Origin of the sequence: Metapseudomonas boanensis, assembly GCF_042232855.1 — a bacterium.
Taxonomy (GTDB): domain Bacteria; phylum Pseudomonadota; class Gammaproteobacteria; order Pseudomonadales; family Pseudomonadaceae; genus Metapseudomonas; species Metapseudomonas boanensis.
Map to the genome: position 1 here is coordinate 1,772,813 of NZ_CP113889.1, position 55,559 is coordinate 1,828,371.

The 55,559-nt window shown below is 62.1% G+C and carries 55 protein-coding genes and 1 pseudogene (1 of these 56 cut by a window edge); 26 read left to right on the plus strand and 30 right to left on the minus strand.

Annotated features, from left to right (window positions below):
• From OXH74_RS08110 to rpmH, 9 genes are all read right to left on the minus strand, one after another.
• Window positions 1-388 carry the start of a ParB/RepB/Spo0J family partition protein gene (locus OXH74_RS08110; RefSeq protein WP_375740774.1) on the minus strand. Its footprint begins 485 nt before the window's first position, so only the first 388 of its 873 coding nucleotides appear in the window; the start codon lies at window positions 386-388; its stop codon lies beyond the left edge, outside the window.
• A gap of 9 nt (window positions 389-397) precedes the next feature.
• Window positions 398-1,186: a ParA family protein gene (locus tag OXH74_RS08115; RefSeq protein ID WP_215375709.1), complete on the minus strand. Its 789-nt coding sequence runs from the start codon at window positions 1,184-1,186 to the stop codon at window positions 398-400.
• A gap of 15 nt (window positions 1,187-1,201) precedes the next feature.
• Window positions 1,202-1,849 (minus strand): 16S rRNA (guanine(527)-N(7))-methyltransferase RsmG, encoded by a 648-nt coding sequence (gene rsmG, locus OXH74_RS08120; protein ID WP_375740775.1) that lies wholly within the window; start codon window positions 1,847-1,849, stop codon window positions 1,202-1,204.
• Window positions 1,849-3,741, minus strand: a complete 1,893-nt coding sequence (gene mnmG, locus OXH74_RS08125; RefSeq protein WP_375740776.1) for a tRNA uridine-5-carboxymethylaminomethyl(34) synthesis enzyme MnmG — start codon at window positions 3,739-3,741, stop codon at window positions 1,849-1,851. Before mnmG ends, rsmG begins: the two co-directional genes overlap by 1 nt.
• Window positions 3,742-4,263: 522 nt before the next feature.
• Window positions 4,264-5,631, minus strand: a complete 1,368-nt coding sequence (mnmE, locus tag OXH74_RS08130) for a tRNA uridine-5-carboxymethylaminomethyl(34) synthesis GTPase MnmE (RefSeq protein ID WP_375740777.1) — start codon at window positions 5,629-5,631, stop codon at window positions 4,264-4,266.
• Window positions 5,632-5,716: 85 nt separating this feature from the next.
• On the minus strand, window positions 5,717-7,393 hold the full coding sequence (gene yidC, locus OXH74_RS08135) for a membrane protein insertase YidC (RefSeq protein ID WP_375740778.1): 1,677 nt from the start codon (window positions 7,391-7,393) through the stop codon (window positions 5,717-5,719).
• Between the two features lie 2 nt (window positions 7,394-7,395).
• Window positions 7,396-7,641 (minus strand): membrane protein insertion efficiency factor YidD, encoded by a 246-nt coding sequence (gene yidD, locus OXH74_RS08140; RefSeq protein WP_215375724.1) that lies wholly within the window; start codon window positions 7,639-7,641, stop codon window positions 7,396-7,398.
• A complete protein-coding gene (gene rnpA / locus OXH74_RS08145; RefSeq protein ID WP_215375728.1) occupies window positions 7,634-8,038 on the minus strand; it encodes a ribonuclease P protein component in 405 nt (134 codons plus the stop codon). Before rnpA ends, yidD begins: the two co-directional genes overlap by 8 nt.
• 14 nt (window positions 8,039-8,052) lie before the next feature.
• Window positions 8,053-8,187: a 50S ribosomal protein L34 gene (gene rpmH / locus OXH74_RS08150; protein WP_003458028.1), complete on the minus strand. Its 135-nt coding sequence runs from the start codon at window positions 8,185-8,187 to the stop codon at window positions 8,053-8,055.
• A 526-nt stretch (window positions 8,188-8,713) separates the two neighbouring features.
• On the opposite strand from rpmH, the gene dnaA reads away from it, so the two are divergent.
• The 4 genes from dnaA to gyrB are packed head-to-tail and all read left to right on the plus strand — an operon-like array spanning window position 8,714 to window position 14,857.
• The gene (gene dnaA / locus OXH74_RS08155; protein ID WP_215375733.1) at window positions 8,714-10,189 is read left to right on the plus strand and encodes a chromosomal replication initiator protein DnaA; all 1,476 of its coding nucleotides are present in this window, start codon (window positions 8,714-8,716) and stop codon (window positions 10,187-10,189) included.
• 29 nt (window positions 10,190-10,218) lie between these two features.
• Complete coding sequence (gene dnaN / locus OXH74_RS08160; RefSeq protein ID WP_375740779.1) at window positions 10,219-11,322, plus strand: DNA polymerase III subunit beta; 1,104 nt, start codon at window positions 10,219-10,221, stop codon at window positions 11,320-11,322.
• A gap of 7 nt (window positions 11,323-11,329) precedes the next feature.
• Window positions 11,330-12,433: a DNA replication/repair protein RecF gene (gene recF / locus OXH74_RS08165; protein WP_375740780.1), complete on the plus strand. Its 1,104-nt coding sequence runs from the start codon at window positions 11,330-11,332 to the stop codon at window positions 12,431-12,433.
• A 3-nt stretch (window positions 12,434-12,436) separates the two neighbouring features.
• Window positions 12,437-14,857: a DNA topoisomerase (ATP-hydrolyzing) subunit B gene (gene gyrB, locus OXH74_RS08170; RefSeq protein ID WP_375740781.1), complete on the plus strand. Its 2,421-nt coding sequence runs from the start codon at window positions 12,437-12,439 to the stop codon at window positions 14,855-14,857.
• On the opposite strand, the gene OXH74_RS08175 is transcribed toward gyrB, so the two are convergent.
• Window positions 14,764-15,639, minus strand: a complete 876-nt coding sequence (locus OXH74_RS08175; protein WP_375740782.1) for an ISL3 family transposase — start codon at window positions 15,637-15,639, stop codon at window positions 14,764-14,766. The two genes, gyrB and OXH74_RS08175, sit on opposite strands and share 94 nt — an antisense overlap.
• 565 nt (window positions 15,640-16,204) lie before the next feature.
• Here OXH74_RS08175 and OXH74_RS08180 point away from each other — a divergent pair.
• Together OXH74_RS08180 and OXH74_RS08185 are read left to right on the plus strand one after the other, a co-directional pair.
• Window positions 16,205-16,393, plus strand: a pseudogene (locus OXH74_RS08180) (hypothetical protein); the annotation flags it as partial.
• A 1,386-nt stretch (window positions 16,394-17,779) separates the two neighbouring features.
• Complete coding sequence (locus OXH74_RS08185) at window positions 17,780-17,971, plus strand: hypothetical protein (protein WP_375740783.1); 192 nt, start codon at window positions 17,780-17,782, stop codon at window positions 17,969-17,971.
• Window positions 17,972-18,087: 116 nt separating this feature from the next.
• On the opposite strand, the gene OXH74_RS08190 is transcribed toward OXH74_RS08185, so the two are convergent.
• From OXH74_RS08190 to glyQ, 4 genes are all read right to left on the minus strand, one after another.
• On the minus strand, window positions 18,088-18,879 hold the full coding sequence (locus OXH74_RS08190) for a lysophospholipid acyltransferase family protein (RefSeq protein ID WP_375740784.1): 792 nt from the start codon (window positions 18,877-18,879) through the stop codon (window positions 18,088-18,090).
• Window positions 18,880-18,894: 15 nt separating this feature from the next.
• Window positions 18,895-19,425, minus strand: a complete 531-nt coding sequence (gene gmhB / locus OXH74_RS08195; RefSeq protein ID WP_375740785.1) for a D-glycero-beta-D-manno-heptose 1,7-bisphosphate 7-phosphatase — start codon at window positions 19,423-19,425, stop codon at window positions 18,895-18,897.
• An 81-nt stretch (window positions 19,426-19,506) separates the two neighbouring features.
• Complete coding sequence (gene glyS, locus OXH74_RS08200; protein WP_375740786.1) at window positions 19,507-21,552, minus strand: glycine--tRNA ligase subunit beta; 2,046 nt, start codon at window positions 21,550-21,552, stop codon at window positions 19,507-19,509.
• Window positions 21,549-22,496: a glycine--tRNA ligase subunit alpha gene (glyQ, locus tag OXH74_RS08205; RefSeq protein ID WP_215375837.1), complete on the minus strand. Its 948-nt coding sequence runs from the start codon at window positions 22,494-22,496 to the stop codon at window positions 21,549-21,551. Before glyQ ends, glyS begins: the two co-directional genes overlap by 4 nt.
• A gap of 81 nt (window positions 22,497-22,577) precedes the next feature.
• Here glyQ and OXH74_RS08210 point away from each other — a divergent pair, with 81 nt between their 5' ends.
• The 3 genes from OXH74_RS08210 (at window position 22,578) to OXH74_RS08220 (ending at window position 24,578) form a co-directional block, all read left to right on the plus strand.
• On the plus strand, window positions 22,578-23,129 hold the full coding sequence (locus OXH74_RS08210; protein WP_375740787.1) for a DNA-3-methyladenine glycosylase I: 552 nt from the start codon (window positions 22,578-22,580) through the stop codon (window positions 23,127-23,129).
• Window positions 23,130-23,189: 60 nt separating this feature from the next.
• Entirely contained in the window at window positions 23,190-24,077 is an 888-nt protein-coding gene (locus OXH74_RS08215; RefSeq protein WP_375740788.1) for a lysophospholipid acyltransferase, read from the plus strand.
• 231 nt (window positions 24,078-24,308) lie between these two features.
• A complete protein-coding gene (locus OXH74_RS08220) occupies window positions 24,309-24,578 on the plus strand; it encodes a PilZ domain-containing protein (RefSeq protein ID WP_215375849.1) in 270 nt (89 codons plus the stop codon).
• A gap of 129 nt (window positions 24,579-24,707) precedes the next feature.
• On the opposite strand, the gene OXH74_RS08225 is transcribed toward OXH74_RS08220, so the two are convergent.
• Genes OXH74_RS08225 through def form a run of 5 tightly spaced genes read right to left on the minus strand, consistent with a single transcriptional unit; the run spans window position 24,708 to window position 29,240 of the window.
• Window positions 24,708-25,022 (minus strand): tetratricopeptide repeat protein, encoded by a 315-nt coding sequence (locus tag OXH74_RS08225; RefSeq protein WP_375740789.1) that lies wholly within the window; start codon window positions 25,020-25,022, stop codon window positions 24,708-24,710.
• Between the two features lie 10 nt (window positions 25,023-25,032).
• Window positions 25,033-26,406, minus strand: a complete 1,374-nt coding sequence (gene trkA / locus OXH74_RS08230; protein WP_375740790.1) for a Trk system potassium transporter TrkA — start codon at window positions 26,404-26,406, stop codon at window positions 25,033-25,035.
• Window positions 26,407-26,417: 11 nt separating this feature from the next.
• Window positions 26,418-27,731: a 16S rRNA (cytosine(967)-C(5))-methyltransferase RsmB gene (gene rsmB, locus OXH74_RS08235; RefSeq protein WP_375740791.1), complete on the minus strand. Its 1,314-nt coding sequence runs from the start codon at window positions 27,729-27,731 to the stop codon at window positions 26,418-26,420.
• Complete coding sequence (gene fmt, locus OXH74_RS08240) at window positions 27,728-28,678, minus strand: methionyl-tRNA formyltransferase (protein ID WP_375740792.1); 951 nt, start codon at window positions 28,676-28,678, stop codon at window positions 27,728-27,730. Before fmt ends, rsmB begins: the two co-directional genes overlap by 4 nt.
• Window positions 28,679-28,733: 55 nt before the next feature.
• On the minus strand, window positions 28,734-29,240 hold the full coding sequence (gene def, locus OXH74_RS08245) for a peptide deformylase (RefSeq protein WP_375740793.1): 507 nt from the start codon (window positions 29,238-29,240) through the stop codon (window positions 28,734-28,736).
• A gap of 142 nt (window positions 29,241-29,382) precedes the next feature.
• On the opposite strand from def, the gene OXH74_RS08250 reads away from it, so the two are divergent.
• The 3 genes from OXH74_RS08250 to OXH74_RS08260 all read left to right on the plus strand — a co-directional run bounded on the left by OXH74_RS08250 (window position 29,383) and on the right by OXH74_RS08260 (window position 32,186).
• A complete protein-coding gene (locus OXH74_RS08250; RefSeq protein WP_215375868.1) occupies window positions 29,383-30,408 on the plus strand; it encodes a LysM peptidoglycan-binding domain-containing protein in 1,026 nt (341 codons plus the stop codon).
• Between the two features lie 85 nt (window positions 30,409-30,493).
• Window positions 30,494-31,588 (plus strand): DNA-processing protein DprA, encoded by a 1,095-nt coding sequence (gene dprA / locus OXH74_RS08255; RefSeq protein WP_375740794.1) that lies wholly within the window; start codon window positions 30,494-30,496, stop codon window positions 31,586-31,588.
• 40 nt (window positions 31,589-31,628) lie between these two features.
• The gene (locus tag OXH74_RS08260; protein ID WP_375740795.1) at window positions 31,629-32,186 is read left to right on the plus strand and encodes an L-threonylcarbamoyladenylate synthase; all 558 of its coding nucleotides are present in this window, start codon (window positions 31,629-31,631) and stop codon (window positions 32,184-32,186) included.
• Window positions 32,187-32,196: 10 nt separating this feature from the next.
• On the opposite strand, the gene OXH74_RS08265 is transcribed toward OXH74_RS08260, so the two are convergent.
• Complete coding sequence (locus tag OXH74_RS08265; RefSeq protein ID WP_375740796.1) at window positions 32,197-33,174, minus strand: NADPH:quinone reductase; 978 nt, start codon at window positions 33,172-33,174, stop codon at window positions 32,197-32,199.
• A 133-nt stretch (window positions 33,175-33,307) separates the two neighbouring features.
• Between OXH74_RS08265 and hemF the strand changes: the two genes are divergently transcribed.
• A complete protein-coding gene (gene hemF / locus OXH74_RS08270) occupies window positions 33,308-34,228 on the plus strand; it encodes an oxygen-dependent coproporphyrinogen oxidase (RefSeq protein WP_375740797.1) in 921 nt (306 codons plus the stop codon).
• The gene (gene aroE / locus OXH74_RS08275; protein WP_375740798.1) at window positions 34,228-35,052 is read left to right on the plus strand and encodes a shikimate dehydrogenase; all 825 of its coding nucleotides are present in this window, start codon (window positions 34,228-34,230) and stop codon (window positions 35,050-35,052) included. Before hemF ends, aroE begins: the two co-directional genes overlap by 1 nt.
• 120 nt (window positions 35,053-35,172) lie before the next feature.
• On the opposite strand, the gene OXH74_RS08280 is transcribed toward aroE, so the two are convergent.
• The 3 genes from OXH74_RS08280 to betC form a co-directional block, all read right to left on the minus strand.
• Window positions 35,173-36,732 (minus strand): SulP family inorganic anion transporter, encoded by a 1,560-nt coding sequence (locus OXH74_RS08280; RefSeq protein WP_375740799.1) that lies wholly within the window; start codon window positions 36,730-36,732, stop codon window positions 35,173-35,175.
• Between the two features lie 151 nt (window positions 36,733-36,883).
• Window positions 36,884-37,810 carry a choline ABC transporter substrate-binding protein gene (gene choX / locus OXH74_RS08285; RefSeq protein ID WP_215375893.1) on the minus strand — a complete coding sequence of 309 codons (927 nt, stop codon included), beginning with the start codon at window positions 37,808-37,810 and terminating at the stop codon, window positions 36,884-36,886.
• A gap of 114 nt (window positions 37,811-37,924) precedes the next feature.
• Complete coding sequence (betC, locus tag OXH74_RS08290; RefSeq protein WP_375740800.1) at window positions 37,925-39,430, minus strand: choline-sulfatase; 1,506 nt, start codon at window positions 39,428-39,430, stop codon at window positions 37,925-37,927.
• A gap of 111 nt (window positions 39,431-39,541) precedes the next feature.
• On the opposite strand from betC, the gene OXH74_RS08295 reads away from it, so the two are divergent.
• The gene (locus OXH74_RS08295) at window positions 39,542-40,495 is read left to right on the plus strand and encodes a choline sulfate utilization transcriptional regulator (protein WP_375740801.1); all 954 of its coding nucleotides are present in this window, start codon (window positions 39,542-39,544) and stop codon (window positions 40,493-40,495) included.
• Window positions 40,492-40,860: a DOPA 4,5-dioxygenase family protein gene (locus tag OXH74_RS08300; protein ID WP_375740802.1), complete on the plus strand. Its 369-nt coding sequence runs from the start codon at window positions 40,492-40,494 to the stop codon at window positions 40,858-40,860. Before OXH74_RS08295 ends, OXH74_RS08300 begins: the two co-directional genes overlap by 4 nt.
• Window positions 40,861-40,949: 89 nt before the next feature.
• On the opposite strand, the gene trpA is transcribed toward OXH74_RS08300, so the two are convergent.
• Both trpA and trpB read right to left on the minus strand, forming a co-directional pair.
• On the minus strand, window positions 40,950-41,759 hold the full coding sequence (gene trpA, locus OXH74_RS08305; RefSeq protein WP_375740803.1) for a tryptophan synthase subunit alpha: 810 nt from the start codon (window positions 41,757-41,759) through the stop codon (window positions 40,950-40,952).
• Window positions 41,756-42,964: a tryptophan synthase subunit beta gene (gene trpB / locus OXH74_RS08310; RefSeq protein ID WP_375740804.1), complete on the minus strand. Its 1,209-nt coding sequence runs from the start codon at window positions 42,962-42,964 to the stop codon at window positions 41,756-41,758. The genes trpA and trpB overlap by 4 nt, the downstream gene beginning before the upstream one ends.
• Before the next feature lie 144 nt (window positions 42,965-43,108).
• Here trpB and OXH74_RS08315 point away from each other — a divergent pair, with 144 nt between their 5' ends.
• The 3 genes from OXH74_RS08315 to OXH74_RS08325 all read left to right on the plus strand — a co-directional run bounded on the left by OXH74_RS08315 (window position 43,109) and on the right by OXH74_RS08325 (window position 45,682).
• Window positions 43,109-43,999 carry a LysR family transcriptional regulator gene (locus tag OXH74_RS08315; protein WP_375740805.1) on the plus strand — a complete coding sequence of 297 codons (891 nt, stop codon included), beginning with the start codon at window positions 43,109-43,111 and terminating at the stop codon, window positions 43,997-43,999.
• 216 nt (window positions 44,000-44,215) lie between these two features.
• The gene (locus OXH74_RS08320; RefSeq protein ID WP_215375926.1) at window positions 44,216-44,431 is read left to right on the plus strand and encodes a dodecin; all 216 of its coding nucleotides are present in this window, start codon (window positions 44,216-44,218) and stop codon (window positions 44,429-44,431) included.
• Between the two features lie 252 nt (window positions 44,432-44,683).
• Entirely contained in the window at window positions 44,684-45,682 is a 999-nt protein-coding gene (locus OXH74_RS08325) for an LLM class flavin-dependent oxidoreductase (RefSeq protein ID WP_375740806.1), read from the plus strand.
• A 2-nt stretch (window positions 45,683-45,684) separates the two neighbouring features.
• On the opposite strand, the gene OXH74_RS08330 is transcribed toward OXH74_RS08325, so the two are convergent.
• On the minus strand, window positions 45,685-46,107 hold the full coding sequence (locus tag OXH74_RS08330; protein ID WP_375740807.1) for a hypothetical protein: 423 nt from the start codon (window positions 46,105-46,107) through the stop codon (window positions 45,685-45,687).
• A 52-nt stretch (window positions 46,108-46,159) separates the two neighbouring features.
• Complete coding sequence (locus OXH74_RS08335) at window positions 46,160-46,576, minus strand: hypothetical protein (protein WP_375740808.1); 417 nt, start codon at window positions 46,574-46,576, stop codon at window positions 46,160-46,162.
• 51 nt (window positions 46,577-46,627) lie between these two features.
• Between OXH74_RS08335 and OXH74_RS08340 the strand changes: the two genes are divergently transcribed.
• Both OXH74_RS08340 and OXH74_RS08345 read left to right on the plus strand, forming a co-directional pair.
• Complete coding sequence (locus tag OXH74_RS08340; protein ID WP_375740809.1) at window positions 46,628-47,704, plus strand: aminopeptidase; 1,077 nt, start codon at window positions 46,628-46,630, stop codon at window positions 47,702-47,704.
• Between the two features lie 58 nt (window positions 47,705-47,762).
• The gene (locus OXH74_RS08345) at window positions 47,763-47,996 is read left to right on the plus strand and encodes a DUF1161 domain-containing protein (RefSeq protein WP_375740810.1); all 234 of its coding nucleotides are present in this window, start codon (window positions 47,763-47,765) and stop codon (window positions 47,994-47,996) included.
• A 102-nt stretch (window positions 47,997-48,098) separates the two neighbouring features.
• On the opposite strand, the gene OXH74_RS08350 is transcribed toward OXH74_RS08345, so the two are convergent.
• Window positions 48,099-48,743 carry an HAD family hydrolase gene (locus OXH74_RS08350; RefSeq protein ID WP_375741583.1) on the minus strand — a complete coding sequence of 215 codons (645 nt, stop codon included), beginning with the start codon at window positions 48,741-48,743 and terminating at the stop codon, window positions 48,099-48,101.
• A gap of 5 nt (window positions 48,744-48,748) precedes the next feature.
• On the minus strand, window positions 48,749-49,303 hold the full coding sequence (locus tag OXH74_RS08355) for a gamma carbonic anhydrase family protein (protein ID WP_375740811.1): 555 nt from the start codon (window positions 49,301-49,303) through the stop codon (window positions 48,749-48,751).
• Window positions 49,304-49,417: 114 nt separating this feature from the next.
• On the opposite strand from OXH74_RS08355, the gene prlC reads away from it, so the two are divergent.
• The 5 genes from prlC to OXH74_RS08380 all read left to right on the plus strand — a co-directional run bounded on the left by prlC (window position 49,418) and on the right by OXH74_RS08380 (window position 54,557).
• On the plus strand, window positions 49,418-51,466 hold the full coding sequence (gene prlC, locus OXH74_RS08360) for an oligopeptidase A (protein WP_375740812.1): 2,049 nt from the start codon (window positions 49,418-49,420) through the stop codon (window positions 51,464-51,466).
• Entirely contained in the window at window positions 51,463-51,729 is a 267-nt protein-coding gene (locus tag OXH74_RS08365) for a YheV family putative zinc ribbon protein (protein WP_215375955.1), read from the plus strand. Before prlC ends, OXH74_RS08365 begins: the two co-directional genes overlap by 4 nt.
• Before the next feature lie 20 nt (window positions 51,730-51,749).
• Window positions 51,750-52,523, plus strand: coding sequence for a DUF3658 domain-containing protein (locus OXH74_RS08370; protein WP_375740813.1), 774 nt, complete (start codon window positions 51,750-51,752; stop codon window positions 52,521-52,523).
• A gap of 150 nt (window positions 52,524-52,673) precedes the next feature.
• On the plus strand, window positions 52,674-53,732 hold the full coding sequence (locus OXH74_RS08375; RefSeq protein ID WP_375740814.1) for a PA0069 family radical SAM protein: 1,059 nt from the start codon (window positions 52,674-52,676) through the stop codon (window positions 53,730-53,732).
• A gap of 111 nt (window positions 53,733-53,843) precedes the next feature.
• On the plus strand, window positions 53,844-54,557 hold the full coding sequence (locus OXH74_RS08380) for a carbonic anhydrase (RefSeq protein ID WP_215375965.1): 714 nt from the start codon (window positions 53,844-53,846) through the stop codon (window positions 54,555-54,557).
• Window positions 54,558-54,835: 278 nt separating this feature from the next.
• On the opposite strand, the gene OXH74_RS08385 is transcribed toward OXH74_RS08380, so the two are convergent.
• Window positions 54,836-55,495 carry a hypothetical protein gene (locus OXH74_RS08385; RefSeq protein ID WP_375740815.1) on the minus strand — a complete coding sequence of 220 codons (660 nt, stop codon included), beginning with the start codon at window positions 55,493-55,495 and terminating at the stop codon, window positions 54,836-54,838.
• Window positions 55,496-55,559 lie beyond the last annotated feature (64 nt).

Sequence of the window (55,559 nt, forward strand, 5' to 3'; positions counted from 1 at the left end):
CGCGTTGGATGTTTTCGATCAGCGCCATGGCAATGGCGGCTTCATCAGGGACTTCGCGGACCATGGCCGGAATCTTGTCCAGCCCAGCCTGGTGGCTGGCACGCCAGCGGCGTTCGCCGGCGATGATCTCGAAACGACCGCCGCCGATCGGACGCACGACGATGGGCTGCATGACGCCCTGGGCCTTGATCGACTGGGCCAGTTCTTCGAGGGCGGTCGGGTCCATGTCGCGGCGAGGCTGGTACTTGCCGCGCTGGATCAGGTCCAGCGGCACGTATTGCAGTTCACGCGTATCGACCTGAACGGCTTCTTCTTCCAGCTTTGTGACGGAACTGCCGCCCAGCAGGGCGTCCAAGCCACGGCCCAGACCTCGTTTTTTCGCGGCCATGCGGATTCCTTATGCGGTAGCGGTTTTGGCGTTCGCGCGCTGGCGACGGACCAGCTCGCCTGCCAGCGCCAAGTAGGCGATGGCGCCACGGGATTGCTTGTCGTAGACCAGTGCCGGCATGCCATAGCTCGGAGCTTCAGCCAGGCGCACGTTACGCGGAATGACAGAATCGTAGAGCTTGTCACCGAAGTGCGTCTTGAGCTGCGCCGACACTTCGTTGGTCAGGCTGATGCGCGGATCGTACATGGTGCGCAAGAGGCCTTCGATCCTCAGGCTCGGATTCAGCAACTTGCCAATGCGCTGGATGCTGTTGACCAAGTCGGACAAGCCTTCGAGTGCGTAGTACTCGCACTGCATGGGGATGATCACGCCATCAGAGGCAACCAGGGCGTTGATCGTCAGCATCGACAGCGAAGGCGGGCAGTCGATGAGGATGTAGTCGTAGTTCTCGCGAATCGGTGCGAGGGCCTCGCGCAGCCGATGTTCCTTGTTCGGCATTTCGAGCAAAGCCACTTCCGCCGCGGTGAGGTCGCGGTTGGCAGGCAGCAGCTGATAGCCCCCGTGCTCGGAGAATTGCATGGCGGTCGCCAGGTCGCACTCGCCGGTCAGGACGTCATAGACGGAGTGGTCCAGGGCGAGCTTGTCGACGCCGCTGCCCATGGTGGCGTTGCCTTGAGGGTCGAGGTCGATCAACAGCACGCGGCGCTTGGTGGCGACCAGCGAGGCAGCCAGGTTGACACAGGTGGTGGTCTTGCCGACCCCGCCTTTCTGATTGGCGATTGCGAATACCTTGGCCATGGCAGACCTATCCCCTTATAGCGTGCGGCGCAGTATCAGCAGATGCCGCTGGCCTTGGCAACCTGGAACCACCAGGGCGTGCTCGGACTCCACACGGAAGTCCTCCGGCAAGGCTTGCAGTTCCTCGTCCGGATGCAGGCCTTTCATGGCCAACCAGCGGGTCTTACCGTCCCCCAGATGACGCGTCCAGTTGCTGAAGTCTTCCAGCGAACTGAAAGCGCGGGAGACGATCCCGTCGAACGGACGTTCAGGTCTGAATGCTTCGACCCGGCTGTGGACAACTTCGAGGTTGGCAAGTTTCAGCTCCAGCTTCACCTGGGTCAGAAAACGGGTCTTCTTGCCGTTGGAGTCGAGCAGGGTGAAACGGCGTTTGGGAAACATTATGGCCAACGGAATACCAGGCATGCCCCCGCCACTGCCGACATCCAGCCAGTTATCCCCAAGTGCAGCCACATGTGGCAGGACGCTTAGGCTGTCCAGCAGGTGGCGCGAGACCATTTCATCCGGATCGCGCACTGCGGTCAGGTTGTATGCCTTGTTCCACTTGATCAGCAGCGCCAGGTAGGCCAGCAGGTGCTCCTGCTGGACCGGGGTAAGTTCGACAGCGAGTTGTTGCGCGCCTTGGGACAGTTCGTCTGCATGGCGTTGGGTGACCAGGGACATCAGGCACTTTGCTCCAGCTGGCGGCCTGCGCCGCGCTTCTTCAGGTGGATCAGCAGCAGGGAGATGGCTGCCGGTGTGACGCCGGGGATGCGCGAAGCCTGTCCAAGCGTCTCGGGACGAGTCTGTCCGAGCTTGTGCTGGATCTCCTTGGACAAACCAGAAATGGTCGTGTAGTCCAAGTCCGCAGGCAGGCGGGTGTCTTCGCTTGCGCGCAGACGTGCGATTTCGTCCTGCTGGCGGTCGATGTATCCGGCGTACTTGGTCTTGATCTCCACCTGTTCCGCGACCTGCGGGTCCTCGGCACCACCTCCAGTCACGTCGACCAGTCCGGCGTAATCGATCTCGGGGCGGCTCAACAGGTTGAGCAAGTTGTATTCGTGGGCCAGTGGAGTGCCGAAGCGTTGGGCGATCGCGTCGCCTTCAGCCGTGCCAGGGCGTACCCAGGTGCTCTTCAGGCGTTGCTCTTCGAGCACGATGCCTTCGCGCTTGGCCTCGAAGGCGGCCCAGCGGCGGTCGTCTACCAGTCCCAGTTCACGCCCTTTCTCGGTAAGGCGCAGGTCAGCGTTGTCTTCGCGCAGGATCAGCCGGTACTCGGCGCGCGAGGTGAACATTCGGTAAGGCTCCTGGGTACCCAGGGTAATCAGATCATCGACGAGTACGCCGATGTAGGCTTCGTCTCGACGCGGGCACCAGGCCTCTTTGCCCTGGGCGCGGAGTGCGGCGTTGGCACCTGCGAGCAGCCCCTGGGCACCGGCCTCTTCGTAACCGGTGGTGCCGTTGATCTGGCCGGCGAAGAACAGGCCGCCAATGACCTTGGTCTCCAGACTGTACTTCAGGTCGCGGGGGTCGAAGTAGTCGTACTCGATGGCATAGCCGGGGCGCACGATGTGGGCGTTTTCCATGCCGCGGATCGAGCGGACGATATCCAGTTGCACGTCGAACGGCAGCGAGGTGGAGATCCCGTTCGGGTAAAGCTCGTGGGTAGTCAGGCCCTCCGGTTCGAGGAAGACCTGATGGCTGTCCTTGTCGGCGAAGCGATGGATCTTGTCTTCGATCGACGGGCAGTAGCGCGGACCAACGCCTTCGATGACGCCAGAATACATCGGTGACCGATCGAGGTTGCTCGCGATGATCTCATGGGTGCGCGCATTGGTGTGGGTAATCCAGCAACTGACCTGGCGCGGGTGCTGCTCTTTCGAGCCGAGGAACGACATCACTGGGATTGGTGTATCGCCAGGTTGTTCGGTCATCACTGAGAAATCGACCGATCGGCCGTCGATGCGCGGTGGCGTACCGGTTTTCAGGCGACCGACGCGCAGTGGTAATTCGCGCAGGCGTTGGGCCAGGGCGATGGATGGCGGGTCCCCTGCACGGCCACCGGAATAGTTCTGCAGACCGATGTGGATAAGTCCACCGAGGAAGGTGCCTGTGGTCAGAACGACGGATTCCGCGTGGAACCTCAGCCCCATTTGGGTCACAACGCCTTTGACCTGATCGTTTTCCACAATCAGGTCATCACAAGCCTGCTGGAATATCCACAGGTTCGGTTGGTTCTCCAGAATTTCCCGAATAGCTGCCTTGTACAGGACACGGTCCGCTTGCGCACGGGTAGCGCGAACGGCAGGTCCCTTGCGGCTGTTCAGCACACGGAACTGGATTCCACCAAGGTCGGTTGCAGTTGCCATGGCGCCGCCCAGCGCATCGATTTCCTTGACCAGGTGGCTCTTGCCGATGCCACCAATGGCTGGGTTGCAGCTCATCTGGCCGAGGGTTTCCACATTGTGGGTCAGCAGCAGCGTCTTCACGCCCATGCGTGCGGCTGCCAATGCAGCCTCGGTACCGGCATGACCGCCGCCGATCACGATCACGTCAAAACGGGAAGGGAAATCCACCACGCACCTCGTGCCTGTTCATAGATGGGGAATAGGGAAAGGCGGCAAGTATAGGGACTTCGACTCCTTGAATGAAGCCTTCTGCACAAAAAATAGCCAGCGCCTGCTCCTGCTCTGCTTTGAGCCTTCTTTTGTCGATGGTGTCGTTTCGCTTGGGCTGATGTGGACAAGCCATTAGAAAAATAGAAGAGAAGAATTTTTAAAAGAGCTTGTTCTTATGTTTATACCTTGGGGAAGCGCTTTTCTGTTGATAACTGCTCTGAGAGCTTCTAAATCGGTGATTACAGGGCAGGATAAGACTGTGCTGATCCTGCGGGAAGCGTCTGTGTATGCCGTAGGTAAGCTGTGGGCGGAATGGCTAGTTATGCACAGGGGGTTTATGCCATCCGTTTTCAACAGGCTTATGGACCGAGTTAAACGCAACTTATCAACAGGGCTTAGATTGACCTGTGGGTGAACGTGCAGATACGAAAAAGCCGCCCGAAGGCGGCTTGTTGTCATGTGGGTAAGTTCGAGAAAGGGTTACTTGCCGATGCAGAAGCTGGAGAAGATACGTCCGAGCAAATCGTCTGAGCTGAAGGCGCCAGTGATTTCGCCTAGTACCTGCTGAGCTTGGCGCAAGTCTTCCGCCAGGAGCTCGCCAGCGCCTGCAAGGGTCAATTGGCTACGGCCATGGTCGAGGTAGGTGGCTGCCTGGCGAAGGGCCTCCAGGTGCCGGCGGCGGGCACTGAAGCTGCTTTCGGCAGTCTGCTCGTAACCCATGCAAGCCTTGAGGTGTTCACGAAGCAGGTCCAGACCGTCGCCGGACCTAGCCGATAGGCTGAGGGTCACATGGCCATCAGCACTGACCTCAAGTGCAACCGGATCCTGGCTGAGGTCCGCCTTGTTGCGGATCAGCGTGACCTTGGCCGGATCCGGCGTCTGGTCGAGGAATTCTGGCCATAGGGCAAAAGGGTCGGCAGCTTCCGGAGCGGTGGCATCGACCACCAACAGCACGCGGTCGGCTTCACTGATGGCCTTCAGGGCACGTTCCACACCAATCTTTTCCACATGGTCGTCGGTATCGCGCAGGCCAGCGGTATCCACCACATGCAGGGGCATGCCATCGATGTGGATATGTTCCCGCAGCACATCACGTGTCGTGCCAGCGATGTCAGTGACGATGGCGGCTTCACGGCCGGCCAATGCATTCAACAAACTGGATTTACCAGCATTGGGGCGTCCGGCGATCACCACGGTCATGCCGTCACGTAGCAACGCGCCTTGTCCGGCTTCTCGGAGCACTGTGGATAAGTTATCCCTGACGCCATCCAACAAGCTCAGCACATGGCCGTCAGCTAGGAAGTCGATCTCTTCCTCAGGGAAGTCGATGGCAGCTTCAACGAAGATACGAAGTTCGATGAGCCTCTCGGTGAGGCCATTTACCCGACGTGAGAACTCACCTTGAAGCGAGCGAAGGGCATTGCGTGCAGCTTGTTCGGAACTGGCTTCGATCAGGTCGGCAATGGCCTCGGCCTGGGCGAGGTCGAGCTTGTCATTGAGGAAGGCTCGCTCGCTGAATTCGCCTGGTCGAGCCTGGCGTGCGCCTAACTCCAGGCAGCGGTGAAGCAGCAGATCCATCACCACAGGCCCGCCGTGGCCCTGGAGTTCGAGGACGTCTTCGCCCGTAAAGGAATGTGGGCCGGGGAAGTAGAGCGCAAGCCCTTGGTCCAGGGTTTGCCCGGCGCTATCGAGGAACGGGCCGTAGTGAGCGTATCGGGGCGTGGGCACGCGACCGCAGATATCTTCGGCGATTCGCATGGCATGGGGCCCGGAGACACGGACGATACCGACGCCACCACGCCCTTGGGCGGTAGCAACGGCAGCGATGGTTTCACGTGCAGGATTCATCTGTGGATATCCCCAGGATTCGGGCTGCGGATAGCAAGACGCCCCTCTATGGGGGCGTCTTGTTCAAGCTAGGTTAGCGCGGTTATCAGGCGGCGGCTTTCTTGCTGGCTGCCTCGATCTGCCGGGTAATGTACCACTGCTGGGCAATCGACAGGACGTTGTTGACGACCCAGTACAGCACCAGACCTGCCGGGAACCACAGGAAGAAGAAGGTGAAGATGATTGGCATCAGCTTCAGCACCTTGGCCTGCATGGGGTCCGGCGGCGTCGGGTTCAGCTGCTGCTGGATGAACATGGTGGCGCCCATGATGATCGGCAGGATGAAGAATGGATCCTTGATCGACAGGTCGGTGATCCAGAACATCCAGGGAGCCTGGCGCATCTCGACGCTTTCCAGCAGCACCCAGTAGAGGGCAAGGAATACTGGCATCTGGACCAGGATCGGCAGACAGCCGCCCAATGGGTTGATCTTCTCCTTTTTGTACAGCTCCATCATCGCCTGGGACATCTTCTGACGATCGTCGCCGTGCTGTTCCTTCAGTGCCTGCAGTTTCGGCGATACCGCACGCATGCGTGCCATCGACTTGTAGCTGGCAGCGGAGAGTGGGAAAAACGCGAGTTTTATCAGGATGGTCAAGCAGATGATCGCCCAGCCCCAGTTACCCAACAGGCTGTGGATATGTTGCAGCAACCAGAAGATCGGTTGGGCGATAAACCAGAGGAAGCCGTAGTCGACAGTCAGCTCGAGGCCTGGCGACAGCTCCTTCAGCTTGTCCTGCATCTTCGGACCCGCATAAAGGGTCGCGCCTGCTTCGGCCTGAGAGCCAGCCGGAACGTTCAGCGAAGCGCCAGTGAAGCCGACGATGTAGTTGCCTTGTGCATCCTTGCGGGTCTGGACCAGGTTTGCTTCGTCCTTGTCGGACACCCAGGCGGTCACGAAATAGTGCTGCAGCCAGGCTACCCAACCACCCTGCACATTTTCCTTGAAGGCCTGCTTGTCCATGTCGCCCATCGACACTTTCTTGTACGGCTCATCCGGAGTCCACAGGGCGGCACCGAGGTAAGTGGAAACGCCGGTTGCTGTGCTGGAGGACGGGTCGCTGCTGCCATCGCGCTTGAGCTGGGCGAAGAAGTTCCCGCTCCATGCCTGGCCGCTCTGGTTGTCGATCTTGTAGGTGACGCCCAGATCGTATTGGCCGCGCTTGAAGGTGAAGCGCTTGGTGTAGTTGACTCCAGCTTCGCTGAAAGTCAGTTCGACGACCAATGTGTCCTGACCATCGGCCAGTTTGTAGGCCTTCTGCGCAGCGGAGTAGAGGGGGCGACCACTGGCGCGGGCGTCAGGGCCATTGGCGCCGGTCAGGCCGCTTTGTGCCAGGTAGGTGCGCTCGTTGCCGTTGTCGAACAGTTGGAACGGCACATCCGGGTGGTCCTGACGACGCGGGTACTGAGGCAGGGTCAGTTGGACGATGTCGCCACCACGTGGATCAATGGCGAGATTCAACACGTCGGTTTCAACGCGGATCAGTTCGCTACTGGTAGCGACTGGGGTTGCCACCGGCTCGTTGCGTTCGCTGCTTGCAGTGGGGACGTCATCACTGGTCTTGGCGGCTGCCGTGGTGTCCGGCAGTGTCGCCTGCTGACTGCTGGCAATGTTGCCAGTCGTCGGCAATGCAGCCTGGCCGTAGTCCTGGTTCCATTGGAGAACCATCAGATAGGACACGATTGCCAGGGCGACGATCAGGATCGAGCGTTGAATATCCATGATTACTCGGCCATCGAAGAGGATTGGGAAGTTTTGGCAGGTGGCACCGGGTCATAGCCGCCCGGATTCCACGGATGACAGCGGCCGAGCCGACTCAGGGTCAGCCAGCCACCGCGCAGGACGCCATGCTGTTCGATGGCTTCCTGCGCGTAGCAGGAACAACTGGGATAGAAACGACAGTGACTGGCCATCAGGGGGCTGATGGCGTAGCGATAGAACTGGATCGGAGCGAGGGCCAGTTTACGCATGGGGACTGTCGGACACCCCTGATCCGGTCTGGGGTTCAGGGCGGGTCCGGCTGCGAGCGAGGCGCTTCCAGAGCTTAGCGAACTGATGTCTCAATTCAGGATTCTCCAGATCGCCAATGCCTCTTTTGGCCACGATCACGATATCCCACCCTGCCAACGACTCAAGGTTATGGCGGAAGGATTCTCGAATCTGGCGTTTGAGACGGTTGCGTTCGACGGAGAGCTTCACGGCCTTTTTGCCGATCACCAAACCCAGACGGGGATGATCGAGACCGTTGTCGCGCGCTAGGAGCAGGACGTGCTTGCCGGGAACCTTCCCGGTAGGTGAGTCGAAGACTGACTTGAATTGTCGGGGAACCAGCAGACGCTTTTCCCGACCGAAGCCCTGACTCACCACCCGTTCCGGATAAATCAGACGGTCAGGCGCTTGCGGCCCTTGGCGCGACGACGCGACAGGACTTGGCGGCCGTTCTTGGTGGCCATACGGGCACGGAAACCGTGGGTGCGAGCGCGCTTGAGGGTGCTGGGTTGGAAAGTGCGTTTCATGATGCTTTACCTGGTGGTCACTACGGGCCGGAAGTGGCCCCCGTTTAAAGAGACCGGCAATTCTAGAGAAACGGCACGGTCAGGTCAATTTCCAACCAGTGTGCTTTGCGTAGAAGGATATAGAAGGAAAGGGAATTAAGAAAAGCTTGATTGTGTTTTTTATGTATTAGCGCCTCTTTTTCTGTGGATAAAACGCTGTGACCAGCGAACCCAGCGGTCGGAGCCAGGCTGATAAGGTTGTCGACAAGCAGTGATCAGGCTGTGTGGCCCTTGGGAGGAAGCTGGGGAGTGATTGCTGATTTATGCACAGGCTGGTTATCCAGCGCCTTCTCCCCAGGCTGGCAATAGGGTTTATCAGGTGGTTATCCACAAGAATCATGCCAAGTGCACAGCTTCTGTTGGTAGTGAATAACACCTTGATTTTACTTGCCCATTTGCGCTTCTTCGTGTGGATAACTTTTCCTCTGGAAGCTACAATGTCGGCTGATTTTTAGGTTAGACACCTTTCCGACCCTGGGGGATATCCGTGTCAGTGGAACTTTGGCAGCAGTGCGTGGAGCTTCTCCGCGATGAACTGCCTGCCCAACAATTCAACACCTGGATCCGCCCGCTACAGGTTGAGGCTGATGGAGACGAACTGAGGGTCTATGCACCCAACCGGTTCGTGCTCGATTGGGTCAACGAAAAGTACATGGGCCGTCTGCTTGAACTGCTCGGTGAGCGTGGAAATGGATTGGCCCCTGCGCTTTCGCTGCTGATTGGCAGCAAACGTAGTCCCGCTCCGCGTAAAGCGCCGCCACCACCACCTCCACCGCCGCCTCAACCCATCGTCGCACCACCGGCTGCTCCTGCTCCACGCCAGATGCGCATCGAGGCTGTGGATGAGTCGCGTGACAATCTGGACCCGTTGGCCGCTGTTGGTTCGCCGATGCCTGCCCTGCGCACTGAGCGTTCAGTTCAGGTCGAGGGCGCCCTCAAGCACACCAGCTATCTGAATCGCACCTTCACCTTCGAGAATTTCGTCGAAGGCAAGTCGAACCAGTTGGCACGGGCCGCAGCCTGGCAGGTTGCAGACAATCCCAAGCATGGCTACAACCCGCTGTTCCTTTATGGTGGCGTAGGCCTGGGTAAGACGCACTTGATGCATGCCGTCGGCAATCACCTGCTCAAGAAGAACCCGAATGCCAAGGTCGTTTACCTGCATTCAGAGCGCTTCGTCGCGGACATGGTGAAGGCGTTGCAGCTGAACGCAATCAACGAGTTCAAGCGCTTCTATCGGTCGGTAGATGCGTTGCTGATCGACGATATTCAGTTCTTCGCCCGTAAGGAGCGTTCTCAGGAAGAGTTCTTCCATACCTTTAACGCACTGCTTGAAGGTGGGCAGCAAGTCATCCTGACCAGCGACCGCTACCCGAAAGAGATCGAAGGTCTTGAAGAGCGCCTGAAATCGCGTTTTGGTTGGGGGCTGACAGTGGCTGTAGAGCCTCCTGAACTGGAGACGCGGGTCGCCATCCTTATGAAGAAGGCGGAACAGGCGAAAGTCGATTTGCCGCACGACGCAGCCTTTTTCATTGCTCAGCGCATTCGTTCCAATGTGCGTGAGCTAGAAGGCGCATTGAAGCGGGTCATTGCCCATGCACACTTCATGGGGCGTGATATCACGATCGATCTGATTCGCGAATCGTTGAAGGATCTTCTGGCGCTGCAGGACAAGTTGGTCAGCATCGACAACATCCAGCGCACCGTAGTCGAGTACTACAAGATCAAGATGTCCGACATGCTGTCCAAACGACGGTCACGTTCGGTGGCCCGGCCACGGCAGGTCGCAATGGCCCTGTCCAAGGAACTGACCAACCATAGCCTGCCAGAGATCGGCGATGCGTTTGGCGGACGGGACCACACCACTGTTCTGCACGGCTGTCGTAAGATTGCAGAACTTAGGGAATCCGATGCGGATATCCGCGAGGATTACAAGAATCTGCTGCGTACATTGACCACCTGATCGCAGCCCACGAGGCAAGGGACTAGACCATGCATTTCACCATTCAACGCGAAGCCCTGTTGAAACCCCTGCAACTGGTCGCCGGCGTCGTCGAGCGCCGCCAGACCTTGCCGGTACTCTCCAACGTCTTACTGGTGGTTGAAGGCCAGCAGTTGTCCCTGACTGGTACCGACCTAGAGGTCGAGCTGGTTGGGCGCGTGGCCCTGGAAGAGCCGGCTGAACCGGGTGAGATCACTGTACCGGCTCGCAAGCTCATGGATATTTGCAAGAGCCTGCCGAGCGACGCGTTGATCGATATCCGTGTGGATGAGCAGAAGCTTCTAATCAAAGCAGGGCGCAGCCGTTTTACCCTGTCGACGCTGCCTGCCAACGACTTCCCCACTGTTGAAGAAGGCCCGGGTTCACTCTCGTTCAGCCTGGTGCAGAGCAAGCTGCGTCGTCTGATCGAGCGAACCAGCTTTGCAATGGCGCAACAAGATGTCCGTTACTACTTGAATGGCATGCTTCTGGAAGTCAATGCAGGCATCCTGCGAGCGGTCGCAACCGATGGTCACCGTCTCGCAATGTGCGCGATGGAGGCCGGGATCGAGGGTGTGGACCGTCACCAGGTCATCGTGCCTCGCAAGGGCATCCTGGAGCTTGCTCGCCTCCTGACTGAGCAGGACGGTGAGGTTCGTATCGTGTTGGGTCAACACCATATTCGCGCGACCACCGGGGAATTCACTTTCACTTCGAAGCTGGTCGACGGGAAGTTCCCGGACTATGAGCGCGTGCTGCCGCGCGGCGGTGACAAGTTGGTTGTTGGCGATCGCCAGGCCTTGCGCGAGGCGTTCAGCCGTACTGCAATTCTGTCCAACGAGAAGTACCGCGGCATTCGTCTGACCTTGGCCGCCGGCCTGCTGAAGATTCAGGCTAATAACCCTGAGCAGGAGGAAGCCGAGGAAGAAGTGGCAGTCGATTACAATGGCAGCAATCTGGAAATTGGCTTCAACGTCAGCTATCTGCTCGATGTGCTGGGTGTTATGTCTACTGAACAGGTTCGCTTGATCCTGTCCGACGCCAACAGCAGTGCGTTGGTCCAGGAAGCCGGTAACGACGATTCTTCTTATGTCGTGATGCCGATGCGTCTGTAATCACTCGATGTCCCTCAGTCGTATCGCGGTCACCGGTGTGCGTAACCTGCAGCCGGTGACCCTCTCCCCCTCCCCCCGAATCAATATCCTCTACGGCGCCAACGGCAGCGGTAAAACCAGCCTGCTCGAAGCCATCCACTTGCTTGGACTTGCTCGGTCCTTTCGCAGCAATCGTCTGCAACCTGTCATCCAGTATGAACAACCTGCCTGCACGATCTTCGGACAAGTAGCGCTGTCTGGAGGCGGTCAATGCAGCCTCGGGATATCACGTGATCGCCAGGGTGAGTTTCAGATTCGAATAGATGGGCAGAATGCGCGTAGTACTGCACAGTTGGCTGAAGCATTGCCGCTGCAGTTGATCAATCCAGACAGCTTTCGGCTGTTGGAAGGGGCACCGAAGATACGGCGGCAGTTCCTGGATTGGGGAGTGTTCCACGTGGAACCTAGGTTCCTATCGGCCTGGCAGCGGCTCCAGAAGGCCTTGCGGCAGCGGAACTCGTGGCTCCGGCATGGTACACTTGACGCCGCTTCGCAGGCGGCTTGGGACCGTGAATTGTGCCTGGCCAGCGACGAGATTGATCGGTATCGAAGAGCTTATATCCAGGCATTGAAGCCCGTCTTCGAAAGGACGCTTGCTGATCTTGTTGAACTCGAAAGCCTTTCCCTCAGCTATTACCGTGGCTGGGATAAGGATCGGGAGCTTTCCGAAGTGCTGGTCACTTCCCTACCCCGCGACCAACAGATCGGCCATACCCAGGCTGGACCTCAACGAGCTGACTTGCGGCTGCGCTCTGGAGTACATAGCGCAGCCGACATACTTTCACGAGGTCAACAGAAGCTGGTGGTTTGTGCATTGCGCATCGCTCAAGGGCATCTGGTTAATCAAGCCAAGCGTGGCCAGTGTATCTACCTAGTTGACGACTTACCGTCTGAATTGGACGACCAGCATAGAAAGGCATTGTGCCGATTGCTGGAAGAATTGGATTGCCAGGTGTTCATCACCTGTGTTGACCATGAATTTCTGAGGGACGGCTGGCGCATGGACACGCCGGTTAGCATGTTCCACGTGGAACATGGCTGTATTACCCAGACCTTTGATCATCGGGAGTGAAGCATGAGCGAGAACAACACGTACGACTCTTCCAGCATTAAAGTGCTGAAGGGGCTGGATGCCGTACGCAAGCGCCCCGGCATGTACATCGGCGACACCGATGATGGAACCGGTCTGCACCACATGGTGTTCGAAGTTGTCGATAACTCCATCGACGAAGCCCTGGCCGGATACTGCTCCGAGATCAGCATCACCATCCATACCGATGAATCCATCACCGTTCGCGACAACGGCCGTGGCATTCCGGTCGATATCCACAAAGAAGAAGGGGTTTCCGCGGCAGAGGTCATCATGACCGTGCTGCACGCCGGCGGTAAGTTCGACGACAACACCTACAAGGTTTCCGGCGGTCTGCACGGTGTAGGGGTGTCCGTAGTGAACGCGCTGTCCGAAGAGCTGCGCCTGACAATTCGCCGCGCGGGCCAAGTGTGGGAGCAGATTTACCACCATGGTGTGCCGCAGTTCCCGCTGCGCCCGGTGGGCGAGACTGACGGCACCGGCACAGAAGTTCACTTCAAGGCTTCTGCTGCGACCTTTACCAACATCCATTTCAGCTGGGACATCCTGGCCAAGCGTCTGCGCGAGCTTTCCTTCCTCAACTCAGGGGTAGGCATTGTCCTGCGTGACGAGCGCAGTGGAAAGGAGGAGTTGTTCAAGTACGAGGGCGGCCTGAAGGCATTCGTCGAATACCTGAACACCAACAAGACCATCGTCAACGAGGTCTTCCACTTCAATATCCAGCGTGAGGAAGATGGCGTTGGTGTAGAAGTAGCGCTCCAGTGGAACGACAGCTTCAACGAGAACATCCTCTGCTTCACCAACAATATTCCGCAGCGTGACGGCGGTACCCACCTGGCTGGCTTCCGCTCTGCCCTGACCCGTCACCTGAACAACTACATCGAGCAGGAAGGCCTGGCGAAGAAGTACAAGATCGCTACCACGGGCGATGACGCCCGCGAAGGCCTGACCGCGATCATATCGGTCAAGGTACCGGATCCCAAGTTCAGCTCGCAGACCAAGGACAAGCTGGTATCCAGCGAGGTGAAGACAGCGGTCGAACAGGAGATGGGCAAGTACTTCTCCGACTTCCTCCTGGAGAACCCGAACGAAGCCAAAGCAGTCGTTGGCAAGATGATCGATGCTGCTCGGGCTCGTGAAGCCGCTCGCAAGGCCCGTGAGATGACCCGCCGCAAGGGTGCCCTCGACATCGCCGGCCTGCCCGGCAAGCTGGCGGACTGCCAGGAGAAGGACCCTGCCCTCTCCGAACTGTACATCGTGGAGGGTGACTCCGCGGGCGGTTCTGCCAAGCAGGGTCGTAACCGCAAGACGCAGGCTATCCTGCCCCTCAAGGGCAAGATCCTCAACGTTGAGAAAGCTCGCTTCGACAAGATGCTGTCCTCCCAGGAAGTTGGCACCCTGATTACCGCACTCGGCTGCGGTATTGGTCGGGAGGAGTACAACATCGAGAAGCTGCGTTATCACAACATCATTATCATGACCGACGCCGACGTTGACGGTTCGCACATTCGTACCCTGCTGCTGACCTTCTTCTTCCGCCAGATGCCTGAATTGATCGAGCGTGGTTACGTCTACATCGCTCAGCCGCCACTCTACAAGGTCAAGAAAGGCAAACAGGAGCAGTACATCAAGGACGATGAGGCCATGGACGAATACATGACCCAATCGGCCCTGGAAGACGCCAGCGTGCACGTCAACGAGAACGCTCCTGGCCTGTCCGGCGAGGCGCTCGAGAAGCTGGTGAATGACTATCGCGGTGTGATGCGTACGCTCAAGCGCTTGTCCCGTCTGTACCCGCTGGAGCTGACCGAGCACATGGTCTACCTGCCGCGTGTCAGCGTTGAACAGCTCTCCGACCAAGCTGCCATGCAGACTTGGCTTGACGGCTTCAAGGAGCGCCTGAAAGGTGCCGAGAAGTCGGGTCTTACTTACACCGCCAGCCTGCGTGAAGACCGCGAGCGTCACCTGTGGCTGCCGGAAGTGGAACAGACCGCCCATGGCCTGGCGCACTACATCACCTTCAATCGCGACTTCTTCGCTAGCAACGACTACAAGCAAGTGACTGAACTGGGTAACCAGCTCAATAACCTGCTCGAGGATGGTGCTTACGTGCAGCGTGGCGAAAGGAAGAAGCCTGTGACCAGCTTCAAGGAAGCCCTGGCCTGGTTGATGACCGAGAGCACCAAGCGCCACACGATTCAGCGATACAAAGGTCTCGGTGAGATGAACCCGGAGCAGCTCTGGGAAACCACTATGGACCCGAACGTGCGCCGGATGCTCAAAGTGACCATCGAGGATGCGATTGCAGCCGATCAGATCTTCAACACCTTGATGGGCGATGCCGTAGAGCCGCGTCGCGACTTCATTGAGAGCAACGCCCTGGCTGTTTCGAACCTCGACGTTTGATTGATTGTGTCGTGGCGCAGCCGATTGGCCTCATTCACCCGCACGCGGTCAATCACTTCCCGGCCGTATATCGCCACGACCTGGAACAGGTCGTAGACCACCCGGGAGTGCGGGCAGTGCTGGCGCACCTCCAGATCGAAGGCGGTGTTCATGTCCATGGCCACTGCCTCGATGCAGGCGCAACCGGCCGGTCCCAGGGCTTCGAAGAACGGGCGGATGGCCTCGCGGCTGCGCCCTTCGCCGATCCACAGCACCTGCCGGGTGTCGGCATCCAGGACTACGCTAGCATAGCGATGCCTCCTGTAGAGGGCGAACTCGTCCATCACTAGGCGCCTCGGTACGGCCTGCGGCAGCGCGCTCAGTTGCGCCTGCAAGCGGCGTCGCTCAAGTAGGCGCACGGTGCCCCAGTGCAAGCCGAAAAGCTCGGCGACATGCCGCGTCGGCAGGCGTGCGCACCAGAGCGCCACCGCCTCGGCCAGACGCCGGGTCAGGCGGGCATGGCGCCCCGGCCAACTGACCCACTCGGCACGCCGGCCACAGCCGCTACAGGCCAGGCGCCGCAAGTGCACCCGCATCCGCACCGGACGTCCCAGGATGGGTAGGTCGCGAATGCGCCGCGTGCAGTACTCATGCACTGCCGGGCTCGGCTGCTGGCAGCCACCGCAACGGGGCACCCGTCGCGGGTCAGGCCTCAGCACGATCTGCAGCGCTTCGGTTTCGGAATCGATGGAGACAACAGAAAATCCCTCCCAGAGCGGAGGGAAAGCGGTAGCATCCGGCATCAGAACGGCGGTTTCGGTTTAAGGGTTTGGTCGCACAAACATCTTCAACCAAATCGCCGTTCTTTTCTCATGGCTCCCCGAAAATCCGCGAAGAACCTTTAATTTGGGCGACCGCGATGGGCACTGCTGGACACAAGAAGAGTGTGCGCTCTGTGGCGGCTTTGTCTCGACGTTAGCCCCCACAAGCACAGTCAGAGACTGCCACAGCCTGATCGGCTCGCACCGCGAGCGGATCGATAGTCACTTGTAGGTGTTTCCGTCCTGCATCCACGAAAATCATGCACGGGGCGACTTCAAGGGGGCTTCCTCAATACCTGGATGGTGGCAGCATTTCACCGTGGCCAGGTGGGTTGCGAGGTTGTCGACGGGCGTTGAGTCGGGATGGACCGCTGCGCCGCTCGTCCCCCAGCACACATTCGGGAATGCCTTCATTGTGCCGCTCTGGACGATCAAGCCGTGTTTTGCCGTTCGCTATTCTGTTGGGTACTCGCCTGGGGCATGCAACCCGCAAGATATGCTCGTCTTGAAACGGTTCAACTGCAAGTTGACCTAGGACACTGGCGTTGCGCCCAATCCTTTCGACCACAATCTGGCCACCTGCAAAGCGATGATTCGCCGAACCAGGCATGTCGGGGAATGGCTGGCGGGTTTCACTTCGGCAGCGTTGCGTGCAGTCGGGGGATACCTTCCCGTTCTTCGGCCTGTTTCGTCCAGTGGCTCAAACACAAAGCGGCTGGCGATTCAATCCACATAACGCGCCGCGCCACCTGACCAGGGCTGGCTGCAGATTGTCGAGATACTAAAGGTGGATGCTCTTGATCCGATGGTTCTGCCTAGAGCACGCTACCACCCAAATGGCCTTTGGCCCTGACCCCGCGAATACGCTGCTCTGGCAACCAAGCGTCTGAACCTGGGGTCGCATAGAGTGAGATCCCCGGCACCGGGTGTTCTACCGGTTCGATGAGTGCCTGCAGTCGACTGCACTGCAGGCATGAACGCCTTCAGAATGGCGGCAGCCGGTGTGGTTCACCCGCGGCCAGGCCAATCCCGTCTGAGCTATCACATGGATCTGGATCGGTGGGCGCTCGACAGTGCGTCTTACCTTCTGCGGAGCGCCGCCTGGGGTAGGAACTTGTCCTGGATGTCTGCGCCATTCCGGAGGCGTTGTCTTGGCTTGAAGCCTTGCCGGGAGGGCGTCGCACCATGCGATTAACCTTTGCCTGCGATACACGCTTTGCCGCGAGCTAGGGAAACCCTCTGAAAAGGTAACGAAGTGTGGCCTTGTCGGCAGGGATGAGTGTTACCGGTCATGTGTATCAGGATGTGAGTCCGGGTTGAAAGGGAACAAAAATGGGCTACTCAGGGGCTTGTGTTCGATCTGTATTTTTGTAAGGCATTGATTTATAAGGGTTTTGTATAATTGGCATGGCAAATGCTTTATTGCTGGCACAACAAAAACAAGAAAGCTGCAAAAAAGAAGATATCTCGACTCTGACACAACAAAAACAACAGGGCAGAGGAGAAGCAAACAGATTTTTTTGGAGAAGGTGTTCGGCTCCGGGCTCTCCCCGGCGAACTGGTCCACAGAATAAGACTACTTGAAAGTAGCTCAGGTATCAGTCGGCTCACAGTGTGACAGCTGCAAGATCGGCGTCCAAAAAAATATGTTTGCCCTGGATCCATTATGGGATCCGACAACTGCTAGTTTGAAATAAAGATCGCTAACAACAACAACAAGTCGATCAAGAAGAAGAACAAAGCACCAAAAAAAAATTTGAGGGGAGCCCAGGCTCCCCTCAGTGCTTTCCGGGGTTCTGACTTCCTTCCCTTTCTCTCTGGTTCCAAAGCTGGTTTCACCGGACGCGGCAGCTGTCCAGGTGGATTTACCGCTTACCGACTTCCAAGCTATTCATGATCTACCTCGTCGTTCCAAACCCCATTTGTGGATACCCCAATATGGATGGCCACTATGTTGGAAGCTTCTAACGCCATCCATGAGTCCGTAGTGCATGCGTGAGCAATCGGGAGAAGGATTGCTCTAGTATCCGAAAAGTGGTCGACAGAAGACGTGCAGGGTGGGTGCTCTGGTGCACCCCGCATACCTTAAGCTGTTTTCTTGTGACGGGTGGAGGAGATGAGGATGGACGAACAGCCTAAGTCAGGTGCTGTGGCCGACGAGGAGATCAGCGCCTTTATGCTGCGGCAGTTGCGGTCAGGCAGGGTCAAGCCAGCGGTTATGGTCGTCCTGACCGAGAAGGCTTTCCCCGAGGTGAGCAGGGAGCGAATCATTCAGTGTTTCAACGCCCTGGATTCGACCTACCTGAAGGGATGAGGTCATGGGTCTAGAGAAAAGTTTTATGCACTTTTCTGGCAAACCCTTACCTTTTAAATTTATTCAATAAAATCAAGTGGATGTGATGCTCAATGGCGCTCGCGCCAAAATTTTGTTCACAGCTTATCCACAGAATCACGCGGAACGCTTGAATTGCTCGAACCAGGTAGATCCGCGAAACCTTCGATCTGTTTCTGGGTCTGCTCAACCCAGGCATACGCCCGGTCGTTGAGTTCGGCGATGGACCGGGGGCCCTCTCCTTCGGCGTACATTGGCGGGCCGATGACGACCTGGATGGTTCCGGGGTACTTGGCCCAGCCTTCTTTCGGCCAATAGGTTCCAGCGTTGTGCGCCACGGGCAATACGGGAAGGTTGGCATTAGCCGCGAGTGCTGCGCCGCCCCGGGAGAATTTGCCCATCTGGCCGGCGGGCACGCGGGTGCCTTCGGGGAATATCAGCACCCACGCGCCCTGCTTCAGGCGTTCGTCGCCCTGGCTAGCCAATTGCTTGAGTGCGGCTTTGGGGTTGCTGCGGTCAATGGCAATGGGCTTCATCAGCGCCATCGCCCAGCCGAAGAACGGCACGCGCAGAAGTTCGCGTTTGACGACCTGGCTAAGCGGTTCGAAGGCTCCAGAGAGATAGAAGGTCTCCCAAGTGCTCTGATGCTTAGCGAGGATCACGCACGGGCGCTCTGGGATGTTCTCCAGGCCCTTCACCTCATAGCGGATACCGACCACAACCTTGGCCAGCCAGACTGCAGAGCGGCACCAGCGCCAGACGATGAAGCGATAGCGCGCATGGAACGGCAGGAATGGCGCGATGAACAGGCTCAGCGTGCCCCAAATGCAGGCGCTCAACGACAGCAGCAGATAAAAGAGAACGGTTCTGATGGTCTGCACAGTCGTCATGGGAGCTAATTGACCTTATTGAAGAAGATGCGCGGCGACGGCCGCCAGATCGTCGAATACCAGGGTGCCGGCCGGCAGGGCCTTGGCCAGCGTGCGTTCACCCTTGCCGGTCTTTACCAGCACGGGCTGACAATCGACGGCTCGGGCGGCTTCCAGGTCACCACTGCTGTCGCCGACGAACCAGATGCCAGCAAGGTCCACGCCGTAGTGCTCGGCGATGCGCAGCAACATGCCAGGCCTGGGTTTTCGGCAATCGCAGCCATCATCAGGTCCGTGCGGGCAATGTACGATTAGGCCGACTTCGCCGCCCTGCTCCGCCACCAGCTCGCGCAGGCGTACATGCATGGTTTCCAGCGTCGACAGGTCGTAATAGCCTCGCGCCAGGCCTGACTGATTGGTGGCCACGGCCACGGTCCAGCCTGCCTTGCTGAGGCGAGCGATGGCATCGATCGAGGAGGGAATCGGGATCCACTCCTCAAGCGATTTGATGTACGCGTCGGAGTCGAGGTTGATGACGCCGTCGCGGTCGAGAATCACAAGTTTCATGAACAACGCCTGAAGCACGAAGCTGGGAGCCTGAAGCCCAGGTTGATCCTGGCTTCAAGGCTCCTGCTTCCGACTTGCTGTTTAGCCCAGTACCGAAATGTCCGCTACGCCGAGGAACAACCCGCGCAGCTTGGCCAGCAGCGCATAGCGGTTTCCACGCACCGCTGCGTCTTCGGCATTGACCAGCACCGCTTCGAAGAAGCTATCCACTGGCTCACGCAGGCTGGCCAGCCGCTCCAGGGTTTCGCGATAGCTGCCGGCGATGGCGAGGGCCTGTTCGGCCTCGGCCACAGCCTTGGCCAAGGCCTGCTCGGCTGGTTCCAGCAGCAGGGCATTATCGACGGCTGCCGGAACGCTGCCATCGGCCTTACTCAGCAGATTCGATACACGCTTGTTGGCAGCGGCCAGGGCAGCGGCTTCAGCCAGCGCGCGGAAGGCTTGAACGGCCTGGACGCGTTGGTCGAAGTCGAGTGCCGAAACCGGCTGCACCGCGCGGACGGCCAGGTAAACGGCTACATCCACCCCTTCGTCTTCGTAACGCGCGCGCAGGCGGTCGAAGACGAATTCCAGCACCTGGTCGGCCAAGCCTTCGGCTTTCACTTTCGCCCCGTAGAGGTCGACGGCAAAGGCGACGGCAGCCGCCAAGTCGAGGCCCAGTTGCTTCTCGATCAGGATGCGCAGAACGCCAAGAGCCTGACGACGCAGGGCAAACGGGTCCTTGCTGCCGGTCGGCAGCATGCCGATGCCGAAGATGCCCACCAGGGTGTCCAGCTTGTCAGCCACGGCCACTGCAGCACCGGTGAGGGTTTTCGGCAGTTCGGCGCCGGCGCCGCGAGGCATGTACTGCTCGTTCAGCGCGTGGGCAACGTCTTCCGGCTCACCGTCGTTGAGGGCGTAGTAGTAGCCGGCGATGCCCTGCATCTCGGGGAACTCGCCGACCATTTCGGTGGCCAGGTCGCACTTGGCGAGGAGACCGGCGCGTGCAGCGCGGACCGGATCGGCGCCGATCTGCTCGGCGACGAAACCGGCGAGGCGGGATACGCGCTCGGCCTTTTCATAGACAGTGCCGAGCTGGGCCTGGAATACCACGTTCTTCAGACGCTCGTTGAAGCTTTCCAGCTTCTGCTTCTTGTCCTGTTTGAAGAAGAATTCGGCGTCGGTCAGGCGCGGGCGCACAACCTTCTCGTTACCCGAGATAATCTGCATCGAGTCCTTGCTTTCCACGTTGGCCACGGTGATGAAGCGCGGTAGCAGCTTGCCCTGGGCATCCAGCAGGCAGAAATATTTCTGGTTGTCCTGCATGGTGGAGATCAGCGCTTCTTGCGGCACGGCGAGGAAACGCTCCTCGAACGAGCACACCAGCGGAACCGGCCATTCGACCAGCGCGGTTACTTCGTCCAGCAGGTCGGCCGGAACCACGGCAGTGCCCTTCTGCTCGGCAGCGAGTTCGGCCACACGCTTGGCGATGATCTCGCGACGCTCGGCGAAGTCGGCCAGCACATGGGCTGCGCGTAGGTCTTCCAGGTAGGTTGAGGGCTTGCTGATACGGATTTTGTCCGGGTTGTGGAAACGGTGACCACGGGATTCGCGACCGGCCTTCTGGGCAAGGATTACGCAGTCGACGACTTCTTCGCCGAACAGCATCACCAGCCACTGGGTTGGACGCACGAATTCTTCGCGGCGGGCTGCCCAGCGCATGCGCTTCGGAATCGGCAGGGCCGCGAGGGAGGATTCGACAATGCCGGGCAGCAGGCCAGCGGCCGGCTGGCCTGGAATGCTCTGGCTGAACTTCAGCTTCGGACCGCTCTTGTCGATCAGCGCCAGGCCCACGCCGCATTTGCGGGCGAAGCCGAGGGCAGCCTGGGTCGGTTTGCCTTCGGCATCGAAAGCGGCTTGCACCGGCGGGCCATCGAGGTTGACGCTGCGGTCGGGCTGCTGGGTGGCCAGCTGTTCAATGAGCACCGCGAGGCGGCGCGGCGCGGCATACACCTGGGCCTTGGTATAGCCCAGACCGGCACTTTTCAGGCCTTGCTCGATGCCGGCCAGGAAGGCGTCACCGAGGGATTTGAGGGCCTTTGGTGGCAGCTCTTCGGTGCCCAGCTCTACCAGAAAATCTTGTGCACTCATTCTGCCGCCTCCAGCTTGGCCAATACTTCGTCACGCAGTTCGGGGGTGGCCATGGGGAAGCCGAGGCGCGCGCGCGCCTGCAGATAGCTCTGCGCCACGGCGCGGGCCAAGGTGCGCACGCGCAGGATGTAACGCTGGCGTTCGGTCACCGAAATGGCTCGGCGGGCATCCAGCAGGTTGAAGGTATGGGAGGCCTTGAGGACCATCTCGTATGTCGGCAGCGGCAACTGCAGTTCGATCAGGCGGTTGGCCTCGCTCTCGTAGAAGTCGAAGAGCTCGAACAGCTTCGGCACATTGGCGTGCTCGAAGTTGAAGGTGGACTGCTCCACTTCGTTCTGGTGGAACACGTCGCCGTAGGTGACGGTGCCGAAGGGGCCGTCGGTCCAGATCAGGTCGTAGACCGAGTCAACGCCTTGCAGGTACATGGCCAGGCGCTCCAGGCCGTAGGTGATCTCGCCGGTGACCGGGTAGCACTCGATGCCGCCAACCTGCTGGAAGTAGGTGAACTGGGTCACTTCCATGCCGTTCAGCCAGATTTCCCAGCCCAGGCCCCAGGCGCCGAGGGTCGGTGATTCCCAGTTGTCTTCGACGAAACGGATGTCATGCACCAGCGGGTCGATACCGATAGCCTTCAGCGAGCCGAGGTAAAGCTCCTGGAAGTTTTCCGGGTTGGGCTTGAGGACTACCTGGAACTGGTAGTAATGCTGCAGGCGGTTGGGGTTCTCGCCGTAGCGGCCGTCAGTCGGACGGCGGGAGGGCTGCACGTAGGCAGCGTTCCAGGTTTCCGGGCCGATGGCGCGGAGGAAGGTGGCGGTGTGGAAAGTACCGGCGCCCACTTCCATGTCGTAGGGCTGGAGCACCACACAGCCCTGCTCGGCCCAGTACTGCTGCAGGGCGAGGATCAGGTCTTGGAAGGTGCGCACGGCGGGCGTAGTCTGGCTCACGAAATTCACCTGTGCTGGGTCTTCAACTGAAAAGGCGGGAGTATACCCGATCCACCCGGCCGCAACCGCATGGAAAGCCTTATGCCACGCTGCTTCTGGTGCAATGACGACCCCCTCTACATCGACTACCACGATACCGAGTGGGGGGTGCCGCTGCGTGAGCCGGCGGCGCTTTTCGAGCTGCTCCTGCTGGAGGGTTTCCAGGCCGGGCTTTCTTGGATCACCGTGCTGAAGAAACGCGAGCGTTATCGTGAAGTCATGTTCGGCTTCGATGTCCAGCGCCTGGCTGCTCTGGCGGACGAGGAAATCGAAGTGCTGATGCAGGACCCCGGCATCATCCGCAACCGCCTCAAGCTCAAGGCCGCACGGCAGAATGCTCAGGCCTGGTTGCGCCTGGACGATCCGGTGGCGCTGCTCTGGTCATTCGTCGGCGGGCGCCCCAGGGTCAACCACTTCCAGGGCCGCGGCGAGGTGCCGGCGGTGACCCCGGAAGCCGAGGCCATGAGCCGTGCACTGAAAAAGGCCGGCTTCACCTTCGTCGGCCCGACCATCTGTTACGCCTTCATGCAGGCGTCCGGCATGGTGATGGACCACACCACAGATTGCGACCGCTACCGCGAACTGGCCCATTGAGGCGGCATTCCCTTGGCTGGGACGCTAGAATGCGCACTTTCTGATCTCCTGGAGTTGCCTGTGGAAAAGCTGAAAGGCGCGCTAGTGGTTGGCTTCCTGCGCCTCTTTGCCCTCCTGCCGTGGCGGGCCGTGCAAGCGGTGGGGGCGGCGATTGGCTGGCTGATGTGGAAACTGCCGAATCGTTCCCGCGACGTGGTACGGATCAACCTGTCCAAATGCTTCCCCGAACTGTCGCCGGCCGAGCTGGAGCAGCGTGTGGGGCAGAGCCTCAAGGATATTGGCAAGACCCTCACCGAAAGCGCCTGCGCCTGGATCTGGCCGGCGGAGAAGTCCATCGGCCTGGTGCACGAAGTTGAAGGCCTGGAGGTGCTGCACGAGGCGCTCGCCAGTGGCAAGGGCGTGGTCGGCATCACCAGCCACCTGGGTAATTGGGAGGTGCTCAATCACTTCTACTGCGCCCAGTGCAAACCCATCATCTTCTACCGCCCGCCAAAGCTGAAGGCGGTGGACGAGCTGCTGCAGAAGCAGCGTGTTCAGTTGGGCAACCGTGTGGCGCCGTCGACCAAGGAAGGCATCCTCAGCGTCATAAAGGAAGTGCGTAAGGGCGGCGCCGTGGGTATCCCTGCCGACCCGGAGCCGAGCCTTTCTGCAGGCCTGTTCGTACCTTTCCTCGGCACCCGCGCGCTGACCAGCAAGTTCGTGCCGGGCATGCTCGCCGGGGGCAAAGCTCGTGGTGTCTTCCTACATGCCCTGCGTCTGCCCGATGGTTCGGGCTTCAAGGTGATCCTGGAAGCGGCGCCGGAAGCCATGTACAGCGAAGACATCGAAGAAGCGGTAGCGGCCATGAGCGGGGTGGTCGAGAAGTACGTGCGGGCCTACCCGACCCAGTACATGTGGAGCATGAAACGCTTCAAGAAACGCCCCGATGGCGAGAAGAAGTGGTACTGAACGAAGGCGCCGGAAGGCGCCTTTTTCATGTTTGAAGGTTGGGTTGGAGACTTTGTCGCTTCGAGTTCATTCGAAAAGCAGGTCAACGGTCTGCCCTGAGAGGTCCTGGGGAGTTTGGGCATCCCTCACCCCAACCCCTCTCCCGGTGGGAGAGGGGCGAGCCGCCCTTGTGCGATTCGACGATAAGCCGTATTAACGCAGCACCGAATCAGCTCAGGATGGCGCGATCCCATGGCGAACCAGCGACAATTTCCCCGAACTCCGATGAAATGCAGGATCAAGATCAGCCATCCGAGCTTCGGTGAGCTACTGGCCCAGACCCGCGATCTGTCGGATGGCGGAGTTTATGTGCGGCATCCAGACCTGGCCAAACTGCCGGTCGGATCCATTGTCAGCGGTCAAGTGCAGGACCTGCCCATCGAAGCACCGGTATTGCAGATGGAAGTCACGCGAGTTGATGCCGAAGGCGCAGGCCTGCGCTTTCTGGAGCACAGCGCCTAGTTCGGTTTGCTGTCAGCTCGTGCGAGCTGGAGTCGTAGGAGCGAGCTTGCTCGCGAAGATGGCTTCGGATGTGAGCCGTGCCTAGCTCTTCGCCAGCAAGCTGGCTCCTACAGGGAGATGCAATGCCATTCAGTGCTGTTGGCGGTCCAGCCGCTTGAGGAACACCGTCATCTCCTTCTCCGCCTGCTTGTCGCCGTGGGCGCGGGCGGCCTCCAGGCCCTGCGTCCATGCCGCGCGGGCGGAGTCATGTTCACCCTGGATTTCCAGGGCCTTGCCGAGCAGTTTCCACGCAGCGGAGTACTTCGGGTCCTGCTCCACGCAGCGGCGCAGATGCTCCACGGCCAGGGCGGCGTTGCCCAGGTCGAGGTACCCCTTGCCGAGGCCGAAACGCAAGAGGGCGTTGTCCACGCCCTTGGCCAGCATCTTTTCCAGTCCTTCGAGCATGCTCGTTGCCTCAGAAGAAGGTCAGGCCGACCTGGAACAGGCGCTCAGCATCGCGGATGTACTTCTTGTCCACAAGGAACAGGATCACGTGGTCGCCGGACTCGATCACCGTATCGTCGTGGGCGATCAGCACTTCCTCGTCGCGGATGATGGCGCCGATGGTGGTGCCCGGCGGCAGGGCGATGTCCTCGATCATCTTGCCCACCACCTTGCTCGACTTCGCGTCACCGTGAGCGATGGCTTCGATGGCCTCGGCCGCACCGCGGCGCAGGGAGTGGACACTGACGATGTCGCCGCGGCGCACGTGGGTCAACAGGGTGCCGATGGTGGCCAGCTGCGGGCTGATGGCGATGTCGATGTCGCCGCCCTGCACCAAGTCCACATAGGCCGGGTTGTTGATGATGGTCATCACCTTGCGCGCGCCCAGGCGCTTGGCCAGCAGCGAGGACATGATGTTGGCCTCGTCGTCGTTGGTCAGGGCAAGGAAGATGTCCGCGTCATTGATGTTCTCCTCCACCAGCAGGTCGCGGTCGGAGGCGCTACCCTGAAGGACGACGGTGCTGTCCAGGGTCTCCGAGAGGTGCCGGCAGCGCGCTGGGTTCATCTCGATTATCTTCACCTGGTAGCGGCTTTCGATAGCCTCGGCCAGGCGTTCACCGATATGGCCACCGCCGGCGATGACCACGCGCTTGTAGCTGTCTTCCAGGCGGCGCAGTTCGCTCATCACCGCACGGATGTGAGCCTTGGCGGCGATGAAGAATACCTCGTCATCGGCCTCGATCACGGTATCGCCCTTGGGCAGGATCGGCCGGTTGCGACGGAAGATAGCTGCCACGCGGGTGTCCACGTTCGGCATGTGCTCGCGGATCTGGCGCAACTCCTGACCCACTAGCGGGCCGCCGTAATAGGCCTTGACGCCCACCAACTGGGCCTTGCCCTCGGCGAAGTCGATCACCTGCAGGGCGCCGGGGTATTCGATCAGGCGCTTGATGTAGTTGGTGACCACCTGCTCCGGGCTAATCAGTACATCCACCGGAATCGCGTCGTTGTCAAAGAGGCCGGCGCGGGTCAGGTAGGCAGCCTCACGCACGCGGGCAATTCGCGTCGGGGTGTGGAACAGGGTGTAGGCCACCTGGCAGGCGACCATGTTCACTTCGTCGCTGTTGGTCACCGCCACCAGCATGTCGGCGTCATCGGCGCCTGCCTGGCGTAGCACAGTCGGGAACGATCCTTTGCCCTGGACCGTACGGATGTCCAGGCGATCGCCGAGGTCGCGCAGGCGGTCGCTGTCGGTGTCGACGACGGTAATGTCGTTCGCCTCGCCCGAGAGGTGTTCTGCCAGCGTGCCGCCTACCTGGCCAGCTCCGAGAATGATGATCTTCACAGCGTGCTCCGTTAGCCGCGGGGGGAGGCGGCGATCTTGATCAGCTTGGCATAGTAAAACCCGTCATGACCGTTTTCCTGCGCCAGCAGCTGGCGGCCATGGGGTTGTTTCAATCCGTAGGGACCGTGGATGCCGAGCTCGCGGGCGCCGGGTGTGCGGGCGAGGAAGGCGGCGATGTTGTCGCTGTTCTCCTGCGGCAACGTCGAGCAGGTCGCGTAGACCAGCACACCACCCACTTCCAGGGTCGGCCAGAGTGCATCGAGAAGCTCGCCCTGCAACTGTGCGAGTGCGGGGATGTCCTCGGCCTTGCGGGTCAGCTTGATGTCCGGATGCCGGCGGATCACGCCGGTGGCCGAACAGGGGGCATCGAGCAGGATGCGCTGGAACGGCTTGCCATCCCACCAGGCGCCGGTATTGCGGCCATCGGCGGCGATCAGGGTGGCCTGTAGCTGCAACCGTGCCAAGTTCTCGCGCACGCGCGCAAGGCGGGTTTCTTCCAGATCGACAGCCACCACTTCGGCGAGGCCGGGTTCGGCCTCCAGCAGGTGACAGGTCTTGCCACCGGGGGCGCAGCAGGCGTCCAGCACACGTTGGCCGGGGGCGAGTTCAAGTAGGTCGGCGGCCAATTGCGCGGCCTCGTCCTGCACGCTGACCCGGCCTTCGGCGAAGCCGGGGAGGGTTTTCACGTCCTGCGCTTCCAGCAGGCGGATGCCGTCGCGGCTGAACGCGCAAGGTTCGGCGGCGATGCCGACCTGCTGCAGTTCGGCAAGATATGCGTCGCGGCTGCCATGACGGCGATTGACCCGCAAGATCAACGGCGGATGTGCGTTGTTCGCTGCGCAGACCGCTTCCCAGTGCTCCGGCCAGTTGGCCTTGAGCGCCTTCTGCAGCCAGCGAGGGTGCGCAGTACGGGCGGCCGGGTCGCGCTCCAGTTCCGCGAAGATCGTTTCACCCTGGCGCTGGGCGTTGCGCAGCACTGCATTGAGCAGGCCCTTGGCCCAGGGTTTCTTCAGCTTGTCGACACAGCCGACAGTTTCACCGATGGCAGCATGGGCCGGAATGCGGGTGTAGAACAGCTGATAAAGGCCGACGAGGAGGAGGGCCTCCACATCCTTGTCGGTAGCTTTGAACGGCTTCTGCAACAGACGCTCGGCCAACGCGGCAAGGCGGGGCTGCCAGCGTGCGGCGCCAAAGGCGAGGTCTTGCGCCAGGGCGCGGTCACGGGGCTCGACCCTGTCCAGCTGTGGCGGCAGGCTGCCGCCCAGCGAGGCCTTGCCACTGAGGACTGCGGCCAGGGCGCGGGCGGCGGCGAGGCGTGGGTTCATGCCGAGGCGCCTAGCACGGTGCCCACAGCGAACTGTTCGCGGCGGCTGTTATAGAGGTCAGCGAAGTTCAACGGCTTGCCACCCGGCAGCTGCAGTCGGGTCAAGCGCAGGGCACCGTCGCCGCAGGCCACGGTCAGGCCGTCCTTGTTTGTTGCGAGGATTTTCCCGGGCTGGCCATTGCCCTCGCCCAGGGCGGCAGCCAGCACTTTGAGTGGTTCGCCGTTCAGTGTGCTGTGGCAGATCGGCCAGGGATTGAAGGCGCGCACCAGGCGTTCCAGCTCGTTGGCTGGAAGAGTCCAGTCGAGTCGGGCTTCGTCCTTGTTCAGCTTGTGTGCATAGGTTGCCAGGGTATCGTCCTGGGCTTCCCCTTCGAGCGTGCCGGCGGCCAGGCCGTCGATGGCCTGCAGCACGGCCTGCGGGCCCAGCTGGGCCAAGCGGTCGTGGAGGCTACCGCCGGTGTCGGAGGCCGAGATCGGAGTGGTGACCTTGAGCAGCATCGGGCCAGTATCCAGCCCTGCTTCCATCTGCATCACGGTGACGCCACTCTCCGCATCACCCGCTTGTACAGCGCGCTGGATCGGCGCCGCACCGCGCCAGCGCGGCAGCAGCGAGGCATGGCTGTTGATGCAGCCCAGGCGCGGCATGTCCAGCACCACCTGAGGCAGGATCAGGCCGTAGGCCACCACCACCATCAGATCGGCACCTAGCGCCTTCAGCTCAGCCTGGGCGGCCGGGTCACGCAGCGTCGGGGGTTGCAGGACCGGGATGCCGTGTTCCAGTGCGAGTTGCTTGACCGGGCTCGGCATCAGCTTCTGCCCACGGCCTGCCGGGCGGTCCGGCTGGGTGTAGACGGCAATGATCTGGTGGGGGGAATCCAACAGGGCTTTGAGGTGTTCGGCGGCGAACTCCGGGGTGCCGGCGAAGACGAGGCGCAATGCTTGGCTCATGCGGGGCTCACTAAAAGAAAAGGCTTGCCGGGGCAAGCCTTTGGAATCGGGGGAATCAAGCCTGGAGGCGGTGCTGCTTTTCCAGTTTCTTCTTGATGCGGTCGCGCTTGAGCGACGACAGATAGTCGACGAACAGTTTGCCGTTGAGGTGGTCGCACTCGTGCTGGATGCACACGGCGAGCAGGCCCTCGGCGATCAGCTCAAAAGGCTGGCCATCGCGGTCGATGGCTTTGATCTTGACCTTTTGTGGGCGGTCGACGTTTTCGTAGAAGCCCGGTACCGAGAGGCAGCCTTCCTGGTACTGGTCCATCTCCTCGGTGAGGGATTCGAACTCGGGATTGATGAACACCCGCGGTTCGGATTTGTCCTCGGAAAGGTCCATCACCACGACGCGCTTATGCACATTGACCTGGGTTGCGGCGAGGCCAATGCCCGGTGCGGCGTACATGGTTTCGAACATGTCGTCGATCAGCTTGCGCACGGAGTCGTCGACCACGTCCACCGGTTTGGCGATGGTGCGCAATCGCGGATCGGGGAATTCGAGAATGTTCAGAATCGCCATATGCGTTTGTGATGCACTTGTAGAATAAAGTAAAAATCCGCTGCTAAGATGATGAGCAGCATCGAAAAAGCGGCTGTAGAGCCCGGTTGGGGCGGCTTTCAGGGCTTTTCATGTGAATCAACATAATAAAGGGATTCACCGCATGAGGAAATCTTTACTCGCCCTGCTGCTGCTGGCAGCCAGTGGTTTGGCCCAAGCTGCGGTGGAACTCAAGGACGGCCACCCCGAGCGTTATACCGTCGTGCGTGGCGACACGCTCTGGGACATCTCCGGCAAGTTCCTGCGCCAACCCTGGAAGTGGCCGGAAATTTGGCACGCCAATCCGCAAATTGAAAACCCGCACCTGATCTATCCGGGCGATGTGCTGACCCTGGTCTACGTCGACGGCCAGCCGCGCCTGATGCTCAATCGAGGCGCGTCCCGCGGCACCATCAAGCTGTCGCCGACGGTGCGCAGCACGCCGATGGCCGAGGCGATCCCAACCATTCCGCTGGAGGCCATCAACAGCTTCCTGCTGAGCAACCGCATCATCGACGACCCTGCGCAGTTCGACAGCGCGCCCTATATCGTCGCCGGCAATGCCGAGCGCGTGGTCAGCGGCGCTGGCGACCGTGTCTATGCCCGTGGCGCCTTCTCCGAGGAACAGCCGGCTTACGGCATCTTCCGCCAGGGCAAGACTTACCTCGACCCGAATACGCAGGAGTTCCTTGGCATCAACGCCGATGATATCGGCGGCGGTGAAGTGGTGGCCGAAGAAGGCGATATCGCCACCATGGAACTGACCCGCTCGACCCAGGAAGTGCGCCTGGGCGACCGCCTGTTTCCCAGCGAAGAGCGTGCGGTGAACTCCACCTTCATGCCCAGCGAGCCGGCCAGCGAGATAGACGGCCTGATCCTCGACGTACCGCGTGGCGTGACCCAAGTTGGCCAGTTTGACGTGGTGACCATCAACAAGGGTAAGCGCGATGGCTTGGCCGAAGGCAACGTCCTGGCTGTCTTCAAGACTGGCGAGACGGTGCGCGACCGGATCACCGGCGAAAACATCAAGATCCCCGATGAGCGCGCCGGCCTGCTGATGGTATTCCGCACCTACGACAAGCTCAGTTACGGTCTGATGTTGCAGGCCACCCGCCCTCTCGAAGTGATGGACAAGGTACACAACCCGTAACACCTCCAAGCCCCCGCTCTGCGGGGGGTTGTTGTATTGATGGCGGTCCTGCCGCGTTGCGCGGTGCGATCAAGGACCGATCGACATGCCTTCTCTCCCGCCCGCCGAGCTGGAAGCTCGCCTGCGTTTGCACAGCCTTCCCGAACTCGGCCCACGCCGTTTCCATCACCTCCTTGAAGCCTTCGGTAGCGCCTCGGCAGCCCTGAGCGCGCCGGCTGCTGCCTGGCGTTCCCTGGGCTTGCCCAGTGCCTGCGCCGAACCGCGCCGCAGCCCGGAAGTCCGTGAGCGTGCAGCTGCGGCCCTGGCCTGGTTGGAGGTGCGCGGGCATCACCTGCTGTGCTGGGGCGACCCCGCCTACCCCGCCCTGCTCGCCGAATTGGTCAACGCCCCGCCGCTGCTCTTCGTCGCCGGTGACCCTGCGCTGCTGGAGCAGCCGCAATTGGCCATGGTCGGCAGCCGTCGAGCCTCGGCTGCCGGGTTGGATACGGCCCGGTCGTTTTCCAGAAGCCTGGCCGGTGGTGGGTTCGTGGTCACCAGTGGCCTGGCCTTGGGCATCGACGGCGCAGCACATCAGGGCGCCCTGGATGTGGAGGGGCGGACCGTGGCGGTGCTCGGCACAGGCCTTGAGCGTGTCTATCCGCATCGGCACAAGGGACTGGCCGCGCGCATCGTCGCCGAGGGCGGTGCTCTGGTGTCAGAGCTGCCGCTGGACTGCGCGCCCCAGGCGAGCAACTTTCCCAGGCGCAATCGCATCATCAGCGGATTGTCCCTGGGTGTGCTGGTGGTGGAGGCCAGCCCGTCCAGTGGCTCATTGATCACCGCCCGCCTGGCCGTAGAACAAGGGCGCGAGGTCTACGCGATTCCCGGCTCGATCCACCATCCTGGCGCGCGGGGCTGCCATGAACTGATCCGCGAAGGGGCCACGCTGGTGCAGCGGGTCGAAGACATTCTCGAGGCCCTGCGCGGTTGGCAGGCAATCGCGCCGGTGACCTCCAGTCCGGCGGTGCAACTGATCGACCATCCTCTACTCGCCTTACTCTGCGCAGCGCCTTACAGCAGTGAGGGCCTTGCGGTGGTCAGTGGCTGGGCGTTGCCACAGGTGCTTGCCGAACTCACCGAACTGGAGCTGCAAGGACGCGTGGCACGGGAAGCCGGGCTCTGGGTGCATCGAGCCGGCTGAGACCTGTAAACTCCGCCCATCGGGTGTTCTGGAGTCGACGATGGTCAGTAACTGGCGAGTTCAACAGGTGGCACGAGTGGTACGTCAGGGCGGTGTGATTGCCTATCCCACTGAGGCGGTCTGGGGCCTTGGCTGCGACCCTTGGAACGAGGACGCGGTGTATCGCCTCCTGGCGCTCAAGGGGCGCCCGGTGGAGAAGGGACTGATCCTGGTGGCGGACAACGTCCGTCAGTTCGACTTTCTTCTCGAAGACCTGCCCGAAGCCTGGCTGGACCGCATGGCAAGCACCTGGCCCGGCCCTAACACTTGGCTGGTGCCACACCAGAACCTTCTGCCGGAGTGGATTACCGGGCAGCACGACAGTGTTGCCCTGCGGGTCAGCGGCCACCCGGTGGTGCGAGACCTCTGCGCCCTCACCGGTCCGCTGGTGTCCACCTCGGCCAACCCGGCGGGTCGGCCGGCGGCCTATTCGCGCTTGCGTGTCCAGCAGTACTTTGGTGACCAGCTCGACGCCGTGCTCGGCGGCGCCCTTGGCGGGCGCCGTAATCCGAGCACGATTCGCGACCTGGTCAGCGGCAAGGTCATTCGCGCCAGCTAACCATCAGCGCTTACGGGATCAGCACGGTCGAGCCGGTGGTTTGGCGACTCGCCAGGGCGGCGTGGGCCTTGGCCGCATCGGCCAGGGCGAAGCGCTGGCTGACTTCCACCTTGATGCGGCCATCGGCGATCAGGCTGAACAGCTCATCGGCCATGGCTTGCAGGCGTTCTGGTGTGCTGGCGTAGCCGAACAGCGTCGGGCGCGTGACGAACAGTGATCCCTTCTGCGCGAGGATGCCCAGGTTGACCCCGGCGACGGGCCCGGATGCGTTGCCGAAGCTCACCAGAAGCCCTCGCGGCGCGACGCAATCCAGTGATGTTTCCCAGGTGTCCTTGCCGACCGAGTCGTAGACCACCGGGCATTTCGCTCCGCTGGTAAGCTCCAGTACCCGCTGCACCACGTTTTCACGGCTGTAATCGATGGTCGCCCAGGCACCCTTGGCTTTCGCTTGCTCGGCCTTCTCCTCCGAGCTGACGGTGCCGATCAGCTTCACGCCCAGCGCCTTTGCCCACTGGCAGGCGATCTGGCCAACCCCGCCCGCCGCGGCGTGGAACAGAATGGTCTCGCCGCCTTGCAGCGGGAAGGTCTGGCGCAGCAGGTATTGCACCGTCAGGCCCTTGAGCATGACGGCTGCGGCCTGCTCGAAGCTGATGCTATCCGGCAGCCGCACCAGCTTGTCCGCTGGCAGCACATGCAGTTCGCTGTAGGCGCCCAGCGGCCCGGTCGCGTAGGCGACGCGGTCGCCGACCTTGAACTGGGTCACCTCGCTGCCCACCGCATCCACTTCTCCGGCGCCTTCGGTGCCCAGGCTGGTGGGGAAATGGGGCGCGGGATAGAGGCCGCTGCGGTAGTAGGTGTCGATGAAGTTCAGGCCGATGGCGCGGTTTCGCACGCGCACTTCTTGCGGCCCGGGTTCGGCGGGTGCGTAGTCCGCATATTCGAGGACTTCGGGACCGCCATAGGCGGAGAATTGGATGCGCTTGGCCATCGCGGGTGACTCCTGGTCTGAAAAGCTCCCATCCAACGCTTCGCCTTGACTCCCGTCAAGTCACCCGCAGGTCCCGGCAGTGGTATGCTTGCCCGCTCATTTTCTGCCCCCGCACCGCTCCAGGGTTGACGCCGTGACTGACCGTATCGAGGCCGTAAAGGCCTACCTGCTCGATCTGCAAGACCGTATCTGCAACGCCCTGGCGGCCGAGGATGGCAGCGCCGGGTTTATCGAGGACGCCTGGACCCGCCCGGCGGGCGGCGGCGGTCGTACGCGGGTGATCGAACAGGGCGCCGTGATCGAAAAAGGCGGGGTCAACTTCTCCCATGTCTTCGGCGCCAACCTGCCGCCGTCGGCCAGCGCCCATCGCCCCGAGCTGGCCGGACGTGGCTTCCAGGCGCTCGGTGTGTCCTTGGTAATCCACCCGGAAAGCCCCCACGTGCCCACCTCCCACGCCAACGTGCGCTTCTTCTGTGCCGAGAAGGAAGGCGAGGAGCCTGTCTGGTGGTTTGGTGGTGGCTTCGACCTGACCCCCTACTACGCCAATGCAGAAGACTGCGTGTATTGGCACAAGGTGGCCCGTGACGCCTGCGCCCCCTTCGGCGCCGACGTGTATCCGCGTTACAAGGAATGGTGCGACCGCTACTTCCACCTCAAGCACCGCAACGAGCCGCGCGGCATCGGCGGCCTTTTCTTCGACGACCTCAACCAGTGGGATTTCGACACCAGCTTCGCGTTCACGCGGGCCATCGGAGATGCCTACCTGGAGGCTTACCTGCCGATCCTGCAGAAGCGCAAGAACCAGCCCTTCACCGAGCAGCAGCGTGAATTCCAGGCCTACCGCCGTGGCCGTTACGTGGAGTTCAACCTGGTCTTTGACCGCGGCACCCTGTTCGGCCTGCAATCGGGCGGACGTACCGAGTCCATCCTGATGTCATTGCCGCCGATGGTGCGCTGGGGATATGACTGGAAGCCCGAACCGGGCAGCGAAGAGGCGCGGCTCACCGAGTACTTCCTCAAAAATCGCGACTGGCTCGGGGAGGCAGGGCTCTGATGGACCGCTACTGTGTTTTCGGCAACCCCATCGGCCACAGCAAATCCCCGCTGATCCACCGCTTGTTCGCCGAGCAGACTGGTCAGCAGCTCACCTACGAAACCGTGCTTGCGCCACTGGATGATTTCACTGGCTGCGCCCGCCAATTCTTCCAGACCGGTAAGGGTGGCAACGTCACCGTGCCGTTCAAGGAGCAGGCCTACCAGTTGGCCGACAGCCTCAGCGCGCGCGCACAACGCGCCGGCGCGGTGAACACCCTGAAGAAACTCGACGATGGCAGCCTGCTCGGCGACAACACCGATGGCGCCGGTCTGGTGGGTGACCTGAAGCGCAATGCCGGTGTATCGCTCGCCGGCAAACGCATCCTACTGTTGGGCGCCGGTGGCGCCGTGCGCGGCGTGCTGGAGCCGCTGCTCGCCGAGAAGCCAGCGGCCTTGGTGATCGCTAACCGCACCGTGGAAAAGGCCGAAACCCTGGCGCAACTCTTCGCCGACCTGGGCCCGGTTTCCGCCAGCGGTTTCGACTGGCTGGAAGAGTCGGTGGACCTGATCATCAACGGCACCTCCGCCAGCCTTTCCGGCGAGCTGCCGCCCATCTCCCCGAGCCTGATCCTGCCGGGCCACACGGTCTGCTACGACATGATGTACGGCAAGGACCTTACCGCCTTCAATCGCTGGGCCACCGAGCACGGCGCCGCGCGCACCCTGGACGGTCTGGGGATGCTGGTGGAGCAGGCCGCTGAAGCGTTCCTGCTGTGGCGCGGCGTGCTGCCGAACAGTGCGCCGGTCTTGGCCGAGCTGCGCCGGCAGCTAGCACTGGGCTGAGTCTCTTGTAGGTTGGTGCGGGCCGCGCGGGTCTTAGCCTGCGAAACCCACGGGTTGGGTTGAGTGCCGGCTCGTTGGGCTTCTTCGAGCTCAACTCAACCTACAGGCTTTGGCCCCGCCCTACTCCTCGATCACCAGGCCGCTGCGGGAGTCGTCCAGCTTTCGTAGCTCTCGCTCAACCTGGGGCCTGGCGCGGCGCAGCACCAGACTGCGCCCTTCTCCACCCAGTCGACGTGCTTCGTCATGCAGCAGGCTCACCCCTGCGTAGTCGATGAAGTTCACATGATGCGCGTCCAGCACCAGGCGCGCGGCCTGGCTGCGCTGGATCAGCCGCTGCAGGTGCGGGCAGGCGCCGAAGAAGATCGAACCCTCGATGCGCAGCACCTCCTCTTCACCTTCCCGCGCCTGCATCACGCGGGGTTGCGAAGTGCGCTTGAGGTAGAAGAACAGCGAGGCCAGCACGCCGGCGTAGATGGCCGTTTGCAGCTCCAGCAGCAGGGTCGCGGTGCAGGTCAGTGTCATCACCATGAACTCCGATCGGCTGACCCGCCAGAGCTGTCGAATACCGCGGATATCCACTAGGCCCCAGCAGATCAGCAGGATGCTCGCGGCCATCGCCGGCAGCGGAATGTGTGCGATCAGGTGCGCGCCCAGCAGTGCGAACAGGGCCACCCATATCGCGGAGAACACCCCGGCGAGCGGTGAGGTGGCGCCGGTTTGCAGGTTCAGCGCCGAGCGGGTGAAGGAGCCCGCCGAGAGGTAGCCGGAGAACCAGGCGCCGACCAGGTTCGACAGCCCTTGGCTGCGAGTTTCCAGATTGGCGTCGAGCGCCTGTCCGGACTGCCTGGCCAGGGCGCGGGCAATCGACAGACTGGTAACCAGGCCGAGTAGGCCGCAGGCCACGGCCGAGGGCAATAGCCGCAGCAGGTCTTCGAAGTCCAGCTGCAGGTTCGCCAGGGGCGGCAGGCTGCCGATGAAGGGCGGCACCAGCGCGACCCTGCCAAAGGTACCGGGCAGCAGGACGACCAGCAGGCTGGCGCCGGCAATGGCGATCAACAGCGCCGGCAGTCGTGGCCAAAGGCTGCGCACCAGCACCGCGACCGCCAGGGTCACGGCAGCCACCAGCAGCGATGGCCAATGCATCTCACCCAGATGCCCGGCGAGTTGCTGAGTGCTTTGCAACGCGGTGGCACGCCCTTCCAGGTTGGCCAGGCCGAGCAGGTTGGGCACCTGACCGAGGGCGATCACCAAGGCTGCACCGAGGGTGAAACCAAGTACTACCGATTGTGAGACGAAATTGGCCAGGCTGCCGAAACGCAGCGCACCGAGCAGCCATTGGAAGGCGCCGGCAAGGAAGGTCAGCAGTAGCACCAGGCCGATGTAGTCACCGCTGCCGGGCAAGGCTAGCGGGCTGACACTGGTGAATAGCACCACCGAAATGGCCGCCGTGGGGCCGCCGATCAAGTGCCGGGACGAGCCCCAGAGGCAGGCGACGATCACCGGCACCACCGCCGCGTACAAACCGTACTCCGCCGGCATTCCTGCGATCAGCGCGTAGGCGATGGATTGTGGCAACGCGAGGATGGCGCCGGTCAGCCCCACCAGCGCATCGCGGCCGAGGCCGCGATACGTCGTGCTCGGTAGCCAGCGCAGGAAGGGGAAGAAATCGGATGGACGCATGGGCGACTCGGAGTGGCTGCCGGGGTGTTCTTGTGGGGGCGAATTCATTCGCGGTGCAGGCTGCAGGCCTGCCATTGGACGCCCATGGGGGCTGCTTCGCAGCCCTTAGCGAATGAATTCGCCCCCACAGGGTTTGTGCAACCGGCCAGGGTCAGAGCTTAGCCAGGACTGCAGCGCGGGCATCGCCGCCTTCACGGGTCGTGACGCCTTGAAGCCAGCCTTCGACCACCGCTGGATTGGCCTTGAGCCAAGCCTTGATCGCTGCTTCGTTGTTGGCGTTCTCGTTCAGCACCTGGTTCATGATGGCGTTCTCCATGTCCTGGGTGAACTGCAGGTTGGCCAACAGCTTGCCGACGTTCGGGCACTGCTGGGCGTAGCCCTTGCGCGCCAGGGTGTTCACGCTGCCGCTTTCACCGAAGTACTTCTCGCCGCCCTTGAGGTATTTCATGTCGTATTGCACGTTCATCGGATGCGGGGTCCAGCCGAGGAACACCACGAACTGCTCGCGCTTTACCGCCCGGCCCACCTGCACCAACATCGCCTGTTCGCTCGATTCCACCAGCTTCCAGCCACCCAGGCCGAACTCGTTGGTCTCGATCATCTTGCGGATCGACTCGTTGGCGGGCGCACCGGAGCCAATGCCGTAGAGCTTCTTGTCGAATTTCTCAGCGAATTTCTGCAGGTCGGCGAAGGTCTTCACCCCCGCTTCATAGGCATAGGTTGGTACAGCAAGGGTGTACTCAGTGCCGCTGAGGTTCTGCGCCAGTTTGTCTACGCTGCCGGCGGCGACGAACTTGTCGTAGTTGCTTTGCTGGGCCGGCATCCAGTTGCCGAGGAAGGCATCGATCTGACCCTTGTGCAGGCCAGCGAAGATGATTGGCACCGCCAGGGTCGGTGTCTCGGTCCGGTAGCCCAGCCCGTCGAGCAGGATACGCGCCACGCCATTGGTTACGGCGATATCGCTCCAGCCCGGATCGCCCAGTTTTACCGTCGCGCAGCTGGCGTCCTCGGCCTGGGCATTGAACACCACGCCCGACAGCAACAGGCTGCCGGCAAGCACCGCATTGATCGTCTTCATGCCTTCGTTCCTCGCTATTTCTGGCTGTTCTTCCGTAGGAGCGGGCTTGCTCGCGAAGGGACATAGCCGCTTCGCCAGCAAGAACTCGGCGTGCCCCTGGCTCCTACAAGCTCTTTAGGGCTGTGGATAACGCGCTCGACGCTCCAGGTCGTCGAGGTCGATATGGTTGCGCATGTACTGCTGACTGGCATCGACCCAGGGTTGGTGGTCCCAGCTTTTCAGCTTGCCGCGTTGCAAGGCATCTGCAACGAAGCGGCGGCGGCGTTGGCTGGCCAGGGTAGCCTGGTGAATTGCCGGAATGTCCCAGCGTGTACGGGCCTCTTCGACGAAGGCCGCCAGCAGCGCCTGGTGGTCCTGCGATCCAGCCAGGTTTTCCAGTTCCTGCGGGTCGTTCTCCAGGTCGAACAACAGGCAGGGGTCCTGCTCGGAGTAGATGAATTTGTAAGGGCCACGACGAATCATCATCAGCGGGCTGGTCGTACCCTCGGCCATGTATTCGCCCAGCACCTCGTCGTGTCCGCCCTCGCCTTGCAGGTGCGGCAGCAGCGAGCGGCCATCCAGCGACAGGCTCGGCTCCAGAGAGCCACCAGCCAATTCCACCAGGGTCGGTAAGAGGTCGAGGGTGGAGACCGACTGGCTCACCCGAGCGGCCTTGAAGCGAGCAGGCGCATGGACCAGCAGCGGCACTCGCGCAGCCATCTCGAACCAGTGCATTTTGAACCAGAGGCCACGCTCGCCAAGCATGTCGCCATGGTCGCCGGAGAACACGATTACGGTGTCCTCGGCCAGGCCGCAATCCTTGAGCGTCTTGAGCAACGCGCCGACTTGATCGTCGACGTAACTGCAGGCGCCGAAATAGGCGCGTCGGGCATCGCGGATCTTGTGCTGGGGCAGCGGCTTGCCCCACAGGTCGATTACCTTCAGCAGACGTTGGGAGTGCGGGTCCTGGTCAGCGTCGGGGAACTGCACGCGCGGGAGCTCGATGTCTTCCTCACGGTAACGGTTCCAGTATTCCTCGGGGATGGTGTACGGGTCGTGTGGGTGGGTCAGCGACACGGTCAGGCAGAAGGGTTGCCCATCCTGCTCGCGGACGTGGTCGTAGAGATACTGCCGCGCCTTGAACACCACTTCCTCGTCGAAATCCAGTTGGTTGGTGCGCACGCAGGGGCCGGCCTGCAGTACCGAAGACATGTTGTGGTACCAGCTCGGGCGTACGTCCGGCTCGTCCCAGTTCACCGCCCAGCCATAGTCGGCCGGGTAGATATCGCTGGTCAGGCGGTCCTCGTAGCCGTGCAGCTGGTCCGGGCCACAGAAGTGCATCTTGCCGGACAGCGCAGTCCGATAGCCCAGGCGTCGCAGATAATGGGCGTAGGTCGGCACATCGGCAGGGAAGTCGGCGGCGTTGTCAAACGCGCCGATCTTAGACGGTAGCTGGCCGCTGACCAGGGTGAAGCGCGAGGGCGCGCAGAGCGGGCTGTTGCAGTAGGCCGATTCGAAGACCACGCCCTCGGCCGCCAGACGGCTCAGGTGCGGCATCTTGATCGGCGATTGGTTGTAGAAGGGCAGCATTGGCGCGGCCATCTGGTCGGCCATGATGAAGAGGATGTTCGGGCGTTTCATCGTTCGCTTATCCATTCGGTCGAATTATGCGAAAGTGCTGGGGGCGATCATCCTGCTCAGTTGTTTCTGGGTAAACCGCACGGTTAAACATGACTCGGATAAGCAAGCGTTATGGCAGAACTGAATCCTGAGCTGTCCCTCGACCTGCTGCGGGTTTTCGAATCCGCTGCGCGCCACCTCAGCTTCACCGCCGCTGCGGTGGAACTTGGCACCACGCAGCCGGCGGTCAGCCAGCAGATCCAGCGCCTGGAGAAGCAACTGGCGACGCGCCTATTCGACCGCGTTTACCGCGGCATCGAGCTGACCGACAGCGGTCGTCTGCTGTTCGGCCACGTGCAGGAGGGCCTGCATGCAATCAGTGCCGGCCTCGAAGCCATTGGTTCGCGCCCACAGCACGAGGTGCTGCAGGTCGCCACCGACTTCGCCTTCGCCGCGTACTGGCTGATGCCACGTTTGCACCGCTTCCACGAGGCGAACCCGGACATCGACGTGAGCCTGGTGACCAGCGACCGCACGATGAACATGCTGCGTTCGGAGATCGATGTCGCCATCGCCTTCGGCGACGGCCGCTTCAAGCACGGCGACGCGCTCTTGCTGTTTCGCGAGGAGGTCTTCCCGATCTGCAGCCCGCGTCTGTTGGTTGGGCGCGAGGCGCCGCTGCCAGTGAGCGCGTTAGCGGACCTGCCACTGTTGCACCTGAAGCCTGAGGTACGCACCCGCTGGTTTGACTGGAACGCGCTGTTCCGTGCCCTGGGCATTGTCCAGCCGCCCGCGTCGGGGCTGCTGCGCTTCGACAATTACACTCTGCTGATCCAGGCTGCGATCGCCGGTCAGGGTGTGGCCATCGGTTGGCGCTACCTGGTGGACGAGTTGATCGAGCAGGGCCTGCTGACACGGCTGATCGACGGCAGCGTCACCTCGGAATTTGGCTATTACGTGGTCCAGCCAGCGCGCAAGCGGCGCGTACGGCTGGTGGATTCGTTCGTCGACTGGCTGCAACGGGAGCTGGGCGATGAAGCCCGGCAGGGGCAGCTGATCACGCAATCGGAAGGCATCGCAATATGAGTCAGGCTCCCGCTCCCCGCATCAAGGGCTATCACGCCCATGTCTACTTCAATGCCGAGACCCTCGAGCAAGCCCGCACCCTGTGCGAAGAAGCGGCGCGCCTGTTCCCGCTGAAGATGGGCCGCGTGCACGAGAAGCCGGTTGGCCCACACCCGGACTGGAGCTGTCAGCTGGCCTTCAAGCCGGAGCTCTTTGGCGAGGTGATCCCCTGGCTGGCACTGCACCGCAATGGCCTGGTGGTGCTGGTGCACCCCATTACCGGCAGCGACCTGCGCGACCACCGCGACTACCCCCTATGGATGGGCGCCGTGCGGCCGCTGGACCTGTCCGATTTGTCGGATGGGGCGGTGGAATACGACCTGTAGGCGAGAAAAACACCGTAGGAGCGAGCTTGCCCGCGAATGGCCCGTGCAAGGCTTTGCGAGCAAGCTCGCTCCTACGGTTCGGAATGACGTCAGGCGCGAGCGCCGCGGACGCCTTCAGCGAGGGTCTTGCAGAGGTTGAGCACACCGTCGACGGCCTGCTCCGGGCTATCGGCCTTGGCGATCTGGTCCACCAGCGCCGAACCCACCACCACGCCATCGGCCAGGCGCGCGACGCTGGCCGCGTGTTCGGCGGTGCGGATGCCGAAGCCGATGCACACTGGCAGCTGGGTGTGGCGGCGCAGGCGGGTGACGGCTTCCTGGACGTGCTCCAGGGTAGCCGAACCCGCGCCGGTCACGCCGGCCACCGAAACGTAGTAGACGAAGCCGGAGCTGCCCGCGAGCACCGTGGGCAGGCGGTTATCGTCGGTGGTCGGGGTGGTCAGGCGGATGAAGTCGATGCCGGCGGCCTGGGCCGGTTGGCAAAGGTCTTCGTTGTGCTCCGGCGGCAAGTCGACCACGATCAGACCGTCCACGCCGGCTTCCTTGGCGTCACTTATGAAGCGCGCCACGCCGTAATAGTGGATTGGGTTGAAGTAGCCCATCAGTACCAGCGGAGTGTCCTGGTTGCCTTCGCGGAATTCGCGGACCATCTGCAGCGTCTTGGCCAGGTTCTGCTTGCCGGCCAGGGCGCGGATGTTGGCCAACTGGATCGACGGGCCGTCAGCCATCGGGTCGGTAAAGGGCATGCCCAGTTCGATGACGTCGGCGCCAGCGCCCGGCAGGCCCTTGAGGATGGCCAGGGAGGCGTCGTAGCTCGGGTCGCCGGCGGTGACGAAGGTCACCAGCGCCGCGCGGTTCTGCTCTTTCAGTTGGGCAAAGCGAGTCTGCAGGCGGCTCATGCCTTGTGCTCCTGTTGCATGTGGTGCATTACGGTCTGCATGTCCTTGTCACCGCGGCCGGAGAGGTTGACCACCATGATGTGGTCCTTCGGCAGGTTCGGCGCGCGCTTGAACACTTCGGCCAGGGCGTGGGAGCTTTCCAGCGCCGGGATGATGCCTTCCAGACGGCAGCACAGGTGGAAGGCTTCGAGTGCTTCGTGGTCGGTGATCGAGGTGTATTCGACGCGGCCGATATCGTGCAACCAGGCGTGTTCCGGGCCGATGCCTGGGTAGTCGAGGCCGGCCGAAATCGAGTGGGCGTCGATGATCTGGCCGTCTTCGTCCTGCAGCAGGAAGGTGCGGTTACCGTGCAGTACGCCGGGTACACCGCCATTCAGGCTGGCTGCGTGCTTGCCGGTTTCGATGCCGTGGCCGGCCGCTTCGACGCCGATGATCTTCACGCTCTGGTCATCGAGGAAGGGGTGGAACAGACCCATGGCGTTGGAGCCACCGCCAATGCAGGCGATCAGCGAGTCGGGCAGGCGGCCTTCCTTCTCGGCGAGTTGCTCGCGGGTTTCCTTGCCGATCACGGCCTGGAAGTCGCGGACCATGGCCGGATAGGGGTGCGGACCGGCAACGGTGCCGATCAGGTAGAAAGTGGTGTCGACGTTGGTCACCCAGTCGCGCAGGGCTTCGTTCATCGCGTCCTTCAGGGTGCCGGTGCCGGCGGTAACCGGAATCACTTCGGCACCGAGCAGCTTCATGCGGAAGACGTTGGCCTGCTGGCGGTCGATGTCGGTGGTGCCCATGTAGATCACGCATTGCAGGCCGAAGCGGGCAGCCACGGTGGCGGTGGCCACGCCGTGCATGCCGGCACCGGTCTCGGCGATGATGCGCTTCTTGCCCATGCGCCGGGCCAGGAGGATCTGGCCGATGCAGTTGTTGATCTTGTGCGCGCCGGTGTGGTTCAGCTCTTCGCGCTTGAGGTAGATCTTCGCGCCGCCGCAGTGCTCGGTCAGGCGTTCGGCGAAGTACAGCGGGCTCGGGCGGCCGACGTAATCGCGTTGGAAGTAGGCCAGCTCTTTCTGGAATTCCGGGTCAATCTTGGCCTTTTCGTACTCGCGGGCCAGGTCGTGGATCAGCGGCATCAGGGTTTCGGCGACGTACTGTCCGCCGAAGGCGCCGAACAGGCCCTTGTTGTCTGGGCCGGTGCGCAATGAAGTCATGGTGTGCTCCTGCTCTTGCTCCCCTCTCCCCCGAGAGGGGCCGGAGGGGAGGGGGAAGTGGGTGATGGGGCCATTCTACCCCTGGCAGGGCGCCGGAAAAGCGATTAGATTGCCTTTACCTGTCAATAAAACTCACAGATCATCATGAGCCGAGACCTGCCTCCGCTGAATGCCCTGCGCGCCTTCGAGGCCGCCGCACGCCTGCAGAGCATCAGCCGCGCTGCGGATGAACTACATGTGACCCATGGCGCCGTAAGCCGTCAGGTGCGCCTGCTGGAAGAACAGCTCGGCGTGGCGCTGTTCAGCAAGGAGGGGCGTGGCGTAAAACTCACGGATGCCGGCCAGCGCCTGCGGGATGCTTCGGGCGAAGCCTTCGACCGCCTGCGCGATGTGTGCGCCGACCTGCAGCGGCGCAGCGAGGATGCCCCTTTCGTGCTCGGTTGCCCCGGCAGCTTGTTGGCGCGCTGGTTCATCCCGCGCCTGGATCGCCTCAACCGCGAGTTGCCTGAACTGCGCCTGCAGCTTTCGGCCAGCGAAGGCGAGCTGGACCCGCGCCGTCCTGGCGTCGATGCCACCCTCTGCTTCGCCGAACCACCCTGGCCAGCGGACATGCGGGTGTTCGAGCTGGCAATCGAGCGCATCGGCCCGGTCCTCAGCCCGCGCTATGCCCGCCACGATGCGCTGGCCAACGCCCAGCCGGCAGCATTGCTGGAGGACGCCCTGCTGCACACGGTGTCGCGGCCCCAGGCTTGGCCGCAATGGGCGCGAGCCCAGGGCCTGATGGCAGAGCAGCTTCGTCTGGGGCAAGGTTTCGAGCATCTCTATTACCTGCTGGAGGCCGCGGTCGCGGGCCTCGGGGTGGCCATTGCGCCGCAGCAATTGGTTGCCGACGAACTGGTCTCGGGACGCTTGGTGGCACCCTGGGGCTTCGTCGAGACGCCGGCTCGCCTGGCACTCTGGGTGCCGGCACGCCAGCTCGATCGTCGCGCCGAACGCCTTGCCCATTGGTTGCGCAATGAGTTGGCAGGCCGATAGCCGGATTCTTGTCTAGCCTTGGTGAAGACACCTACCAGGCCGTTGAAAAACTACCTGCGTTGGCAATACTGCGCTCAACCGGCCCGGGACGCGGCGTCTCAAAATGCTCATTTACAGCACGTAAACTGCGTTTTCGGCCGTTTTTTGGCTTGTCTTGCCTGCCTCGCCTACGCTTTTCAACGGTTTGTTACCCGCGCCTGCCAAAGGAGATGCGCCATGTCTGATCACCACACGTACAAGAAGATCGAGATCATCGGGTCGTCGCGCAACAGCACCGATGAGGCGATCAACAATGCCCTGGCCGAGGCCTCCAAGTCGGTCCGCAACATGGAATGGTTCGAAGTGGTGGATACCCGCGGGCATATCGAGAACGGTCGCGTTGGCCACTATCAGGTCACGCTGAAGATCGGTTTCAAGGTCAGCGATAGCTAGCAGCCGCTCCAAGGCACGTGCAGCCTACGGGCTGATTGGTCAGCCGTAGCCCGGACCTCAATCTGGGGAGCCGCACCCTTCCCGCGCTGAAGTCTGGGCTACGTGTATCTGGCAGGCCAATCCTTGCCAGGCGGTTTCCTGGTTTTCGAAACCTGCCGTCTAGCCGGCACGATCGGCATTCCCTAGAGTAAGACCCAGCAATTCACTCGGATATGCGTGTGCCGCCTGTCCCCTGAAACGGGTCTTACTGACATGACTGCCCTTTCCAAACTGCCCCTTTCCGTCCTTGACCTGGCACCGATCCGCGACCACGGCGGTGCTACGCAGGCCCTGCACAACTCCCTGGCGTTGGCGCAGCACGTCGAAAGGCTGGGTTTCTCGCGTTTCTGGGTCGCCGAGCACCACAACATGGACGGCATCGCCAGCTCGGCCACTGCCGTATTGCTCGGCTACCTGGCCAGCGGAACCTCGACCCTGCGCCTGGGCTCCGGCGGGATCATGCTGCCCAACCATGCGCCGCTGGTGATCGCCGAACAGTTCGGCACCCTCGCCAGCCTCTATCCGGGGCGCATCGAACTGGGTCTGGGCCGCGCGCCCGGTGCCGACCACCTCACCGCCCGCGCCTTGCGTCGTGATCGCTTGGGTGATGCGGATGATTTCCCGCAGGACGTCGAGGAACTGGAAATGCTGCTCGGCCCGCGCCAGCCAGGGCAGAAGGTCATCGCCATGCCGGGCACGGATACCCGTGTGCCGATCTGGCTGCTCGGCTCGAGCTTGTTCAGTGCCCAGCTCGCCGGGCAAAAAGGCCTGCCCTATGCCTTCGCCTCGCACTTCGCACCGCGCTACATGCACGAGGCGATTCGCGTCTACCGCAATCATTTCCGTCCCTCGGCGGTGCTCGACAAGCCCTACGTAATGCTCGGCGTCCCGCTGGTGGCGGCGCCGACCGACGAAGAGGCGGAATTCCTCGCCACCACTGTCTATCAGCGGGTGCTGGCGCTGATCCGTGGCGAAAGCCTGGTGTTGCGTCCCCCGGTGGAGAGCATGGCAGGGCGCTGGCTGCCCCATGAGAAGGAGGCGGTGGGCAGTTTCCTGGCGTTGTCCATGGTGGGTGGGCCGGAGAAGATCCGGGCACGGCTGCAGGTATTGCTCGACCAGACCGACGCCGACGAGCTGATCTTCACCTGCGATCTCTACCAGCACGAGCTTCGTCTGCGCGCGTTCGACATCCTCGCGGGTTTGCGCGGCTGACCTCAGAAGGGTCCGCAGCGTGGCATGCGTTCGTTGCGGGCCAGGACCTGGCGGTTCTCGCCATACAGCCAGGCCATTGGCTGGTTGGCAGCGTTGCGGGCCTCCAGGCGGTAGCGCTGGCCAGCACTGAAGCCGTCGTAACGGAATTCCAGGTAGCAGGTGATCTGGAAAGGCTCGGAGGTGGAAAGCATTCCGCCCCCGCCCCCGACCTCGAACTGGTAGCGGACTTCCAACTCGTGCTTGCCGGGCAGGACCTGGAAGTAGCGGCCGTCATTCCAGCGTTTGCCATCCAGGCGGTGGGCCATCAATGTGTCGCCGGGTTCGGGGGTCACTTCTACCCAAGCCATTCGCGGGTCAGGCTCGGGCAACTGGCTGGCGCAGGCGGTCAGGCTGGCCAGCAGCATGAGGGCCAACAGCGTGCGCATGGCGGAGTCCTCCAAGGTTCGATGCGCTCAGCATAAACCCATGGCAGAGGTTTCAGACATCGCCGCAGCGGCTTTCCCGGGCCCGCGCAACCTCGTTGTGTTGCTCGTCGTAGAGCCTGGCCCAGGGGCGGAAGCCGATGGCGCCCGCCTCCAATTGATAGCGCTCGCCCGCGGCGAAGTCTCCATAGGACAGCTTCAGCAGACAGGTGCGGAGATAGCCTTGGTGATCCGGACCGATGTCCTGGCCCCCGACGGGGAACTTGAGACGGACTTCCAATTCGTGTCGCCCTGGCATGACCTGAAAGTAACGGTCGTCTTCCAGCGGTTTTTCGTCCACGCGATTGGCCTTCAGCGTCTGGTCATCCTGATACACGAGTGCGACCCAGGCCTGGTTCGGATCGGGGCTCGGCATGATCAGCGAGCAGGCGCCCAGGTTCAACAGAGACAGGCAGATGAATAGGCGGCGCATGATGGACTCCGGTAATGGCGGGTTATTGGGCTTATGCGCTAGTGTCTCGGCATGCTGCCCTCTCTTCTTATCGTCCTTCTCGACCGCATACGTCGTCCCTGGGTTCCCGTGTTGGCGGCCTGGCTGCTGAGCGGCTGTTCGAGCCTCGACTACTATGGCCACCTGGCCCGGGGGCAATTCGAACTGTTGCGCGCGCGCCAGCCGGTGAACGAGTTGCTTGCCGATCCGGCCCAGGACCCCACACTCCAGCGTCGCCTGGCTCTGGCGCAGGAGGCGCGGACCTTCGCCAGTGCGCAACTGGCCCTGCCGGACAATGGCAGTTACCGCGTATACGCGGATATCCACAGACCTTATGTGGTCTGGAACCTGTTCGCCACACCGGAGTTCTCCCTGGAGTCGCAAAATCACTGCTTCCCGATCGCCGGGTGCGTGGCGTATCGCGGCTTCTACGAGCTGGGGCGAGCACGGGGCGCCGCTGCGCTGCTCAAGCAAGAGGGGCTGGATACCTGGGTCGGCGGTGTCGAGGCGTATTCCACGCTCGGCTGGTTCGAGGATCCGATCCTCAGCAGCATGCTGCGCTGGGATGACGATCGCCTTGCCGCGCTGATCTTCCATGAGTTGGCCCACCAGCGCCTTTATGTGCCGGACGACACCGCGTTCAACGAGTCCTTCGCCAGCTTCGTGGAGCGCGAGGGCCTGCGCCAGTGGCGTGCCAGCCGCGGCTTGCCGCCCAAGGATGACTTGCGGCGGCAACGCGGCGATGCTTTCGTTGAGTTGGTAATGGCTTCCCGTGTGCGCCTGGAACAGCTCTATGCTCGCGATTTGCCCGCCGAGGCCATGCGCCAGGCCAAACAGGCCGAATTCGAACGTTTGCGCCGCGACTATCGCGCTCTGCGCGATGCTGAGTGGGGCGGTGTCGGCCCTTACGACAGCTGGGTCGAGGGCCCGATGAACAACGCCAAGCTGCTGCCATTCGGACTTTATGACCATTGGGTGCCGGCCTTTGCGGCGCTGTTCCGCGAAGTGGAAGGCGACTGGTCCGCGTTCTACGAGCGGGCGGGGCTCCTGGGGCGGTTGTCGACCGCAGAACGTTCAAAGGCACTGGAAAGCCTGATAGCAAAACGCTAGAACATGGAGACTGGGCCGTCAGTCGAATGGTCAGGTTCCCAAGGAAAAGGAGTCGGCAATGAAGAAAATCGGGGTCATCATGTTGCTGGGTATGCTGGCCAGCACCGCCTGGGCCGCACCCAAGCCATGCGAGGAGCTGAAGAAGGAAATCGAGGTGAAGATCCAGGCCGCTGGCGTCACCAGCTACACCTTGGAAATCGTACCGAACGACGAGGTGAAGGACCAAAGCATGGTGGTCGGTTCGTGCGAGTACGGCACCAAGAAGATCATTTACCAGCGCAACGGCGGCTGAGCCTCGCCCGGTCCATGGGTCGCGAACGCTGTGGGGGCGAATTTATTCGCAAAGGGACACGAAGCGTCCCCCACAATCAAGGCCCAGGTAGTTCCATCTCGCTCAATCGAACGCCCCGCTCAGCTCATCCAGGCTGGCGAAGTAATAAGCCGGCTCCTCCCCCAGCAATTCCTCTCGGCTGCCGAAGCCGTAGCCCACCCCGGCCCCATGCAGGCCATTACGCCGGGCGCCGATCAGGTCGTGCTTGCGGTCGCCGATCATCAGGGTGTCGGCCGGGTCGAGCCCTTCCTGCTCCAGCAAGTGGCGTATCAGCTCCACCTTGTCGGTGCGCGTGCCATCCAGTTCGCTGCCGTAGATCTGCGTGAAGTGCCGATCGAAGCCGAAGTGTCGGGCTATCTCGCGGGCGAACACTGTCGGCTTGCTGGTGGCGATGAAGAGGGTTCGTCCCTGGTCGCGCAGCCGGCCAAGCAGGGTGTCGATGCCGTCGAAGACACGGTTCTCGTATAACCCGGTGACCTTGAAGCGGTCGCGGTAATGGTTCACCGCTTCCCAGGCGCGCGCCTCCTCCAGGTGGTAGGTCTGCATGAAGCATTGCAGCAGCGGCGGGCCGATGAAGTGCTCCAGCCGCGCTAACTCCGGCTCATGGATATCCAACTTGGCCAGGGCGTACTGCACGGAGCGGGTGATCCCCTCGCGCGGGTCGGTGAGGGTGCCGTCGAGGTCGAAGAGCAGGTTCTGGTAGTGCATGGTCATCATTCGGCCTGGGCGCCGTACCCCTCGGCGATATGCAGATCTTTCAGCTTCACGTAGTTCGCGGCGCTGTAGGTGAAGAAGGCCCTTTCCTTCTCGGTCAGCGCCCTAGCCGGCTTCACCGGGCTGCCGACGTACAGAAAGCCGCTTTCCAGGCGCTTGCCGGGCGGCACCAGGCTGCCGGCGCCGAGCACCACGTCGTCCTCTATCACCGCACCGTCCATCACGATACTACCCATGCCGATCAGCACCCGGCTGCCGACCTTGCAGCCATGCAGCAGCGCCTTGTGGCCGATAGTCACGTCGTCGCCGATTTCCAGCGGATAGCCGCCCGGGTTGAAGGTGCTGGCGTGGGTGATGTGCAGCACGCTGCCATCCTGCACGCTGGTGCGCGCGCCGATGCGGATGTGGTGCATGTCGCCACGGATGGTCACCAGCGGCCAGACTGAGCTGTCGTCGCCCAGCCATACGTCGCCGATGACCACGGCGGAGGCGTCGACGAAGACCCGTTCGCCAAGCTGCGGGGTCATGTCCTGATAAGTTCTGATGGCTTTCATAGCAATTCCTGAGGCTGCGTCCAGCGCCGATTGTAATTAAGATGGCCGTCATTCGCGCTGTGCACCTTTCCCCGGCCAGCTCTCCTCGCTCTCTTCCGAATACAGGTGAATGCCGTGACCCTGAGCAATCCCCTCCTGCAAGACTTCGACCTGCCGCCCTACTCCAGCATCCGCCCGGAGCATGTGGAGCCGGCCGTCGACCAGATCCTCGCCGAAAATCGGGCGGCTATCGCCGAGCTGCTGGAACGCCAGGACGGCACCCCGACCTGGCAGGGCCTGGTGCTGGCACTGGATGAACTGGGCGAGCGCCTGGGCCGCGCCTGGAGCCCGGTCAGCCACCTCAACGCCGTGTGCAACAGTGCCGAACTGCGAGCCGCCTACGAGGCCTGCCTGCCCAAACTGTCCGAATACTGGACCGAACTGGGCCAGAACCGTGCGCTGTTCCAGGCCTATGAGGCCTTGTCCGATAGCCCGGAAGCGGCAGGTTTCGAAGTGGCACAGAAGACTATCCTCGAGCACGCGCTGCGTGACTTCCGCCTGTCCGGTATCGATCTGCCGGCGGACAAGCAACAGCGCTATGGCGAAATCCAGATGAAGCTCTCCGAGCTGGGCAGCCGTTTTTCCAACCAGTTGCTCGACGCCACCCAGGCCTGGACCAAACACCTCACCGACGAAGCCGCCCTGGCTGGCCTCACCGATTCGGCCAAGGCGCAGATGAAGCAGGCCGCCGAGGCCAAGGGACTGGACGGTTGGCTGATCACCCTGGAATTCCCCAGCTACTACGCGGTCATGACCTACGCCGACGACCGGGCCCTGCGCGAGGAGGTCTACACCGCCTACAGCACCCGCGCCTCCGACCAGGGCCCCAATGCCGGGCAGAACGATAACGGCCCGGTGATGGCCGAGATCCTCGACCTGCGCCAGGAATTGGCCCACCTGCTGGACTTCGCCCACTTCGCCGAACTTAGCCTCGCCACCAAGATGGCCGAGTCCACCGAACAGGTGCTGGGCTTCCTCCGCGACCTGGCCAGGCGCAGCAAGCCCTTCGCCGCCAAGGATCTGGACGAACTCAAGGCCTTCGCCGCCGAGCGTGGCGTCGCCGACCTGCAGAGCTGGGACGTCGGCTACTTCAGCGAGAAGCTGCGTGAGCAGCGCTACAGCATTTCCCAGGAAACCCTGCGCGCCTACTTCCCCATCGACAAGGTCCTGGGCGGGTTGTTTGCCATCGTGCAGAAGCTCTACGGCATCGAGATCAAGGAGCTTTCCGGCTTCGACACGTGGCACCCGGATGTGCGCCTGTTCGAGATCAGCGAGAACGGCCAGCACGTCGGCCGCTTCTTCTTCGACCTCTACGCCCGCGCCAACAAGCGCGGCGGTGCCTGGATGGATGGCGCCCGCGACAAGCGCCGCAACGCAGCAGGCAATCTGGTCAGCCCGGTGGCCAACCTCGTCTGCAACTTCACGCCGGCGGTCGGCGACAAGCCGGCACTGCTGACCCACGACGAAGTCACCACCCTCTTCCACGAGTTCGGTCACGGCCTGCACCACCTGCTGACCCGCGTAGAGCATGCCGGCGCGTCCGGCATCAATGGCGTGGCCTGGGATGCGGTGGAGCTGCCCAGCCAGTTCATGGAGAACTGGTGCTGGGAGCCCGAGGGCCTGGCGCTGATCTCCGGCCACTACCAGAGCGGCGAACCCCTGCCCCAGGATCTGCTGGACAAGATGCTGGCGGCGAAGAACTTCCAGTCGGGCCTGATGATGGTGCGCCAGCTGGAGTTCTCCCTGTTCGACTTCGAACTGCATGCCACCCACGGCGACGGCCGCAGCGTGCTCGACGTGCTGGAAGCGATCCGCACCGAGGTGTCGGTCATGCGTCCGCCGGCCTTCAACCGCTTCGCCAACAGCTTCGCGCACATCTTCGCCGGCGGTTACGCCGCGGGTTACTACAGCTACAAGTGGGCCGAAGTGTTGTCCGCCGATGCCTTCTCCCGCTTCGAAGAGGACGGCGTGCTCAACCCGGCCACCGGTCGTGCCTTCCGCGAAGCCATCCTTGCCCGCGGCGGCTCCCAGGAGCCGATGGTGCTGTTCGTCGACTTCCGAGGCCGTGAGCCCTCGATCGATGCCTTGCTGCGCCATAGCGGCCTGGCGGAGGACGCAGCATGACCGTTACCAAGAAACGCTTCATCGCCGGGGCGGTATGCCCGGCATGCAGCGAAATGGACAAGATCCAGATGTGGGACGAAGACGGAGTGCCGCACCGCCAGTGCGTGGCCTGCGGCTATGCCGACACACTCAACGCCCAGGGCCAGTCGGTGCCCAAGGAACTGGGAACGCGGGTCAACCAGGCCAAGCCGAAGGCAGCCGATCCCAAGGTGCAGGGCGTGCAGTTCTTCCCCAATCCGAAACTGAAGAAACCCAGCGAGTGACATGAAGCCAGGGAGGGCTTATGTGGCATCTGGTCTGTGGCGATGTGGCGGTAGCCGGTGTCAGCCGGGCCATTGGCGAGGAAGCGGCCCACGGCTTGCGGGTGCTGCGGGATGACCTGGCGGTGGGGCCGCTGGCGGATATTGACCAGCCGCCCTGCGCCGGTCGCGCGGCATTCTGGTTGGGCGTCTGGCCCGAGGCGGTGGCGCCCCGTCCGGACTTCGATCCAGCGCTCAGTGCCGATGCCCTCTGGATTGCCGAGTTGGCCGGGCAACCCCATGCTGTCACCGTCTGGCACGGTGACAGTTGCTCCGAGCAGTTGCTGCTGTCCCGCGTCGCTGCCGCCCTGGTCCATAGCGAAGTTCCCCTCTGGGAAGTCCCCTGCGGTACTGGCGACAGCCGCGTCAGCACCCGGCGAGCGGTGGGCATGATTGCGCCCGAGGCCCTTGAAACCTTCTACCAGCCGTGCCTGGTCGAGTCTGGACGCAAGGCCCGGCTCGCCGACCAGTGGCACGCTGCAGTGACGGCGAGTGCCGATATCCGTCGCTGGCGCGACGGTGAGTTCGCGGGTGAGGACCATCAGGCGCTGGACGCCATGCTTCTGTCCGCCTGCACCCCCCAATGGCGACCGCTGGCACGGGTCATGGCCGAGGTGATGGCCACTACCGATGGTTTCTTCGTCACTGATTACTTTGCCTTCTGGCGCGCTCGCGAGCTGGCCGCACGCGGTCTGGTGGAACTGGACGGCGCGCCGGGCGAGCAGGGCTATATCGCTCTCAATATCCGTAGTGCCTGAGGCGTCGCCTGTCATTGCCATGAGAGCGAATTCACTCGCGAATGAATTCGCTCTCATAGGTTCGTGGCCTGCCGTCCGGCTGAAACAGTCTTGGCGCAGGAAAGCGCTACATATACTGTGTTTATATCCAGTATTTGTGGAGCTCGTTCCATGGCTGCCCCTCTTCCGCCGCGTGGTCGCGGCACTGCCAGCAATCCGTTCAATCGCTACGCGCCGACCACGTCGGAGGCGTTCGACGATGGCTGGTTCCAGGAGGTGCCGCCGAGCCGCGCCACCGAAGTGCGGCTGGAGACGGCCAAAAGCATCATTACCCGTAACCAGTCGCCGGACCTGCCATTCGACCGTTCGGTGAACCCCTACCGTGGCTGCGAGCATGGCTGCATCTACTGCTACGCGAGGCCGAGCCATGCCTATTGGGACATGTCACCCGGGCTGGATTTCGAGACGCGACTGATCGCCAAGAGTAACGCGACTGCCCTGCTGGAGCAGCAACTGTCCAAGCCGGGATACGTCTGCGCGCCCATCAACCTGGGTTCCAACACTGACCCCTACCAGCCGATCGAGCGCGAACACCGGCTGACCCGGCAAACCCTCGAGGTGCTGCTGCGCTACCGGCATCCGGTGACCATCGTCACCAAGGGCTCGCTGGTACTGCGTGACCTCGACCTGCTCGTGCAACTGGCCGAGCAGAACCTGGTGGCGGTGATGATCAGCCTTACCACGCTGGACGACGAGCTCAAGCGTACCCTGGAGCCGCGAGCGGCTGCGCCGTCCGCACGCCTGCGCGCCATCCGCGTGCTGCGCGAGAACCGCGTGCCGGTGGGCGTGCTCTGTTCGCCAATGATCCCGATGATCAACGACATGGAGCTGGAGACCCTGCTGGAGGCGGCGCGCGATGCCGGTGCGCGGAACGCGTCCTACATGCTGCTGCGCCTGCCGCGTGAAGTCGGGCCGCTGTTCGAGGAGTGGCTGCAGGCGCATTACCCGCAGCGCGCTGCGCACGTCATGAGCATCATTCGCCAGTGCCGGGGCGGGGAGATCTACGACAGCCGTTTCGGCCACCGCTTCAAGGGGGAAGGCCCGTTCGCCGAGCTGCTGGCACAGCGCTTTGCCGTGGCGATCCGCAAGCTTGGTCTGAACCGTCGGGGCGGTTATGAGCTGGACTGCTCGCGCTTCTGCCCGCCTGGAGGTCAGATGTCGTTGCTTTGAAGTGTGACTTGTCGGCCTGTAACGATAGTCCTGTAAGAACTCCTACATAATCGCTCAGTGGGATAATGAGCGGCAGAGGCACGAATTCTTACGACGACCGAGGTTGACAGCATGAGCAACGAGTACGACCACCAGTCTGAGGCGGCTGAAAGCGCGGAATTGGCGCTGCGAAACATCGTCGAGGGCTTTCAGCGCTTTCGTGATGAGGTATTTCCGCAGCAGGAGGCGCTGTTCAAGAAGCTTGCCCACGAGCAGAAACCCCGCGCCATGTTCATCACCTGCGCCGACTCGCGCATCGTCCCGGAGCTGATTACACAGAGCTCGCCGGGCGATCTGTTCGTCACTCGCAACGTCGGCAATGTGGTGCCGCCCTACGGCCAAATGAACGGGGGCGTGTCCACCGCCATCGAGTTCGCGGTGATGGCCCTTGGCGTGCATCACATCATCATCTGCGGCCATTCCGATTGCGGCGCGATGAAAGCGGTGCTCGACCCGCAGACGCTGGAGCGCATGCCGACGGTAAAGGCCTGGCTGCGCCACGCTGAGGTCGCCAAGATCGTCGTGCAGGAGAACTGCGGCTGTGCCAACCACGAAACCCTCGATGTGCTGACGGAGGAGAACGTCGTCGCCCAGCTCGACCACCTGCGCACCCATCCCTCGGTGGCGGCGCGCCTGGCCAGCGGCCAGTTGTTCATCCATGGCTGGGTTTATGACATCGAGACCTGTGGCATCAAGGCCTATGACGCCGAGCAGGGCCGCTTCCGCCCCATAGGTGAGGGCCCGCTGCCCATGGCGACACCGCGTGCGCGTTACCTGCCAGAGTAAGGCGTGATAGGGCCGCGTCGCGGCCCATTGTGAATGAATTCGCTCTGTCTGCGTTAAGTGTTGCAAGTGGCTGCATTCCTTGTAGGAGCGAGCTTGCTCGCGAACTGGACCCTTTCGCGAGCAAGCTCGGTCCTACAATGCTCTCAGCTCGGCCCTTGATTGCTAGCAACAGCTAATGCAGACAGAGCCAATGAATTCGCACCCACCGGAGCGCGGCGATTGTATGTGGCCGGACATCAGTCCGCGGTGCACATGACGCACGCTGCGCGGGCTGCTGTTCAGGCAGAGGCGTGCTCCCGCTGGTTCAGCTGCAACTCCACACCGAGTTGCTGCGACAGGCAGGGCCAGCGTTTCCAAGCGGCTTCCACCTTGGGATCGTTGAGTCGCTGGCGGTAGGCCTGGGCTGAGGGGCGGGCAAATACCTCCTCGTCGGCCAGGCCATCGACCGCCTGGTGTACCACCTCGTCCAGTTCATTGGCGAAGGGCTCTCCGATCAGGTGGTGCGCGATCAGGTTCGCCACCGTGGTGTCGAGTGGAATCAGGGGCTGGCCGAAGTGGGTGATGTAGCGGTCGTTCACTTCCTCCACCAGGCGATGGGCCAGGTAAGCCTCGTCCAGCAGACCTTCGAGGCCATTGTGGCCGGTCATCAGTGACGGCGGTTGCAGGAAGAACTGCTCGGCTACCTGGAGCACTGGTTTGATCTGCTGTTCGATCCCCGCCTCGAGGGCGACATTGGCGGCGGCATCCAGCACGTCCGGTACTTGTTCGACATAGGCGGCGATGAATCTGGCCAGGACGCCCTCAGCGTCTTCACTGGGCAGGCGAATGGCGGGATGCAGGCTGGCGACCTGGGCGCCGAGGATTTGGGCGAGTTGGGCGGAGGCGGCTTCGTGCTGGAGGGCGCGCTGGATCAGTTCGCGCAGTGCTGCGGTGTTCATGACTGCTCCTGGATAGGACATGGGGTGAGTGGAGGTGAAGAAAAGACCTTAGCTCGCCATTTCA

Bases quoted from the DNA above. Each gene is read 5' to 3' on its own strand.
- OXH74_RS08115 (WP_215375709.1), bottom strand. From the start codon at position 1,186: ATGGCCAAGGTATTCGCAATCGCCAATCAGAAAGGCGGGGTCGGCAAG.
- rsmG (WP_375740775.1), bottom strand. From the start codon at position 1,849: ATGTCCCTGGTCACCCAACGCCATGCAGACGAACTGTCCCAAGGCGCG.
- mnmE (WP_375740777.1), bottom strand. From the start codon at position 5,631: ATGAATCCTGCACGTGAAACCATCGCTGCCGTTGCTACCGCCCAAGGG.
- yidC (WP_375740778.1), bottom strand. From the start codon at position 7,393: ATGGATATTCAACGCTCGATCCTGATCGTCGCCCTGGCAATCGTGTCC.
- yidD (WP_215375724.1), bottom strand. From the start codon at position 7,641: ATGCGTAAACTGGCCCTCGCTCCGATCCAGTTCTATCGCTACGCCATC.
- rpmH (WP_003458028.1), bottom strand. From the start codon at position 8,187: ATGAAACGCACTTTCCAACCCAGCACCCTCAAGCGCGCTCGCACCCAC.
- dnaN (WP_375740779.1), top strand. From the start codon at position 10,219: ATGCATTTCACCATTCAACGCGAAGCCCTGTTGAAACCCCTGCAACTG.
- recF (WP_375740780.1), top strand. From the start codon at position 11,330: ATGTCCCTCAGTCGTATCGCGGTCACCGGTGTGCGTAACCTGCAGCCG.
- gyrB (WP_375740781.1), top strand. From the start codon at position 12,437: ATGAGCGAGAACAACACGTACGACTCTTCCAGCATTAAAGTGCTGAAG.
- OXH74_RS08175 (WP_375740782.1), bottom strand. From the start codon at position 15,639: ATGCCGGATGCTACCGCTTTCCCTCCGCTCTGGGAGGGATTTTCTGTT.
- OXH74_RS08185 (WP_375740783.1), top strand. From the start codon at position 17,780: ATGGACGAACAGCCTAAGTCAGGTGCTGTGGCCGACGAGGAGATCAGC.
- OXH74_RS08190 (WP_375740784.1), bottom strand. From the start codon at position 18,879: ATGACGACTGTGCAGACCATCAGAACCGTTCTCTTTTATCTGCTGCTG.
- gmhB (WP_375740785.1), bottom strand. From the start codon at position 19,425: ATGAAACTTGTGATTCTCGACCGCGACGGCGTCATCAACCTCGACTCC.
- glyS (WP_375740786.1), bottom strand. From the start codon at position 21,552: ATGAGTGCACAAGATTTTCTGGTAGAGCTGGGCACCGAAGAGCTGCCA.
- OXH74_RS08210 (WP_375740787.1), top strand. From the start codon at position 22,578: ATGCCACGCTGCTTCTGGTGCAATGACGACCCCCTCTACATCGACTAC.
- OXH74_RS08220 (WP_215375849.1), top strand. From the start codon at position 24,309: ATGGCGAACCAGCGACAATTTCCCCGAACTCCGATGAAATGCAGGATC.
- OXH74_RS08225 (WP_375740789.1), bottom strand. From the start codon at position 25,022: ATGCTCGAAGGACTGGAAAAGATGCTGGCCAAGGGCGTGGACAACGCC.
- rsmB (WP_375740791.1), bottom strand. From the start codon at position 27,731: ATGAACCCACGCCTCGCCGCCGCCCGCGCCCTGGCCGCAGTCCTCAGT.
- fmt (WP_375740792.1), bottom strand. From the start codon at position 28,678: ATGAGCCAAGCATTGCGCCTCGTCTTCGCCGGCACCCCGGAGTTCGCC.
- def (WP_375740793.1), bottom strand. From the start codon at position 29,240: ATGGCGATTCTGAACATTCTCGAATTCCCCGATCCGCGATTGCGCACC.
- OXH74_RS08250 (WP_215375868.1), top strand. From the start codon at position 29,383: ATGAGGAAATCTTTACTCGCCCTGCTGCTGCTGGCAGCCAGTGGTTTG.
- dprA (WP_375740794.1), top strand. From the start codon at position 30,494: ATGCCTTCTCTCCCGCCCGCCGAGCTGGAAGCTCGCCTGCGTTTGCAC.
- OXH74_RS08260 (WP_375740795.1), top strand. From the start codon at position 31,629: ATGGTCAGTAACTGGCGAGTTCAACAGGTGGCACGAGTGGTACGTCAG.
- OXH74_RS08265 (WP_375740796.1), bottom strand. From the start codon at position 33,174: ATGGCCAAGCGCATCCAATTCTCCGCCTATGGCGGTCCCGAAGTCCTC.
- aroE (WP_375740798.1), top strand. From the start codon at position 34,228: ATGGACCGCTACTGTGTTTTCGGCAACCCCATCGGCCACAGCAAATCC.
- OXH74_RS08280 (WP_375740799.1), bottom strand. From the start codon at position 36,732: ATGCGTCCATCCGATTTCTTCCCCTTCCTGCGCTGGCTACCGAGCACG.
- choX (WP_215375893.1), bottom strand. From the start codon at position 37,810: ATGAAGACGATCAATGCGGTGCTTGCCGGCAGCCTGTTGCTGTCGGGC.
- betC (WP_375740800.1), bottom strand. From the start codon at position 39,430: ATGAAACGCCCGAACATCCTCTTCATCATGGCCGACCAGATGGCCGCG.
- OXH74_RS08295 (WP_375740801.1), top strand. From the start codon at position 39,542: ATGGCAGAACTGAATCCTGAGCTGTCCCTCGACCTGCTGCGGGTTTTC.
- OXH74_RS08300 (WP_375740802.1), top strand. From the start codon at position 40,492: ATGAGTCAGGCTCCCGCTCCCCGCATCAAGGGCTATCACGCCCATGTC.
- trpA (WP_375740803.1), bottom strand. From the start codon at position 41,759: ATGAGCCGCCTGCAGACTCGCTTTGCCCAACTGAAAGAGCAGAACCGC.
- trpB (WP_375740804.1), bottom strand. From the start codon at position 42,964: ATGACTTCATTGCGCACCGGCCCAGACAACAAGGGCCTGTTCGGCGCC.
- OXH74_RS08315 (WP_375740805.1), top strand. From the start codon at position 43,109: ATGAGCCGAGACCTGCCTCCGCTGAATGCCCTGCGCGCCTTCGAGGCC.
- OXH74_RS08320 (WP_215375926.1), top strand. From the start codon at position 44,216: ATGTCTGATCACCACACGTACAAGAAGATCGAGATCATCGGGTCGTCG.
- OXH74_RS08325 (WP_375740806.1), top strand. From the start codon at position 44,684: ATGACTGCCCTTTCCAAACTGCCCCTTTCCGTCCTTGACCTGGCACCG.
- OXH74_RS08330 (WP_375740807.1), bottom strand. From the start codon at position 46,107: ATGCGCACGCTGTTGGCCCTCATGCTGCTGGCCAGCCTGACCGCCTGC.
- OXH74_RS08335 (WP_375740808.1), bottom strand. From the start codon at position 46,576: ATGCGCCGCCTATTCATCTGCCTGTCTCTGTTGAACCTGGGCGCCTGC.
- OXH74_RS08340 (WP_375740809.1), top strand. From the start codon at position 46,628: ATGCTGCCCTCTCTTCTTATCGTCCTTCTCGACCGCATACGTCGTCCC.
- OXH74_RS08345 (WP_375740810.1), top strand. From the start codon at position 47,763: ATGAAGAAAATCGGGGTCATCATGTTGCTGGGTATGCTGGCCAGCACC.
- OXH74_RS08350 (WP_375741583.1), bottom strand. From the start codon at position 48,743: ATGCACTACCAGAACCTGCTCTTCGACCTCGACGGCACCCTCACCGAC.
- OXH74_RS08355 (WP_375740811.1), bottom strand. From the start codon at position 49,303: ATGAAAGCCATCAGAACTTATCAGGACATGACCCCGCAGCTTGGCGAA.
- OXH74_RS08365 (WP_215375955.1), top strand. From the start codon at position 51,463: ATGACCGTTACCAAGAAACGCTTCATCGCCGGGGCGGTATGCCCGGCA.
- OXH74_RS08370 (WP_375740813.1), top strand. From the start codon at position 51,750: ATGTGGCATCTGGTCTGTGGCGATGTGGCGGTAGCCGGTGTCAGCCGG.
- OXH74_RS08375 (WP_375740814.1), top strand. From the start codon at position 52,674: ATGGCTGCCCCTCTTCCGCCGCGTGGTCGCGGCACTGCCAGCAATCCG.
- OXH74_RS08380 (WP_215375965.1), top strand. From the start codon at position 53,844: ATGAGCAACGAGTACGACCACCAGTCTGAGGCGGCTGAAAGCGCGGAA.
- OXH74_RS08385 (WP_375740815.1), bottom strand. From the start codon at position 55,495: ATGAACACCGCAGCACTGCGCGAACTGATCCAGCGCGCCCTCCAGCAC.